Source organism: Singulisphaera rosea (genome assembly GCF_054877945.1).
Map to the genome: position 1 here is coordinate 1 of NZ_JBTYIP020000022.1, position 57,671 is coordinate 57,671.

The window sequence follows — 57,671 nt, forward strand, 5'->3', positions numbered from 1 at the left end:
TTTTCTCGACGAAACCGAAGTTGTCAAGATTGTCTGAAAATTTTTAGTGGCTACAATTCCGAGCCGAAATCGCACTTAACCCCTTGCTGGAGCGTGCTTTCCGCCCAAACCGGGCCTGGAACTTCGGACTAAAAAGGAATGAATCCTTCTCTACCTTTGTGGCCTTTGTGCCTTTGTGCCTTTGTGGTGAATCCTCCCTTCCGGGCAATCACCCTCGGCTCATTCTGCCGGTTTAGCCTCGGCTTCCTGGAGCAGTGAGTTGACCTTCTCCTCCAGCGACTCGCCGCGGAGTTCCTTGGCGCGGATGACGCCTTTGGCGTCGAGGACGTAGATCGTCGGGAAGTGTCGGACGTCGAGCGTCTCGACGAGCTTGCCCTGGGACCCGACCCACCAGTGGTTCCACGGCATCGGCTCCTTGGCGAGGAAGTCCGTCAAGGTGGACTTCTCCTCGTCGACGCTGATGCTGATCAGGGCAAAAGGCTTGTCCTTGAGCCGGGCGACCATCTCCCGCTCGTGCGGGATCATCTCGCGGCAGGGGCCGCACCAGGTCGCCCAGATGTCGAGGACGACGACCTTGCCCCGATAGTCGGAGAGCTTGACCTCCTTGTCGTCGAGCGTCTGGCCAGCCAGCTCGGGCGCGACCTGGCCGATCGACAGGTCGGGCACGCGGTCGGCGTACAGGTCGTGGACGATTTTCCGGTAGAGCACGACGTCCGTCTTGGCACGCTCGCCGCGTGCGAGCGACGCCTCGACATAAACTTTCCCTTCGTTCGCTTCCATATCCTTGCGGATCGCGTCGTCGGCCCGGATCCTGTCGGCGAGTTGGATCGACTGCTCGCCGCTATAGATCAGTGACTTATACGCCAGGATGCGGATCTCGGGGTCGGGATTCCGGGCGATGATCTCGAAGACCATGTGGTCCGACTCGTCGTCGTGGGAGATGATCAGGGGGACGACGAGCCGCTTGATCTTCGGGTCGGTCACATACGAGTCACGTAGCCGCTTGAGGGTCTTCCCTCGGATCTCGGGATTGACGTAGCTCCCGGTGATCGCCTTTTCGAGGGCGTCGAAGGCCGAAGGGTCGGCCGGGTTCTTCTCGGCGAATTCGAGGAATCGCGCGGCGAATCGCGCGGGGGGCGTTTCCTCGAACGGGATATACAAACGCTTGCCTTCGGCCTTCGTCTTCAGATACCGCTCCCGCACGACGTCGCGGTAGGCGGCCTCGGCGGCCTCATATTCCTTCCGGATCGCCTCGAACCCGGGCGAAGAGTCCGACTTCGGGGCCTCGGCGGGGGCGGCGGTCGCCGCGAGTGACGCGATGAACCAGGTGATCACGGTGTGCGGCATGGCGGTCGCTCATCCTCTCGAGAGTGAATCATGGTCCGGATCCAGACCCGGGCGCGATCACGGTCGCCGGAGTCGATGTCGCCGTGTGAAGCGACTCGACTTCCGGACGATCCTCCTACCACCTGTCCCCGCAAACGCCGGCGAAAGGATACGCGAGATCCGAGACCTCGCGCCGATCTTCCCGCCCTCCTCATCCGGAGCGCCTAGCCCGAATCCGGGGCGGCCGACGCATTTGGACGAGCAATTCCTCGGCGTGACGACCAGAATGCGTTGAGGTGGCACCTCGAAGTTCAGTGGAAACGTTCTTACATGAAGGCGACGATGAGCAACAGGCATTCTCTGCCAGGACTGCTCGGACTATGGGTCGGATTGGCGACGGCGATCGGCCACGCCGACGAGCTCCGGCCAATCCCGCTGCAAGCGAAACTAACCCATGTTCAACCGATGACGGGGATCGTCTTGTGGGCGACCAATGAGCGGACCTCCACCGCGCCGATCCAGCTCGAATACAGCTATTTGAAGTATGACCAGGTCGTCAAGGCGAAGGGTGAATACGACTGGGGACCGGTCGAGTCGCTCCTGAACGCGATCGCCGGGCGTAAGCACCAGGCGGTCCTCCGTTGGCACGACACCTACGTGGGAAAGCCATCCGGAGTCCCGGCGTACATCCGGGAGCTCCCGGACTACCAGGGCATCGTGGCCAACAGCGAGAAGAAGCGGACCGGGTTCCCCGACTGGTCCCATCCGGAGCTACGTCGATTCCTCCTCGAGTTCTTCGATCGCTTCGCGGAGAAATACGACCGGGATCCTCGTTTGGCGTACCTCGAGGTCGGCTTCGGGCTCTGGGCCGAGTATCACATCTACGACGGCCCGATGACGATGGGAAAGACGTTCCCTTCCCTCGCGTTTCAACGCGAGTTCGCCGAGCGACTCGCCGGACGCTTTCATCAGACGCCTTGGATGATCTCGGTGGATGCGGCCGGCGACCACGCCCCCTATGCGGCCGACCCGAAGCTCCTGGCCTTGCCGTTCGGGGTCTTCGACGACTCCTTCAACCACGCCCGGCACAAGCAGGAGAATGAACCGAACTGGGATCGCATGGGGCGAGACCGTTGGAAGCTCGCGCCGGCGGGCGGCGAGTTCAGCTTCTTCGAGCCCAAAGACCAGAGGGCCGCGCTCTCGGCGACAGGGCCGCACGGCGTGGAGTTCTCGGAGCACGCCGCGAAGTTCCACATCTCATTCATGATCGGCGACGGCCAACCCCGGTATCAGCCACCGGAACGCATCCGAGAGGCGGGCATGGCCTGCGGATACCGGTTCCGCGTCACCAAGTTCGTGGCCTCGGCCACACGTTCCGAGGTCACGATCGAGAACACGGGGATCGCGCCGATCTATCACGACGCGTTCCCCGCCGTGAATGGGGTGCGGTCTCAGGTTTCGCTCAAAGGGCTGCTGCCCCGTCAGTCCCGGAGCTTCCCCGTGACGGCCGGCGGCGACAAACCGACCCTTCGCATCGAGTCCGATCGCTTGGTGCCAGGGCAGCAAATCGAATTCGAGGCGGACCTGCCCTGAAGCGAGACGTCCTCCTCGACTCAGTGCCCAGCCGCCTCGCTCGCCCGCGACACAGGCACCCGTGCAACAATTCTCCCCCGGTAGAGAAGAGGGTTGGACCAGTCGCTCACGAGCCTCGTGGATTGCCTTGGACGCTTGTGGCGTTTTCAGGCAGAGCCGACATCGGGAGGACTGGTCCAACCCTCTTCTCCATCGGGAGGAAGACGCGGGGCAGGAGTACCCCACCTACCGGGGGGAAGGTGACGACATCGGGGCAGCGGCCGTCGGAGCGATGACGTGTTGGAGGGCCGCGAAGGTCTCGGGAGACGGTTTGAAGTTGCCGGGGCGGTGCCCTTCGGCGATCGATACCGGGGTCCAGCCGTGAGTGTTTTTCTTGTTCCAGACGTCGACGCGGGCCCCGTTGTCGGCGAGGAACTGCACCATCTTGGGGAGGCTCTTGTAGGAGGCGCCGTGCATGGCGGTCTCGCCGTTGTCGTCGACGGCGTTGATGTCGTTGCCGAGGGCCAGGGTCAGGGCGGCGGCCTCGAGTGCCTCGGGTTCGGTACCCGCTTCTTCGCCAGGGGCGAGCGTGCCGACGCCGGCGGCGGCCATCAAGGGGGTGCAGTGCTCGGCATTCGGGAGCTTGGGGTCGGCCCCGAGCTTGACGAGGGCACGCATCAGCGGGACGTCGGCGGTCGCGGCGGCCATCAGGAACGGCGAGGACCCGGTCTTTCCGAGGAGCCCGCCTCCGGATGGACCTCGTTTGAGCCGGGCGTTGACGTCGGCCCCGTGCTTCGCGAGCACGTCGACGAACGCGAGGCTGTCGAGGTCTCCGGAGCCGATCGGGGCGGGATCGCCGTCGTCGCCGTCGCCGCGGTTCGGCTTGCGGACCCAGGTGAGCGTGTGCAGGGCCGTGTACCCGGAACGCTGATCGTTCGGGTCGGCACCGGCGTCGAGCAAGACCGCCGCGAGCGCGAAGTGGCCGTTCTCGACGGCCATGATCAGCGGGCTGGTCCCCCGTCGCGGGGCTTTCCCGCCAGCCCTCGACTTCGGCTGCAACACCTCGTTCACGTCGGCACCCGCCTTCAGCAAGGCCCGCACGGCGTCGGTGCGGCCCTCGCGGACGGCGAAGAGCAGGGGGGTGAACCCTGAGGGGAGCGGGCTGCGGAAGCCGGCACCGGCCGCGATCAACGCATCGACGACCGCCGCATGGCCGTCGGCCGCCGCCCACATAAGCGCAGTCTGCCCGCGCCGTTCCTTGGCGTCGACGTCGACGCCCCGGGCCAGGAGGGCCAACACCGGCCCAACCTTGCCCGTCCGCGAGGCGGTCATCAGCGGCGTCTCGCCCCCGCGGAGCGTCCTCTCCGGGTCGGCCCCGGACCCGAGCAAGAGCTCGACGACCGCGGCGTTCCCGTTCGTGCAGGCGAGCGACAGGGGCGTTACTCCGTAGCGAGTCTCGACATTCGCATCGGCACCGGCACCGATCAGGAGCGTCGCGGTCGCGAGGTCGTCGTGATAGACGGCCCAGTGGAGTGCCGTCATCCCGTCGACCTGGGTCGCGTTCACATCGGCCTTCCGCTCGACCAACTCGCGGACCGCCTTGGAGTCGGAGACCTCGGCCGCGTCGGCGATAGGGGCCTTGCCGGCGGCGAGGGCCGCCGGGCCGGAGGCGAGGACGACGACGAGCACCGGGCCCAGACCGATTCGAATCCGAAGCATCGCGATCTTCTCCCGGCCCAATCCGGAGCTTGCCTCAAATCGAAAGGGGCTCGAACAGCTCGTCGAGCTGCCCTCGGCTATCGGCGAACGATTCGAGGCGGACGCCAACCTTGTCGAGGAGCGTCAGGTGGAGGTTAGCAAGCGGGGTCGGCTGCTCGTAGCGGATGTGGCGTCCCCCGCGCATCTTCCCGGCGGCCCCGCCGGCGACGAGGATCGGCAGATTCTTGTGGTCGTGGAGGTTCGGGTTGCCCATCCCACTGCCGTAGAGATAGAGCGAGTGGTCGAGCAGCGTCCCGTTGCCCTCCGGTGTGGCCTCGAGCTTCGCGAGGAACTCGGCGAAGAGCGAGACGTGGAACGCGTTGATCTTCGCCATCTTCGCGATCTTGTCGGGGTCGTTCCCGTGGTGCGTCAGCGGGTGGTGGGGGTCGGGGACGCCGATCTCAGGGTAGGTCCGGGAGCTCGTCTCCCTCGCGAGTTGGAAGGTGATGACGCGGGTCACGTCCCCCTGGAAGGCCAGGAGCTGGAGGTCGAACATCAGTCGGGCGTGGTCGGCGTAGGAGGCGGGGACGCCCTCGGGTCGGTCGAGGTCGGGGAGCGGGTTGTCCTTCGCGTCGGCCTCGGCCTTCTGGATCCGCCGCTCGACCTCGCGGACGCTCTCGAGATACTGGCCGACACGGGCGCGGTCGGCCGGCCCGAGGCGAGTCTTGAGGCTCGCCATCTCCTCGGTGACGGAGTCGAGGAGGCTCGCCCGTTTCTTGAGCGCGGAGCGCCGATCTTCGGGAGTCCCCCCTTCGCCGAAGAGGCGTTCGAAGACGATGCGGGGGTGGGCCTCGGAGGGCAGGGGGGTCGTCGGCGACGACCAGGAGAGGTTGTTCTGATAAACGCACGCATACCCGTTGTCGCACTGGCCGACGATCGAGAGGAGGTCCATCGACAGCTCGAGCGACGGGAGCTGGGTGTCCTGGCCCATCTGCTGCGCGGCGACCTGGTCGACCGTCGTGCCGAGGTAATAGTCGGTGCTCTCGGTCAGCTTGGCCCTGGCCGCGCTCAGGAAGGCGGCGTTGGACGTCGCGTGGGTGCCGGGATACGCGTTCTCGAGCTCGAGGTTCGTGATCGCCGTCACGTGGCGGCGGACGGGGGCGAGCGAGCTGAGGATCGGGGAGAGCTCGTCGAGCGTGTCGGCCTTAGGGGGCGTCCAGCGCGTGACGTCGCAGCCCATGGGCATGAAGATGAACCCGAGCCTTCGCAGGCGATCCGGGGCGGCCGGGGTCGCGGCGAGGGCCGTCATGGAGGGGACCATCGCGTCGAGGAGCGGCAGGGCCAGGGTCGTCCCGAGCCCTCGGAGGAACGTCCGACGCGGCAGGGCCTTCTTCGAGACGATCATTCGGCTTTCCTCATCCGGAACGGCGTGCTGGTGGCAACCCCCACGATGAGCGAAGAGACGCGGTCGTCATTCGCCCGACTATCCTTCACGATCTTCCGCACGGCGGGGGCGTCGAACGGCTCGACCCCTCGGCCAAGGGCGAACGTCATCAGTTTTTCGGCCAGCGTGCCCACGAACGCCTCGTGACGCTTCCGCAAGGCGTCCTCGAGCCCCGCGACCCCTTCGAACCGACTGCCATCGGGCAATCCACCGGACACGTCGGTCGCCTTTCCTTCTTCGGACGTCCGCCAACGCCCGACCGCGTCGAAATTCTCGAGTGCGAAACCGACCGGGTCCGTCAAGCGGTGGCAACCCGCACAAGCGACGTTGCGTCGATGTTCGGCCAGCCGCTCGCGGACCGAGAGGCTCGACGAGACCGTGTTCTCCTTGAGCGCGGGGATGTTCGGAGGAGGAGGGGGCGGGGGTGTCCCGAGGAAGTTCTCGAGGATCCACTTCCCCCGGATCACCGGCGACGTCCGGGTGGCGTACGAGGTTACCGTCAGGATGCTCCCCTGACGGAGCAGGCCCCCCCGGACACTCCCCGCTTCGAGCGGCACGGCGCGGAACCGGCTGCCGTAGACGTGGGGGATCCCGTAGTGTCTCGCCAGCCGCTCGTTCAGGAACGTCCGGTCCGACTTCAACAGGTCGAGCACGCTCCCATCATCTTTCAAGAGCTGTTCAAAGGTCAGCTCGGTCTCGCGACGAAACGCCTGGCGGAGGTTGTCGTCGAAGTCGGGGAAGAGCCGGAGGTCGGGGGTGATCGACTCGAGGTTGCGGACGTGGAGCCACTGGTCGGCGAAGTTGCTCACGAGGTTGCGCGACCGAGGGTCCGCCAGCATTCGCCGCACCTGCGTCTCGAGCACCTCCGGCTTGCCAAGCTCACCCCGAGCGGCCAGGTCCAGTAGCCGGTCGTCGGGGAGGCTGCTCCAGAGGAAGAACGAGAGCCGAGACGCCAGCACGAGGTCATCGACCTGATAGGCCGAGCCCGGGGCGACGCCCGACGGATCTTGCTCGATCCGGAAGAGGAACCGGGGATTCACCAGGACCGCACTCAGGGCAAGTTCGATCCCGGCGTCGAAGCCTCCCTCGATACTCCCCGCACGGAAGAACGCCAACGGCTTCGCGAGGTCGTCGTCGGTGACGGGCCGGCGATAGGCCCGGCGCACGAGCGTGGCCAGGACCTGTTCGGCCGCGGCTTCCTGCTCGGCCTCGCCGGGGCCCTTCGGCATGGCGACGAAGATCCGGCGGCGGCTCGGGGTGTCGCCAGGCCCCTCGGCGGAGTAAGGCCCGGTGATCGAGAGTTGATACAGCGCCGGCGTGAGGCGAGGATGCCGGTGCATGTTGTAATGGGCCTGGAACGGCTGCCGCTTCGTCTCGAGGAGCGACGACGGGTTCTTGACGAACGCCACCCCCACCCGATGCGGCCCCGCCTTCACCCGAGCCCGGATCTTCAGATGCTCGTCGGCCGTCTCATGGTCGTGCTCCGACCGGGGAGCCTTGATCGTGAAACGCGCGAGCGGCTCACGGTCGAGCAGGATCTCGACCTCATGAGCCTCGGAAAGCCCCTCGACGTGTTCGTTCCGGTCCCTGGCGAGCCGAAGTTGGAGGTCATACTCGCCATCCTGGGCGAACGTGAACGGGATCAGGGCCCCACCTCGCGTACCGAGCGGCAGGCCCTCAACGTGTTCCTCCTGCGTGAGGTCCGGGCGGACCCGGAACGTCTCACCACCCGGCGTCCGCCCCGGCCGGCCGACCGCCAGCCGGCTGATCTTCTGCGCGGCGGTGATGTAGCGATCGAGCCGGGTCGGCGAGAGGTCGCCGACCGTCACGTTGTCGAACCCGTGGCTGGACTCGTCCGGCGGCAGGAGCGTCGAGACGTCGACGTCGAGCGCCAGCAGGTCGCGGATCGCGTTGCGGTACTCGGTCCGGTTTAGCCGCCGGAACGTGTCGGTCCGCCCTGGGTTGGGATGCTCGGCCGCCGCCCGGTCGATCGGCCCTGCGATCGCGGCCAGGACCGGGTCATACTCGGACTCCTCGGGCCGGGTGACGGTCGAGGGCGGCATCTGCCGTGTGACGAGCTTCCGATAAACCTTCTCCCAGATCTCCGGCTGCCGGTCGACGGCCTCCGAGTCGATCCCGTCGAGGGCCAAGCCCGCCGACTTCTCATCGCCGTTGTGGCAGTTGACGCAGTACCGCTCGACGAACGCGCCGAGGAGCTTGGGCCCGCTCGGCGTCGACCCGTCGGCCGAGGCGATTCGGGCGACCCCGAGCGCCACGACCAGGCTCGCCAACATCCACACTCGCCGACGATTCATCAGGGACACCCCCTCGGCGAATCACTCGGGAATCGACGCCCACGCCGAGGCAATTCCACCCCGGGATCCCCGACCCGTCGATCCGCACGCCAAGTCGCTTCAAAAGGCGAGCGCGTCGATCGGCCGGTCGCGAGGAGCCCACATCTGCGGGTGGAGCCCCGGATCCGCGTCATTGACGCCAAAGCGTGTACATCGTTTCGTAGGAACGGACATCGGAGATTCTACCCGGTGCAAACCCAGGATGCACGCCACCCCCGGGCGGATTCCCGTTAGCTTTTGCGCGATGCAAGAGTGGCGTTCTGCGGTACTTCAGCGCCGGCGAGCCAATCAACTCGGAAACGCATAATACCAGGACGTGGCCAGGTCGAGGGTCGCCATGGCGATCCAGCACGCACCCAGCAGCACTCCGAGCCAATTCAACCATCCTCGCCCGACGCGCCAGCGACCGCCGAACACCAGCGTCGCCCAGGAGACGGCGACGGCGAAGCCGGCCATCCCAGGGAGGGTGAACCAGAACTCCAACCACCACTCCTTGACGCGGAGGTTCGACAGACTCGGACCGGCAATCAAGAGGTGCGGGAGGCGTACGGCCGCCACCATGATGGCGATGACGACCCCTAACCCCATCGCCATCCCCGGTCGCCGAGCAAACCGGCGATCCTGGCGGAGGCCCAAACCAAAGGTCGCGAGCGAGAGCGCGGCCAGGCATGGCCCGGGCCAAAACGTGATTTGACGGGACCAGTAGATGATCCATCCCTTGATGGGAGGTCGAAACCAGCCGGCCGTCTCGCGATTCATGAAGTCGCTGATGTTGACCCCTACGTTCGAAGTCACGCCGACTCGCTCCTGAAAGGAGACGGTGACATCCCGTCGGACGGTGACGAAGTTGCCGAGACTACGCGGGATGGCGAGACCGACGGCGACCGCGACGACAAAGATCATGGCATGCAACAACGTAAACCGTAAGGACTTCGCATGCCCCATGTTGCCGGTCTCCACGTCGATTGTTGAGCCAACCTCGTCGGCCGCATCGATTCCGGGTCGACGTCGGGCTCCCTACCTCGATGATCCTAATTCCCTAGCCGACCTCCTTCAAGTTGCATCCGCAAAAGAAAACTCCATTCTCACGTCGAAGTTGAACACGTCGTCTTGTTTGCGTACGCCGAGTTGATCACGTCTTCCAGCTTCGACCCGGCCGGGCAACAGCCGCTTGCTTAACCCCCTCACAATCGGCAAGAGCCCAAACCCCCAAGTCCTTCCATCTCCTCCCGATCGCCCAGAGGCCGGGTTCGTCGAGGTCAAAAAGCGGGTCGTCAACCGGGTAAAAGACGAGCGGCCTTGAGACGGCGTGGCACTCACATTAAGTAGACCTGAATCGCTGAATCCAAAAAAAATTGACGCAACAGCGAGCTCACGTTCGGGCTTGTGAATAATTCGTATCCCCGACAGAAGTCGGGGTGGAATTAAGAGTGCGAAGTTAGTTTAATGTCGACGCGAGGAAGCGTCATGCACCCAAGGAAACCACTGGAAAGGATTCGATCATGCGCGCAAGTTCTTTGCTCTTCGTCGTGGCCTCGATCGCCCTCGTAGGGGGTACTCCCGCGTTAGCGAGTCCTCTCACGTATGCTTTCACCGGAACGCTCCAAGCCCCGGTCAACGGGTCCACGCAGTTTAGCGGAAGCTTCACATTTGATGCCGATCCGGCTGTTGTCAACGCACCGTCCGGGGCGAGCACGAATCCCAGTCAGGTTGTCGAAAACGGCAGCGAGGTCAGCATGACGGTCGATGCCGGAGGCCAAACGTTCCACTTCGCAAACGATGCCGATCCGCTTTCCAACGTCTCGTTCAACGCGGGCTTAACTCACAATTCCATTATGGACCCGAGCTCAACCCAGCAAGATGAGGCTTCGATGTCGGCCTCCGACGGCACGAATTCTGTTGGGTTGTCATTCTACAGCCCGGTCGTCGACCTCCATAATCTCAGAAACCTCCCGCTCATCTTGAACACCGGCTCATTCTTTATTGGGAATCTTGCCGTGGGAGGGCAGACGTTTGGGCAGATCGAGGGGACCTTCTCGTCCATCGAGCCTGTCAACACCCCGGAGCCCGGCTCGCTAGCCCTCTTTGCGGGAATCGGGATTGCCGCGGTCGCCTACCGCCGAAATCGCCGGTCGTAAAACTTCGACACGCCAGGGAGTGAGGGCGGCGATCCTCTGAATCGCAAAGACATCGGAAGGCGTGCTCGTCGGCTCCTGAAGTTCCGGAGTGGTTGCATTACAATCATCTCCGGGATCAGGATACGCCTTGAGAACGCCTTCCTCTGCATTTCGAAAGCGAAGGCCGCAACTCGCGAAGTTCGTCGACTTCCCGGCAGGTTCGCAGAACCAAAGGACCCCCTTGTGACATTATAGGGGAAACGCTCCGTCAGGTTCCGCCGGTGTCCAGGGGGCCTCAGGGCCGGGGAGTCGACCACGTGATCGCCAAACGTCGGGAAGGGGCCGTCCTCCGACAACTCGGGACGCTCTACAACCTCGGCTCCATCGGCAACCTGACCGACGGCCAACTCCTCGAGCGATTCGCGACGGAGACCGACGAGTCGGCCGAGTTCGCCTTCTCGGCCCTGGTCGAGCGGCACGAGACCATGGTCTGGCGGGTCTGCCTCGCCATCATCCGCGACCCGCACGGCGCCGAGGACGCCTTCCAGGCGACCTTCCTGGTCCTCGTCCGCAAGGCACGATCCCTCTGGGTCCGCGACTCGCTCGGCCCCTGGCTCCATCAGGTCGCCTGCCGCACCGCGACATGCCTCCGGAACACGACCAACCGCCGCAAACGCCTCGAACGCCGATCCGCCGAGCGAAGCTCATCGAATACCGCCAAGGCCGGTGAGTGGCTCGACCACGATCGCGACGCCGCGATCCACGAAGAGGTCGGCCGACTCCCCGAGAAATATCGCGCCCCGCTCGTCCTCTGCGACCTGGAAGGTCGAACCCACCAGGAAGCGGCGCGGGCCCTCGGCTGGCCAATCGGCACCGTCAAGAGCCGACAAGCTCAGGGGCGGGCCAGGCTCCGGGACGTCCTCGCCCGCCGCGGCCTGGCCCCCGGCGCCATCGGCCCCGTCGTCGAGTCGGGGAGGTCGCCCCTCCTCGCCGGGTTGTCGAAGCGAGCCTCGCGAAAGGCTGTTGATGGCGCGATGCAACTCTCGGCACGAGTCAGTACGGGCGTCAGTGTCTCTCCCCATGTCCTCTCGCTTACACGAGGAGTGCTCAAAGCCATGCCCTGGACCCAACTTCGGACGCTCGCCATCGCAACGCTCGCCATCGGACTCGTTTCCGGCACGGCGGGAGTGTACGTCTTCGGCTCTCAAGAGGAGGCATCGAGCGACGGGCCGCCATCCTCGTCGCAACCAATGCCCCCCGAGGGACGGACGCCCACATCCAAGGCCTCGGCCGAAGGACCAGCCCCTGAGGTCGTCAAGGCACACTTAAATCCATGGCAGTATGCCTCCCAGAGGGCCAAGCTCGTCTACGAGATCGCGAAGTTGAACCGCGAACTCGCTGAGTTGGACGTGATCGGGTACGAGGAAAACTTCTTTAAGCAGGAGCTCCAATCGGTGCTCGGCGAGATCGGCCTAGCCGAAGCCGAATGCAAGCGAGCGGAGGACCGTTTGGAGTGGTCCACCCGAATGAAAGAGAAAAAATATGTTTCCAAATCTCAGAACATCAGCGACGAGGTCGCCCTCCAGCAGAAGCGATATGCACTCGAGCAGGCCGAGACGAAGAGGGCCGTCCTCGAGCAATACACCAAGGGTAAGACGATCAAGGAACTGAGGAGCAACCTCGAGAAGGCGCGACTCGACGAGCTCACCAAGCAGCACGCCTGGGACCAAGAGAAGTCCAAGGAACTCGAGTTCGAGCACAAGCGCCGCAAACCAGAATAATCTCCTCCTCGCCCATCCAAGACAACATCAATTATCATAGGCCATCAGGTCATCACTAAACAATAATATTGCCCACCAGCACTCCGGCCTGGGCATCGGACAACGGCCTTACGGAGTTGGATGATGCCTACCCTGCAAAACCATCGGAAAAAATAGGAATTCGAACCGCCACAGAGTCTTGTCGGGTGGGCATTGCCCACCCGACAAGATATCTACAAACCACACTAACCATAACCACGTCAAGACTTCGCCGCCACGTCGCGAAAAAGGGAACCGAGGCCCTCGGCCATGGTGGGGTGGGTCAGGATGGCGTCGCGGAGGGCGGAGTAGGGGAGGCCGGCGGACATGGCGACCTGGACGACGGCCATGACCTCGCCGGCCTCGTTGCCGAAGGCGGTGAAGCCGAGGATGCGGTCGCCATGTCCGTCGGCTTCGACCAGGGCTTTCATGAAGCCTCGGGTCTCGGAAAGGGTCCGGGTGCGGAGAACCTCGGCCATGGAGATCTTCGCGAGGCGGTAGCCGATCCCCAGAGACTTCGCCTCGGTCTCGTTCAGGCCGACTCGGGCGAGTTCCGGGTCGGTGAAGAGGCAAGAAGGGACCTGGCGGCCGGTCGTCACGCGGTCGCCGCCGGTGATGTCGGACCGTACGACGCGGAAGTCGTCGAAGCCAATGTGGGTGAACTGGGGACTTCCCGCACAGTCGCCGACCGCCCACACGCCTGGGGCCGTTGTCCGAAGTCGCTCGTCGACCTTGACGAAGCCCCTGGGGTCGAGCTCGACCCCGGCCAACTCGAGACCGATGCCTTCGTTGTTCGGGACGCGCCCGCTGGCGGCCAGGAGGTGGGTCCCCTCGATCGTGACCGGGGCGCCGTCGCGCGTCGCGTGGAGGGTCACTGAGCGGCCTGAGGTCCCCTCGACGCGGTCGATCCGAGTTCCGGCGGAGACCGCGATCCCCTCGTCGTCACAGAGTTGTTGCAGGGCTTCGGAGACGTCTACATCCTCGCGATGGAGGAGTCGCCCGTTCCGCTCGATGACGGTGACCTGGCTCCCGAATCGACGGAAGGCCTGGGCAAGTTCGAGACCGACGTAGCCGCCTCCCAGGACGAGGAGATGGCCGGGGAGCTCGTCGAGCTCGAGTGCCTCGATGTGAGTCAACGGCCCGGACTCGGCGAGTCCGGGGGTGTCGTCGACCTTGGCACGCGTGCCGGTATTGACCACCACGTTCGCCCCGCGCAGGTGGCGCGTGCCGCCATCGGCGAGGGTGACTGCGACGGTCCTGGGCGCGACGAAGCGGCCCTCGCCCATCACGAGCTCGGCGCCGCTCGACTGGAATTTATGCAGGTGGAGCTCGCGCAGGCCATCGACCATCCGACGCTTGCGGTCGCGGACGCCGGGCATCTCGACCGTCCAGTCGCCGACGGAGATCCCGAACTCGGCACTCCTCCGGAAATAGGAGGCGACCTTGGCGCCATGGATCAGATTCTTGCTCGGTAAGCAGGCGATGTTCGGGCACGAACCCCCGACGTACCGTCGCTCGACGACGGCCACTTTGCGCCCCTCCGCCCCGAACGTCCAGGCGAGGTATTTGCCCGCCTCGCCGCTCCCGAGCACCACCAGATCATAATCTTCGGCCGTGGACATGGGCGGCTCCCTAGGGACGCCGGGCCTCGCGGCCGGTCGTCGTCCCCGAGGATCAACGACCGCCGCCTTTGGGCCTTGGCAGGTGGATCTTAACCCGAGGAACGCGCTTGGAAAGCGCCTGGCCCGACTTCTTGGGGATGGGAGTCGCCTGCGGTCCGTCGAGTTGCATGACCTTGGAGACGATGTCGAACGCCGCCCGAGGCCGCCCCAGCCGCAGGGCGTTGGCACGCATCGCGTCGAGACGTTTGGGGTCGTCGAGGAGCCGGTCGATCTTGTAGGCGAGGACCGGGAGGTTGTTGCAGCGGATCGCCGCCCCTTCTTCGAGGAGGTGGTCGGAGTTCCGTTCCTCCTGCCCGGGGATCGGGCTGACCACCACGAAGACGAGGCCCCGCGCCATCGCCTCGGAACTGGTCAACCCACCCGGCTTCCCGACGACGAGGTCCGACGCGGCCATGTACTCGTCCATCTCGGTCGTGTACCCGACGACCTTCAAGGCCACCGTCGCGTCGGCGGAGAGGCCTGCGGCCATGTGTTCGAGCCGGGCCTTCAATTCCTCGTTCCGGCCGCAGATCGCGATGACCTGGGCTCGATGTTGGACCTTGAGGAGCGAGGTCATCAGCTCGTCGACCCGGCCGACCCCGAACCCGCCCGCCGACGAGAGGATCACCGCCCCGTCGGGCCGAAGCCCGTGCTTCTCCCGCATCGCGCGTTTGTCCTTCGGCCGGGCGAAGACGGGGTCGATCGGGATGCCCGAGACGGTGACCTTCTCCGGCGGGACGCCCAGCTCCTCGAGGTGGGCACGCCCTTCGTCGATCGCCACGAAGTAGTGCGCGTAGTTCGGGCAAAGCCACTGGGCATGCAGGTCGTAGTCGGTGATGACGATCGCCTGCGAGGTGCAGAGCCGCCCGTTGCCGATGAGCCAGGAGATGATCTCGGCCGGCAAAAAATGTGTACAGACGGTGATATCAGGACGGAGGTCCTCGAGGAGCTTGATCAGCGGCCGGGTGTTGAGCTTGTCGAACGCCAACTGGAGCCGGTCGTCCAGGTCCGGCTGGTCGAGGCGGTCGTAGAGCCAGCCGAGGACCTCCGGCATCCGGTTGACCATCTCGATATACGCTTTGGAGTAGAGCTGCCGGAAGAGCGGGTTGGTGAACTCGAGCGTGTCGTAGTTATGGACCGACTCGGCGACCCCAGACTCCGCGAACGCGCGCTCGACGGCCTGGGCTGCCCGCAGGTGCCCCGCCCCCGCCGAAGCCGAGAGGATGAGTACTTTTTTCGACATGTTCGCCCCGGTATTCGTCGACTCCCAGTCCCGACCCCACCATCCCGGTCATCCGAAAAACTTTTTCGACCGGTTCCTTTCCTGAGACTTCGATTGATGGCGTACATTTATTGAGAGGAGAGGGAGACAGTTTCGAGGACGACGCCCGTCACAGACCTCGGCGCCCGTTGCGCGCGGTCGGCTCGGACGATCGCCGGACAGTCGACTAACATGGTCGCCCGCATCCTTGCGCGACTTCGATGCCGCAGACCAACGTCCCGGAATTGCCAGGGAAAAATCCTCTTGCCCGGGGGCGGGAGCGACCTCATAATTCGCTTGGCGGCGACCCGAGGCCCTCGACGACACGAGGCTCGAGTCCCGCGGATTTTAAAGCGGCGAGGATCGCACCGCCAACCTTAAGGATTCGACCACCTCTCCCATTCTGCTCAAACTCGCCGTGACGATCGGTAACCGATCGCGGCTAAGGACCGAAGCTGAGTCCCGTCGATTCACGGCAAGGACCGCCAATTCGTATACCCCCGGTGTCGCAACGAGCTCACATCGAGGCCATCCACGATGGACGTCCCCGACTCACCCGTCTTCGCGGAATATCGCCGACAACTCACGGAGGGTGACGGCTATGTCTTTGACCTGACGGCCCTCTGGCGCGCCGCCGGCCGGCCGAGGGGGAAATCGCCCCGGCAATGGGACGCGCGGAACGTCCGCCGCGGGAGCGAGAGCGCGATCGTCGCCGAAGAAGGTAGCGGGCCCAACGGCCCCGTCCTGGCGTCCGACGAAGTGGCACTCGACTACGCCCAGGCCCTCGACATCCGGATCGAGCAGGCGATTTACCAGGAGTTCTGCGAGTCGCTCGAAGTCGATCCCGTCGGCCACCTCCTCGAATCGCCCGACCCACTCATGGCCCTCGCCGCGGTCCAGGCCACGATGAACATTCGTGGGGGCACCCCTGAGGAGGCTGCCCGTTACCTCACGCTCGAGGCCGTGGACCGCACCGAAGACCTCGGCGTCTACGTCCAGGAGACGAAAATCGCGGCCGTCCAGCGCGCCCTGCGCGGCGAGCCCGCCCTTTCTGACCTGACGTGATCTCCGCGACGATTCCCTCTGTAGAGTTTGCAACGACCCGTCGTCATCCGAAAGCTTGACCGGGTCGTTAGCTTTTAGCCACAGATGAAACACGAATCAGAGGAGGCGAATCCATCAACAGATGACGCAGATTGACGCAGATGGAAAATTCCTGAAGGACTAAATGATCTGAAACCTTTTCATCCGTGTTCAATCCGTGGCTAAAATGAACAAAAATGATGATTGAGAGCGCCGTCCTCCGATCGCGGCCGAATGGGGCTAGGAAAGGGCCTGGATCCTCTTCAGGAGCTTCTGGTCCGCCTCGAATCGCACGTCGGCCCGCTTGAATGAGCCATCGGTCTTGGTGAGGACGAGAGAATACGGCCTTCCTTTCTTCTCGAGTTGGCTCACCACATCACACTGATGTCGTCGAATTTCGGATTCGAGGTGTTGACGCCGGTCCTCGGGGGCGGCGATCCGTACAACCTCCGACTTTGGGTCGGCCAGGAACGCCTTGAGCGGGGTACACACTTCGCAGGAGCACGTCACGTCCACGGGACGTTTCCAGTTGGAGGGGGGCATCGGTGCCTTGGCGACCGCGGCCTCGAGCGTCTTCCGGACGGACGAGAGCCAGGTGGCGAGGGCCGGGGGGATTTCGCCGAAGCGATTCCGTGACCACGGGATCAACGTCTCGAGCGCGGGGACCTGGCAATAGTCCAGGCGGAAGCGTTTCGGAGATTCGTGCACGTGCTTCAAGAGTTGCATCAGGCCCTTCTTATGGCCGCACGACGCGAGGGCCTCGATCAGCGGGGTCAGCGAAGCTTCGACGGCGGTGGCGGTCGAGGCCGACTCATACGAGTTGTAACCCGATCTCTGCGGAGGAGCCGTGCAGACGCGTTCCAGGGCGAGGTCGCACAGGGCGCGGCCGAGCTTCACCTTGTCCTTGTCGACGGACTCGTCGACGCAATACGCCGAGAGCCACTCAACGTCGCGAGATGTGATAATACTGTAATCATAATTATTGACCGGGGACTTGATCAGCTCCTTCAATTCCTCCGCGAAGGCGTCCCAGCCGAACTCGCGGGACGCGTCCACGACGACCGAGGCGATGTCGATGCTCGCGTCGTGGCCGGGGAGGGCCGTCAAGAATTCCGCGATGATTCCCCGATCTTTGAGCGTGAGGAGACGCCTCGGGAAAACCCCTCGGCCGGCCAGTTCTGAGGCTCGGCTCGAGTCGTAACGGTAATAGGAATGTGGCCAGGCGGCGATGATCGCCCTGGCGAATCGAAGGCATTCCGAACGCGCCGCTTCGCGACGCGCCTTGGGGGTCTTGGCGATCTTCGCCACCATCGAGGAGAAGAGCGGGATGCAGGCATCCACTCCCCCTCCCGAAACGACGTCGAAATGGTCGTCGCGGGCCCAGACGACGATCGCCGACCGGTGATACCAACGGTCGAGCGTATTCCCGGCATTCCCGGTGTAGCCCTCGTATTCCTCCGTCGTCGGGGTCCAGTCGTCGATCGGGATCGAGGAGACCACCGCCGAGGGTTGGAGCCTGATCTTGCCGAATGGGTGAGATTCGCCGTCGGCGTCCACGAACTGATCGGCGACGAGCTCGTCCTCATAGGTCTCGCCGATCTCCATGCCGTGTTGTCGTCCCCGGCGTGCGTAGCGACTCGGCGCTCCCCAGTCGTCGCTGCCGTCGTCCGCGTACTGAGATAGGTGCCGCGAGACCTGGGAAAGATAGGCGACGGCGTCCGCCTTCTCGGCAGCCGAGAGTACCAGATCGGCGAGCGCCCGATCCGCCCCCTTGAGGAGGTCGAGCGAGAGCCCACGTTCCGTGTAATGATGCTCGAGCGCAAAGGCGAGCGGCTTCGCCTTGTGTTCCGCGGTCCAGGATCGGATCGAGGAGGCGAGATCCTCCGCGAGTCCGGTCGGCAGCTCGGTCGTGTCCTCCCCTTCCGGTCCCGCCTTCAGGACGAGGTTATAGGCCAGGCAGACCCGAACCCCGCTGGTGACCTTTTCGACCTCGTGCTCGCAGTCGGCGTAGAACGCGGCGTAGGACGGGGACCGGCGAGCCTTCGCCTGCTCGAACTTCACGCGCCTCTTCACCGGCCCGTGCCGAACCACCAGGGACCCGCCGTCGAAGTCGTTGGGAAGGACGACGATCAGGCTGGCCACCATGCGGTCGTGCTTCTCACTGTCGCGGTGCGGGAGGAAGAACCCGCCTCGCTCGTACACGAGCAGCTTGTAGATCTTGGCCTCCAACTGGCCCGGCGGTAGGCCGAGGTCGGCGGCGATCGGCTCCATGAGCCCGTGGATCGCCGCGGCCCATTCGACCCCGAGGCGGAACGACTTCGGGTCGAGTTCGAAGGTCCTCCTCACCTTCGGGTCGACGAGAGTCTTGGTCCCCTTGCCATAGGGGGCGACGTTGCAGGCGTTGATGAGGAGCTTCGCCTTGCCTTGCCCCAGCGGAAACGCGATTCGGCCCGGCCCGTCGACGTCGAGCTTGGGGTCGAGGGCCGGCAAGTCCCCCTCGACGCAAAATCGGCTCGACCGCATCGTCTCCCCGAACGCATCCAACACCCATTCGAGGTCAGTTGAATCGCTCACGTGTCTCTCCGCCTTAAGAAGCCTCGACGAGACCGCCAAAAACCCGATCCCGGCACGTCCACCTTCTCTCCTGGACGTTCGGGTCCGATCCGAAATTGTCGAAGGAGGGCATGAGATGCCAAAGCTCCTCCTGATGCAACCAGATTGGGTCGGCATTCCTGGCGATGAACTCGTCGACGGACATCCCGTCGATGAGTTGGGGCCGGGGAACCCGCACCTGCCTCCCGTTCATGAAGACCATCATCGTCCTCGCCTTGAGTTCACGACGCGCCTTCTTCTCCGCAGGAGTCCGCTTCCGTTTCCGTTTCGACATCTTCGTCAACTCTCCAAGAAACCATGCGATCCAAGGCTCGAGGCTTCCACTACCATCTCCGTCGTAAGACCAGATTATTCGTCGGCGTATTGAGGCGGCGACTTGCCGACACGTTTGATGAGGCGAGGATAGGTAACCGTCAGGATGGCTTCATCGATCCGATCGACCTGGACCTGGTGAAACCAATCGTCGCCGAAGTCGAACCAGTCGCCGAAGACGCGTTCATTCTCGAGACCCAGTTCGTCGAGCGTCGTCGTCCGTGCGTCTCCTCGCGCCGGCTTTCCTTTACCTCGGCCCTTGCTCTGACCCGAAACAGGTTCCGGGATCCCGAGGTTGGGACCGTCGGGATCATACGGCCGTTTCCAAATTGAAATTCGTAGAGGTGTTCATTCGATCGGTCATAGGCTTGGAAAATCGCCTCGTGCAATTCACCGAGAGTCTGATCGCCGCGGATCTCAATCGTCCTGCTGCAGACTTTGTTCTGAAAAGCCTTGCTGACGGGTCCACTTTTGAGGAAGACCTGGACAACGCACAACTTCGCAGGCGGGCCTGACGGGGCGGGCGCGGACCGAGGACCCGGAGCCCGAGGCCGTGTCGCGGCGTTGTCTCTCCGACCTCGGCTCCACGGCGGGACATCCTCGGCCGGGATCAGGATTTCGAGTGAACGTGCCTGGCCGGGTTGGCGTAGGATCAGCCCCTTCTTCTCCAGAGTCTTCACCATCTGGTTGACCGAAGGAGGCGAGACGCATAGCGCCACGGCAATTTCTGACTCGGCGGGCGGGATACCGTGCAGCTCGGTATAGGCGTGGATGAAGGCCAGGTAACGACCCTGGGTCGGGGTAAATTGAGCCATGCGTCTCTCGCCGATGCTGGAAACGGATCATCCCCAGGAAGGATACAACGTCCCGAACGAGAAGGCAGCGAAGTCCTCAGACGCCTTGCGTCGCGGGAACTTCGGGCTCGCATCATATGGCATGTCAGGGGAGGCAGCCGAATTCACGGAGCGTCGGCTCGATGCGTTTTATCTGGGCGAACTGACCGGCGATCGTCGGCCATTGGTCGTTGTTGAAGATCGGCCGGACCTCCGATTCGGGGAGTTTGGCGGCCTGGAGCAGGATGACGGCCTCGTCGCAGATCCCGGGGATCCGAGCGGGTCGCGTCGAGTTGAGGAGCAGGCGCCGGTAGAGGTCGCATTGGAGATCACTGAGCTTCGAGAGGAGCTTCGCTCGCTCGATGATCGCATTCACGGCGTCGACGAACCCCGCCAGGCCCTTCGATCGTTCGGGTAGGGAGTATTTCGAGGATTGGTCGGGACGGAGCGTCGAGTTGAGTGCCTTGGCGAACACCGTGCCTTCACCGAAAGGGGCGGCACTGGCGATGGCGGAGAGGGATTCGATCCCCTGAGCGAGTTGGATGACCTTCTGCGCGTCGCCCTTGACGCGATCAAACGCGCTCCGCGTCTCGGCAACGCGGTCGAAGTAGTGTTTGATGTCACCATGACCCGCAAGGCGGAGCTTCTTCTTCTGGAGGCCGGAGAGTCCGCAGGCCTGGTCGATGTCGGCGATCTGCACGCCGAGGATCGTTTCCAGTTTGTCGCGAGCGGAGTCGGCGTTCAGCCCGCCACCATAAAGCCAGTAATCCATCTGATTCGCGGCCCAGGCAGGAAGCTGTCGTTCTCCCCGGACAATGGCCGGCGGTACTTCGTCATCACCGACTGCCGACGACCCGAACCTTGCATCCAACGCCACCAGGACCATGACCGACGCCCAACGCCAAACGTGGTGCATCCGGATGAGGCGGGCCATCGAGGGACCTCCATGAGGGGGACAACCGCGGGGATCCCGCGACGCGCGATCCGCCATCCCCTCATTCGAGCCGAAATCGCCTCGAATCGCCAGCATTAAGGCGTGTACGACCCAGGAACCTCCTGCTGCGTCTCACCCCTGCCGCCACTCGGCGACATCGATCGGCCCGCGACGGCTCCTATACCCGCGCAGAGGAGTGCGACGAGTGCATGGCCGACGCGTTCGAAGTCTCGCTCCTCGACTGGGGGCGACGCCCACATCGCCGAGAGCATCCCGGGCGAATGTCGGGCCAGGATGAATTGCTTGCCCTCGACCTCGGCCTGCGTGAGTCTAGCCAACTGGCGACTGTCGATCTGGACCCCGACGCGGGAGACCACATTTCGGCTCCCGCCGACCTGCACGACCGTCGCATCCTCGATGAGCGGGGACATCGGCTGGTCGGGGGCATCCCTGACCCAGACGTCGACCCGAGAATTCATGATCCGCTCGAACGCCAACTGCTGGCCGAGGACCGGGCTCTTAATCACGAACGTCTGGAGGCCGGAACGAAAGACCAGCGGTTGCCGAGAGTCGGGGACGAGCCAGGGATACGACCAACGGATGACCTTCGTGCTCAGCATGAGCGGCCTCACGTTGGCGTCGAACCACGGCCCGTTGGTCAGTGTCAGATACACCCATCCGAAAAGCGCAAAGCCGACCCAGGCGTCCCGGCGCCCCCCTCTCTGACAGTAGGCGGCCAGGAGTGCGTACGTCAACGTCGCCAGCGTGCCCGAAAAGACCACTCCCGCCCACGGACTTGACGCAAACTGGAGCGCAGCCAGTCCGACGGAGAGAAACGCGATGAACGCGACCAACGAGCCAATCGAGACGCGGAGCGCGGCCATCAGACGTGTCCCCGGTCGAGAATCCCGGCCCGTCCATCGCCCCGCGGAGAAAAGGCCTCACCCATCACCCCGGCGCATCGAGGACCGCGGGGGATTATACAACAACGGCCAAGACCGAGTCTCCTCAATGAAGTCCACCGGGTCGCCCGCGTTGGTCGCGGTGGATACCTCACCACAAAGGCACGAAGACACAAAGGGTCTCGAGAGAACATCTGAGACGTGACCGTCCTCTCGGCATTGAATCCCCAGAGTCTTGGTGCTCTCGCCCTGGCTGAATCTCCGAGAGGAGATCAGCGAAATGCAAATACTACCATCATATTTTTAAAGTCAAAACAACGCCTGAAACCAATCGTCGTTTTCGCGATTCTATCTGTGTCAATCTGCGTCATCTGCGGATAAATCCGCCTTTTCCAATCCGCGTTTCATCCCTATCCCAAGTCGAAGGGCACGTCCTGGATTCGGTACGACTCCGAATCCGCGACGTGCCCTCGATGATTCCGATTCGGCCGGCGGCTCACGAGGAGATCAGGTTCTCGTCGCGAGTGATCACGCCGTCCTTGTTGACGTCGAGTGCGTCGAAGTGGCCTCGGGAGACCTCGGGGAACTCATCGCGGGAGAGCTTCCCGTCCTTGTTCCTATCGAATTCGTCGAACACTCCGGGGTCCTGGGGCGAGGCGGCGAGCCCGTTCGGCCCGATCCGAGCCCCGGGAGGACGGTAGAGGATCGACCGGATCGAGTTGCCGAGGACGCGAGAGTCGATCGAGTCGTGGTCGCCGCGGGAGACCGAGTGGATGAACTCGCTCGCCGCGTGCGAGGCTTCCTCGGTGCTGAGCCGTCCGTCTTTATCGGTGTCGGCCAGTTCCATGATTCGCCGGGCGAAGAACGTGTTCGAGCCGATGCGCTGACCGCCCCGTGCGTTGTTCTGGTTCCGAGGCTGGTTGGGGTTGCGGATCGTGAACCCCGGCGGGTACTTCGTCTGCTCTCGGGCAAACCGCTCGTAGCCGATCCCCATGGCCGCCGAGATGGCCAGCGAAGCCATGATGAGGACGGTCAGAAGCATTTGGGTATCGGCAACCCTTTTCTTCATCAGGGTGAAGATCCCGGAGACGACCATGGCCAAGGCGAGCGACAGGAACAGGACCCCGATGAGCACGGCCGGGGGCAAGTCGATCAGCGCATTATAGACGGAATTCCAGTAAAGTTGCACGTATCATCTCCTCAGTATGCGTAGACGAATGCGGCCCGCGCCCCATCCGACACCACGCCTCGGCCCATTTCCCCTGTCGCGAGGAGCCATGGCCCGTCGCCGGGCCTCGATCCCTCGCCCAGACGCACTTCGAGACACCGGACGGACGCCATTCACATCCCGTCCGATGGTCTTGACCTGAGGACGAGTCCAGACTCCGTCCTCGGCCTCCCTGACAAACCTCCCCATGTCTTCATCGGAATCGACAGCGGAAGTCCGTCAACGATCCTAGGCATGAAGAACCCAGGTTCGGTTGATATCGGGACCGAGGTCGCCCGGCGAGACGTCCTTGATACTTCGTTCGAAAGTCGGCCATTCCCTTGACGCTCACGGACGATCCCCCGCCGTCCGAGGTTTGCCCCACGCCAAGTCGGCCATCGAACGGCAGCACCCCGACCGGCGCAGGGCCGATCGATCCCGGTAGGACACCTGGTTCAGGGCCAGCCGAGAGGAGATCGCGGGCCGATCGATCGCAACGATGCGGCTCGACCTCGGGAAGGGGGAGGAGCACGCCCCATCCACGGCGGCGCGGGGGAATCCGCGGGACGGTCAAGGCGATTGGACAGCGAATTCAGGCCCGAGTCGGCCGACCGTCGGGCCGTCTCGATCCGACGCGAGGGCGTTGAGATTCCACCCCTTGCCGCCGGTTCGTTTGAGAACAGCCACGCAATCATAGTAGCGTCAACCGAAAGCCCCACGGCCCCGAAAACATGGAGATCCCGAGAATCTCGAGACTCCCCGCGTGACCTTCGGGACGTGTGGCAAGGTGGGAGAGTTGTTTTCCCAGGAGGGTGCGCATCGCGGGCGGATTTCGGGTAGTTTCGGGAACTCGCTCACGATCCTCGGCCCGAAGGTCCGGACACCATGCGCCTGGCGATGCCCCTTGTTCTCGCGGCCCTCGCTTCTCCGGCTTGCCTTGGCGGGACCTACCCACAACTCCTCTCGGAGCGATTCGAGGGGGCGACGCCCCCCGAGGGCTTCGCCCGCCCCAAGCCCGCATTCGACTTCGTCGCGAAGGACAAGCTCCCGGAAGGGGCCAAACTCCTCTCGGCGGCCAGGGCCGGCGACAAGGTCTGGGTGGTGACGGACCGAGGGGCCTTCCGCCTGGCCGGAGTTCGGTTCGAGCCCCTCGAAATCGGCCCCAAGACGCCCGAGCCCGGCCAGCCCTCGGTCGTGCCGAGCGCCAGGGTGTCGGAGGTCGTGAGCGACTCCATCGGGCACATCTGGGTGGCGACCGACCGAGGGCTTTACGTCACCGACGGGTCGCAGTGGTGGCAAAGCTTCGACCGCCGCGACGGCGTCCCGATCGAGGTGATCACCTGCTTACACCTCGCTTCGAACGGCGACGTCTGGGCGGGGACCCCCGAGGGGGCCTGGCGGCTCCGCGACGGCCACTTCCGATACTTCTGGGGCCGGCGCTGGCTGCCCGACGACCGCGTCGAGGCGATCTGGTCCGACCCCCAGGGACGGGTCTGCCTTCAAACCGCCAGGGGCTACGCCCGCATCGAAGAGAAGTCGATCACCCTCGGACAGAAGGCCGAACACTACGACGAGATCGCCTGGGGACGCCACAACCGTCGCGGTTATCTCTGCTGGACCGATCTCAAGGTCCCGGGGGACCCGTCGCAAGGCTCCGTCGCTCGGGTCAGCGACAACGACGGGCTCTGGACGTCGATGTACGTCGCGGCGATGGCCCTCCGGTTCGGTGCGACCAAGGACCCCGTCGCTCGCGAGCACGCCCGGGGGAGCATGAAGGCCCTCCTCGACCTCGAGCGTCTCTCCGGAATCCCCGGCTATCTCGCCCGTTCGATGGTCAGTGACGACGAGATAAACGCGGGCGTCAAGGGGGTCAACCTCGAGGGGCTCGTCCACGCCCCCGGGGACACCTCGAAGATCTGGTTCCGCTCGAAGGTCGACCCGACCCTCTGGTGCAAGGGGGACACCAGCAGCGACGCGCTCGTCGGTCCTTACTTCGCCTTCCACCTCTACTACGACCTCGTCGCCGACGAGGCCGAGAAGAAAGAGGTCGCCGCCGTCGTCAAACGCGTCACCGACCGGATCATCGACGGCGGCCTCGACCTCATCGGCCACACCGGCAACAAGACGCGCTGGGGGATCTGGTCCCCCGAGTTGATCAACCACCACCCGTTCTACTACGACCTCCGCCCGCTCAACTCGCTCGAGATCCTCGCGTTCCTGAAGGTCGCCGAGCACGTCACCGGGGACGCGAAGTACACCAAGGTCGCCGACGACCTGATCGCAAAGCACCACTATCTGCTCAACGGCCTGATGATGCGGCGCGGGGCGACCGGGCAGTGGCCGGACATCAACCACGGCGACGACGAACTCCTCTATATGTCCTATTATCCTCTCTTGACGATGGAGAAGGATCCCGCGAGGCGCCGGATCCTTCTCCAGAGCATCGCGAGGACCTGGGAAGACTCGACGACCGAGCAGAGCATCCGCCCCGAGCACAGCCCCTTTTATAATTTCATCTACGGCGCGACCACCGGTCGCCGCTGCGACGTCGAGGCCGCGACCCAGTCGCTCGAGGACTGGCCCTGGGAGCTCGTGGATTGGACCACGACCAACTCGGCTCGCCACGACGTGCGAATCCTCCTTGCGCCCGGGATCCATCGGCACCCGACCCAGGCCGACCGCGTCCTGCCCCCCTCGGAACGTTCCCAGGGGCGCTGGAACGCCAGCCCCTGGGTCCCCGACGGCGGCAGCGACGGCCGCGTCGAGCACGACGGCGTCGCCTGGACGCTCGGCTACTGGCTCGGGGTCTATCACGGATACTTGCCCGTCGGGAGATGATTCTTGGGGAAACCTGACTCTCCTCGTTCGACGCGCAGTCCCTTCATCACCAAGGCACAAAGCCGCACAGAATGCCGAGCGTTCGCCAGAGGGTGCGTACGGATTGCCGCGGGAGTTGACGGACGCGGGGGAGCCGATCACATTTAAGCCATCGCCCGACTTGAGAGGACCGATCGGATGTCGGACGGTCCCGGCTCACTTCCATGATCGACGGTCGAGACACCGAGGCTTCGGGATGCCCGCAACGCGCACGTCTTTCGCCTTGCTCAGCGTCATGCTCGTCTTCAACGCCCGGGATTCCGAGGCCGGATTCAACGCGAAGGAGACGATCGAGATCTCGGTCGACGCCCGGGACGCGCCGAGGCGGCTCCTCCACGCGAAGTTGACGATCCCCGTCTCCCCCGGGCGTCTCGACCTGACCTATCCCCGTTGGATCCCGGGAGAGCACGGGCCCACGGGGCCGATCAACGACGTGGCCGGGCTCGAGCTCAACGCGGGGGGCAAGGCGATCCGCTGGCGTCGGGACGACGTTGATATGTTCCTCATCCACTGCGAGGTCCCCGAGGGTGCCTGGACGCTGGAGCTGTCGCTCGACCTACTGGGGGCCGTCCCGGGAGGAGGGCAGTCGGCCTCCGTCTCGGCTTCTCCCCATCTCGCGGTCCTCAACTGGAACCAAGTCCTGTTCTCTCCGGCCGGCCTCGGGGCGGACGAAGTGCGTTATCGGGCGACGCTCCGGCTGCCGGACGGCTGGAAGTTCGGCACGGCGCTCCCCGTCGAGAAGACCGAGGGAAGCGAGACCGTCTTCCGCCCGACGTCCCTGACCACCCTCGTCGACTCGCCGGTCATCGCCGGGCGCTACTTCCGGAGCCTCGACATCGCCCCCGGCCAGGCCTCGGCCCACCGGATCGAGCTCGCTGCGGACAGCCCGCAGGCCCTGGAGATCACCCCCCAGGCTCGCAAAGGCTATGAGCAGTTGGTCGAAGAAACCCGGGCCCTCTTCGGCTCCAGGCACTACGGCGAATATCACTTCCTCCTGGCCCTGAGCAACCCGCTGGCCCACTTCGGACTCGAGCATCACGAATCGAGCGAGAATCGACTCCCGGAGCGGTCGTTCCTGGACGCGGATCTGCGCAAGACGACCGCCAGCCTCTTGCCTCACGAGATGGTCCACTCCTGGAACGGCAAGCACCGACGGCCGAGCGGGCTGACGACCCCCGACTACCAGCGCCCGATGCTCGGCGAGTTGCTCTGGATCTACGAAGGGCTGACGACCTACCTCGGCCGGATCCTCCCCGCCCGCGCGGGGCTGTGGACGCCCGAGGATTTCCGGGGCCACCTGGCGGTCGTCGCCGCCGACGCCGAGCACCAGGACGGTCGGCGCTGGCGGCCGCTCGCCGACACCGCGACCGGGGCCCAGCAGCTCTACAAGGCCGGCGAGGCCTGGTCGTTCCGGAGGTGGAGCACCGACGCCTCGTTCTACGACGAGGGAGAACTGCTCTGGCTCGAGGTCGACCTCCGCATCCGGGATCTCAGCGGCGGCAAGCGCTCGCTGGATGATTTCTGCCACGCGTTCTTCGGCGGCGAGGGGGGCAAGCCCTCCGTCCGCCCCTATACGCTCGCCGACGTCACCGAGGCCCTCGATGTTGTCGCGCACCACGACTGGCCCGCCTTCTTCGCCGAGCGCGTCGATCGGCCCGGGGGACGCCCTTGGCAACGCGCCTTGGAGGGGTCCGGCTGGCAGCTCACCTACGCCGACCAGCCCACGGCCATGGGCGCCGCGATCGAGAAGACCGGGAAGTGGGGATTCGGAAACGCCGTCGTCAACCTGACCTACAGCCTCGGCCTGCTCCTCAAGGATGATGGCACCATCATCGACGTCGTCCCGGGCCTCTCGGCCGATAAGGCCGGTGCGGCACCGGGCATGAAAGTCATTGCCGTCGACGGTCGGCGTTGGTCCTCGACCGTGGTCCGCGACGCCCTCGCGGCGGTAAAGAGCCGACCCGAGCCGCTCGACCTCCTCATCGAAGATGGAGACTTCTTCAAGCACCTCGCCCTCGACTATCACGGCGGCGAACGCCACCCCCGACTCGAGCGTGATGCGGGGCGCCCCGACCTCCTCTCGAAGATCCTCGCTCCCGCATCCCATCGATCCCCCGACCATTGATCGTCTCCAACTCGCCCGATCGCGCGCGACCCGGCCATTCTCGTCTCATCCCGACCCCGTTCGAATAGTGTGTCGCGACCACACACACGACGGGCGTTCCTCCGGAGACGTGGGCCCTGTGAACGCAGCATTTGGCGAGTCCCCGGGTTTTTCCCCAAAAATCCGAGATTGGCCCTGCCAGCGACCTGCATTGGAGTCTCGAGAGGACTCAACGACATCGATGAAGGGCATTCGTCATGGTTGACCGAAGGCAAGGCTCCATCCTGGGCCAAATCCGCGCCCTGTTCCATGGAGGGGCTGCCGGGGGACTGACGGACGGTCAGCTCCTGGAACGATTCGTGGCGCGTCAGGCGGAGTCAGCCGAAGCCTCGACCGCCGCCGAAGCCGCCTTCTCAGCCCTGGTCGACCGACACGGACCGATGGTCTGGGGGGTCTGCCGCCGGGTCCTCGGCGACGTCCACGAGGCGGAAGACGCCTTCCAGGCCACGTTCCTGCTACTCGTCCACAAGGCAGGCACCATCCGCGTCGACGACTCGCTGGGCCGGTGGCTCTACGGGGTCGCTTGCAAGGTCGCGTCCCGGGCCCGCTCGGACACCGAGCGACGACGGTCGTCGTTCGGCACCGAACCAAGCCTCTCGGCCTCGGACCCGGTCGAGCAATCGGTCCTCGCGGACCTCCGTGCCGTGCTTATCGAAGAATTGGGCCGACTCCCGGCCAAATACCGGGCCCCCGTGGAACTCTGCCACCTCCAGGGTCTGACGCACGATGAAGCCGCCCGGCAGCTCGGATGGCCCGTCGGGACCGTCCGCAGCCGACTCTCGGGAGGCCGCTCGCGCCTCCGCTCACGGCTGACCCGTCGAGGGATCGTCCCGTCCGCGACGTTGCTGGCCTCGGTCCTCGACGGCGAGGCCCGAGCCTCGCTCTCTCACAACCTCGTCCGTTCGACCATCCGGATCGTCATGTCACCCGCGCCCGAACTTGCCGCGTTGATCTCGGCGTCGGTCGCGGCCCTCGTGGAAGGAGTCTCGTCCGCCATGATTTTGACAAAGCTGAAACCTATAGGAGCTGTCGTCCTCGCGGCCGGGCTCGTGGCCGCAACCGCGGGTGTCGTTGCGGGGCAGGGGGCCGTCGAGAAGCAGCCGGCCGAAGCCGCGAAGACTGCGGAGACAGCCCCGACGCCATCGAAATCGGAGCCGAAGCCGTCGGCCTCGCGAGACGAGGACATCCGAAAGGCTCTCGCCGCGGCCAAGAAATCCGCGGAGAGCGTCATAAGCCCCCAAGAGAGGATCTCGCTCCTCGCAAATGTGGCCTCCCGCTTTTCACAGATCAGAGATCGAGCAACCGCGAAGATCACCTATCGGCTGGCTCTCCAGACTCTCCTAGACAACCCACCCGGACCAAACCCTAAAGCCCTCGTTTCTGACAAATACCGAAAAACTGTGACATTTCTTGCCCTGCAGCAAGGGAGTGATGGGTTTCTCGAGGATGCGATCGAGACCACCAATGCGCTCGATTCGAGACATGAAAGGATGGAAGTCATTGGCAAGATTGCCCGCACCGTAGCGAAAAACGGCGATTTCGACGGTGCTCGTCGCATCGTCGGCAAACTGGACGAGGATTTCAGGAAGCCGGCACTCAGCGATATCAGCAATACGCAGGCATTGCGTGTCATGGACTTGGCACGACGCGGAGACCTCACCGATGCTCGCCGCATCGCCGAGAGTTTAGACGGTGCGGCGAAGAGGAAAGTCCTCGTCTATATCGCCTCAGTCCAGGCCGAGAACGACCTCCCTGGGGCGAGGGCCTCGGTCGAGGCGATCGACGATCCGATCACCCGATCACAGGCGTGGCTCGGCATCGCTCGGACGTTGTCAGGTGATTCCCTGATCTACCGTCTGCCTGGTCCGGAGCCATCGAGTCATCAGGGCGACCCCTCGAAAAAATAAAGACACCTGCCGTCGATCTCCATCGCGCTTTCACCTCGCAAACTCTTCACTATAAGGGATCAAAACACATCGAGGAGAGAACCTGGAGGGGACGAATCCCCTCGTCCCTCCTCCCGGCCCCCTTTGTGCCTTCGTGCCTTTGTGGTGAATCTCCAACCCCGTCGACCGGACAGCTCTCCGCCGTCTTCAGCGAGACATCTCCTTGACCCGTCGAAATTTCCCAAAAAGTGAGATTGGGAATCGACCGGGAGGTAGATACTGGGTTGAGCGATCCGAAACGGCTTGATCGAGGCAGGGGGGATGGCATCGATGATGGGCCGATATACGGGGGCCGTCCTTGGGGAGTTGGAGCGGCTCTTCAGTCGGGGGAGCGTCGCCGGGCTGAGCGAGGAGCAACTCCTCGGCCGGTTCGTCGAGGGCCGCGATGACGCCGCCTTCTCCGCCCTGGTGGCGCGGCACGGGCCGATGGTGCTGGGGCTCTGCCGTCGACTGCTCCGCGACGAACACGACGTGGAGGACGCGTTCCAGGCCACCTTCCTGGTCCTCGTCCGACGCGCGGGGGCGATCCGAGACGGCGAGCTCGTGGGGCGTTGGATCCACGGGGTCGCCTACAAGGTCGCCGTCCGGGCGAGGGCCCTCGCCGCCCGGAGGAAGGCCCGCGAGCGGTCCGACTCCGACCTCGAGCCGGCCGCATCCCCATACGGAGACGAGCGGCACGAGATCCGGGCGATCCTCGACGAGGAGCTCTCGAAGCTCCCCGACACGCTCCGGACCCCGCTGATCCTCTGCTACCTCGAAGGGTTGACCCACGACGAGGCGGCGGAGCGGCTGCGATGGCCGGTCGGCACGGTCCGGAGTCGGATGTCGCGCGCCCGCGAATTGCTCCGTCGCCGCCTCTCGCGCCGAGGCCTGGTGGCCAACGGCGCGATCCTGACCGCGACGCTCGTCTCCGAGCCGGTCCCGGCCGCCTTGATCGAGGCGACGGTCCGCTCCGCAGTCGTGTTCTCGGCTCGAAACACATCCTCGGCCGCCCTGGCCTCGGCCTCGGCGACTGTCCTTGCCAAGGGAGTCCTCCACGCCATGACCGTCTCCAAGCTGACCGCCATCGGCTCCGCCGCTCTGGCCTGCGTCCTTGCCCTCGGGGGCGTCCGCACCTTCGCCCAATTCGGAGGCAGCGGAGGAGGCCTCGGCGCCGCCCCCGAAGGGAAACCGGCCAGCGACGACCGAAAGGACACCCTAATCCGCTCGGTCGACAGGATCCAGTCAGAGCTCGCCGAATCGGCCAAACGGAACACCGTCCTCCAGAAAGAGATCAAGAGCCTGCGAAGTGAGCTCGAAGCCTTGCGGAAAAGCACCTCGGCATCCCCCGACGCCTCCACGAAAACCGCCAAAGGTTCGGACACCCGGGCGGTACAAAAGTCGGCAAGCCGGGCCACGGCAGCAGCCGCCTCCGCGAGATCCGGTCGGGGAATGATGGGCGGCGGCATGATGGGCGCCGGCGGCATGATGGGCAGAGGAGGCATGGGCGGCGGAATGGGCATGGGCGGCGGCATGGGTGGCGACATCGGCGGAATGGGCATGATGGGCGGTGGGATGATGGGAGGTGTCGATGACAAGGACCGCGTCCATTACATCCAGTCGAACCAGATCATCGTGGTGACCTCGCCCGAAGGGGATCGAGTCACGGCCTATAGCACCCAGACCGGGAAGGCCACCTCCCTCCGCCTGTTCGATTCCAAGGATGAGGGCCGCAGCGCCATCCCGATCGTCAGCCAAGGGGTGGCGACACTCCAAATCGCCGGGCCGAAGATCGAGAAACTTGCCGCCTTCAGCGTGGTCGACGGCGCCTGGTATGAGCAGGCTCTCCGCGAACCCGTCGAGGAGGCCACCCCTATCGTGATTCAGCAAATGGCCGCCTTCCCGCTCGGTCGCTATATTTACGCCTTCAGCGCAACCGCGAAGCGCTGGGACGTGCTGGCGCTCCCCGAGGACAGCACCGGCACCCCCTCAGTCGGCACCGACACCATCATCGTGGAGAATGACGGGCATCTCTACGTCTTCGGCGTGAACACCGGCAAGTGGGAAGACATCAACACACGTGAAGGCGCCGACGCGACCGATGCGAAGCCCGCCGCGGAGAAGAAGCCGGTTGCCGAGGAGAAGCCCGCCATCGAGAAGGAATGAGTGCCTCATAACGCCGCCCTGTCCAAAGCCGTGTTGGCTCATGTGACGAAGACGGCTCGAATCTTCCTACCGTCGAATCCTTCAGTCATAGACGCCTCCCGGCTGAGTCGGAGCCCACGCTCGACTCGACTCGGAGGCGTTTCTTCGTATCTTCCGAGTCACCTTGCCGACCGGACTCCTCCCAACGCATTCACACTCTTCCCATGCGATATCCTTTAACCCGAGGAGCCAACGTTACCGTCGATAGAGTGGCACTGGCGTGAAAACCTCGAAGGTGATTATGATCATGGCCGACGCGACCCTCTCCACGTCTCGTCGGTCGTCCTCCCGGACGGCCCGACTCGACCGCGTCGTGGGAATCCCGGCGTCCGGAACGTCTCGGTCGTCCGGGCGATGACTGGCGACCGAGCCGACTCGGCTAGAGGCAGGGGAACGACCGGTATGGCAAGCCCGAGTGAGGAGAGCCACAGCCCTTCGGCATCGTCAGGAGCGGCTCCCGCGCCGACGTCGGCGTCCGCCCCCGCCGGGCCACCTAAGCCGTCACATAAGATGCGGTCGCGGCTCGTGATGCTGGTCGTCCTGATTGCGCTCGGCGGCGCGGGGATTTTCTGGTTGATCCCCGCGGTCAAGCTCGCCCTCGAGACGGTCTCCACCGACGACGCCTACATCAACGGGCACGTCACCTTCCTCGCGCCTCGTGTCTCGGGGCAAGTGAGCCGGGTGCTCGTGGACGACAATATGCGGGTGAAGCGCGGGGATATCTTGGTCCAGCTCGACCGCGAGCCTTACGAGGTCACCGTCGCGATCAAGAAGGCCGCCTTGGCGTCGGCCGAGACCGACCTGGTCGCGGCCCAGGCCCAGGCCCGGGGGAACGCCGCGCTGATGCGGGCCAACCGCTTCGCACTCCAGCACGCCATCGAGGACGTGAACACCAAGGTCGCCGACCTCCGCGCGTCCGTGGCAACCCTCAATAGCAAGAAAGCGGACCTCGAGCTCGCGCAGGCCAATCTCCGCCGAGGGAACGAGCTCCTGCCGAGCGGCGGCATCAGCAAGGAAGACCTCGACGTCAGGCGCCAGACCGTCAAGGTCGACGAGGCGGCTATTGAGCAGGCCCAGCAGGCGGTGATCTCGATCCGGGTCGGGCTCGGGCTCCCGTCCCAGGTGCCCCAGGGCCACAACCTCGGCGAGGTCCCCGCCGAGCTCGTCGAGAACTTCTCCTCGGTCCGCCAGGCCCTCGGTCAGTTGCTCCGAAGCGCCGCACAGCTCGGCTATGCCCCGAGCACGTGGGACGCCACGCCGAAACAGGCCATCGATCAATTCTATAAGCAGGATCCCGAGGGGAACCTCGAGCGGATTTACGCCAAGATCATCGAGCAATCTCCCCCGATCAAACAGGCCGAAGCCAAGCTCGTCCAGGCCAGGCGGGACCTCGACCAGGCCGAGCTCGACCTCCGCTACTGCGACGTCGTCAGCGAGATCGACGGCGTGGTCACCCGACGGAACGTGAACCCGGGCAACAACGTCCAGGCAGGACAGGGCCTGATGGCGATCCGCTCCTTGACCGAGATCTGGATCGACGCGAACTTCAAGGAGACCCAGCTCGGCGACCTCCGGATCGGCCAGCGCGTGCGTTGCGAGATCGACATGTACGGGAAGCACCAGGAGTACGAGGGGAGGATCACCGGGTTCACCATGGGGACCGGTCAGACCCTCGCGCTGCTCCCGCCGCAGAACGCGACGGGCAATTACGTGAAGATCGTTCAACGCCTCCCGGTGCGGATCGAGCTTTCGGACTACGACCCGGCCAAGGCCCCTCTGTTCGTCGGCCTCTCGGTCGTGCCCTACGTCTACTATAAAGAGAAGCCCGAAGGCCCGCACGCGGGCGAGTTCCTCCAGCCCTCCCTCTCGCTCCCGAAGGGTCCTCTCGCCCCCACCCCGGGGGCCTCGCGTGAGAGTGCGGTGATCGCCCCCACGAAGTCTCCGCAACCGGTCGCGGAGGCGCCTCGTTGAGGCCCCTGGCCGCGCGATGATCACCGACTTGAACTGATCGACCCCCGGGGAATCCTCGAATGAGTCCGTCTTCCCCCGCAGGCGCGCCCACTCGGCGGGCCGTGAGCCCCTGGCTCGTAGCCGCCGCGGTCGTCGTGCCCACGTTCATGGAGGTGCTCGACACCTCGATCGCCAACGTGGCGTTGCGCTACATCGCCGGAGGGCTCTCGGCGTCGGTCAACGACAGCGAGTGGGTCATCACCAGCTACCTCGCCGCCAACGCCGCGATCCTGCCGATCTCGGGCTGGCTCTCGGCCAGGCTCGGCCGGCGCAATTATTTCCTGATGTCAATCGCGGTGTTCACGCTCGCCTCCGGGCTCTGCGGCATGGCCACGAGCCTCGAGCAGCTCATCCTCTTCCGGATCCTCCAGGGAATCGCCGGCGGCGGCCTCCAACCCTCGAGCCAAGGAGTGCTGATCGACGCCTTCCCCCCCGAGAAGCAAAGCGCCGCGATGACCCTCTTCTCGGTCGCCGCGCTCATCGCTCCGGTCGTCGGCCCGACGCTGGGGGGATACCTCACGGTCTTCTACAACTGGCGATGGATTTTTTATATCAACATCCCCGTTGGGATCCTCGGCCTGATCGCCTGCTACGTCCTGCTCGACGACCCGGAATATCTCAAGAAGGAGCGTGTCGAGCTCCTCCGCAAGCCGCTCAACTTCGACTACATCGGGATGTCCTTGCTGACGCTGGGCGTGGCCTGCTGGGAGATCCTCCTGAGCAAGGGGCAGGAGTGGGACTGGTACAACGACCCGACCTGGCGGTCCCAGACCCTGGCCATCCTCCTGGTCCTCTCCGTGATCTTGCTGTTCCTGCGGGAGATGAACATCCCCAATCCGGTGGTCAACTTCCGCCCTCTCGCCGACCGCAATTTCGCGGCCTGCTGCATCATCATCTGCTCGGCGTACGGGATCCTCTACGCCGCGAGCACGTCGTTGCCGGGACTGCTCCAATCCCTCTTCGGCTACGACGCGTACGTCTCGGGGCTGGTCCTTTCGCCGGCGGGGATCGGCTCGGTCATGATGCTCCTGGTCGCCGGGACGCTCCTCAGCAAGGGGACGGACGCCCGCAAGCTGATCTTCGTGGGCCTGATCATCATGGCGATCGGGAACTACTGGATGGCGCTCTTGAACCTCGGGGTCAGCCCAACCCAGGTGATCTGGCCACGGGTCGTCACGTTCACCGGCATCTCGATGCTCTTCGCGCCACTCAACGTCGCCGCGTTCTTGTACATCCCTCGGGAGATGCGGGGGGCGGCCGTCGGGCTCTTCGCCCTGATCCGCAACGAAGGGGGGAGCATCGGCACCTCGCTCGCGAAGACGGTCCAACAGCGCCGGGAGCAGTTCCACACCGCGAGAGTCGGAGAGTTCCTCGACCCCCTGAACCCAACCTTGAATACATTCTCGGAGCAGACCCAGGCCTCCTTCGTCCAGTATACGGGCGACGTCGCGGCCTCCAAGCAGATGAGCCTGCAAGTCCTCGCGGATCTCCGCCAGCAGCAGGCGGCGTCGCTGGCCTACTTCGACGACTTCTGGATCTTCGCCGTCCTGTCACTGGCGCTCATCCCCCTCGTCTTCCTCATGAAGCGATCGGTCGCCGAAAAGGGAGCTCATATCGGCGCGGAGTAATGGGACCCGACGACGGAGAACCCGCCTTGGGAGCCTTCGCGGGAATTCCTAAGTCGACAAGGCCGATCGTGTCGATAGTCCCGTCTGAGCGGCCTGTTCCCAACTTGACGAGGATAGCGGTTCCTCCGTCAAGGAAGAGAAAGGCCGCCCGGGTGGGACTGTGTCATGGATAGGCGACAGCGACGAAGCCCTGATCGAGCGTGGCATCCGACAACGCACCGGGGCCTCGGCGTCTCGCTGGCATTCGCGGCCTTGGCCCTCCTGGGTGTCAGCGGATGCGGCACGACGAATCTCCGCGACTGGGTCCACAACGGGCTCAAGGTCGGGCCGTCCTACAGCAGGCCGCCGGCGGCCCTCGCCCCCGCCTGGATCGAGGGGGAGGACCCGCACGTCCAGAACGCCCCGCTCCCCTTCGGGGACTGGTGGGCCGTCTTCCAGGACCCGACCCTCAGCAGCCTGGTCCAGACCGCTTACGCCGAGAACCCGACGATCCGGGTCGTCGGGGCCCGGGTCCTCGAAGCCCGCGCGGGGCAGGCCATCTCCGTCGGGAACATGCTCCCGCAATCGCAGCAGATGACCGGCTCGTATTCGCGAGTGAACGTCAATCCGAACATGCCCCTCATCAAGGAGCTGGGGAAACAAATGGCCCCCGGCTCCCTGCCGACCTCGTTCTCGAACTGGTTCAACGGCTTCAACCTGAGCTGGGAGCTCGACCTCTGGGGGCGCCTCCGGCGCGGGATCGAGTCGTCGAACGCGATGCTTGACGCCTCGGTCGAAGACTACGACGCGGTGCTGGTCACCCTCTTCGCCGACGTGGCCACGAACTACGTGCAATACCGCGTCGCCCAGCAGCGGATCAAGATCGCGCAGGACAACGTCCGGATCCAGGAAGGGGTCCTGGCGATTGCCGAGGAGAAATTCCGGGTCGGGACCTCGACCAAGCTCGACGTGGAGCAGGCGAGGACCGTGCTGGAGCAGACCCGTTCGACCATCCCCGCGCAGCAGATCGTGCTCGGCCAGGCGAACGACACGCTCTGCATCCTGCTCGGCTTCCCGCCCCGCGACCTGTCCAACGACCTCGGCCCAGGCCCCGACCTGCGAAGCTCGCCGATCCCGAATACGCCCGCCTATGTCGCGACGGGGATTCCCGCCGACCTCCTCAGGCGCCGTCCCGATGTCCGCAGCGCCGAGCGACAGGTCGCGTCCCAGAGCGCCAAGATCGGCGTCGCCGAGGCCGACCTCTACCCGACCTTCTTCATCAACGGCACGCTCGGTTGGGACGCCGAAAATTTCTCCCAGGCGTTCTCAACCAAGAGCTTCCTCGGCCTCCTCACGCCCGGCTTCCGCTGGAACATCTTGAATTACGGGCGCGTGCTGAACAACATCCGGCTCCAGCAGGCCCTCACCGAGGAGATGATCGCGTCCTACCAGAGCAAGGTCCTCTCCGCGGGCCGCGAGGTCCAGGTCCCGCTACGAGGCTTCCTGAGGTCCCGCGAACAGGCGGACGACCTCGCTCGGAGCGTCGCGGCCGCAGCCGCCGCGACCGACGTCGGCGTGAAGCAGTATCGCACCGGCACGATCGACTTCAACCGCGTCTTCAACCTCGAGACCACCCAGGTCCAGCAGCAGGACCGGCTGGCCACCGCCCAGGGCGACATCGCGCTTTACCTGATCTCAGTCTATCGAGCCCTCGGCGGTGGTTGGGAGGTTCGCCTCCAATCCCAGACCCCGGGCCCCTTGCCACCCGAAGTCGTCGCAGCCTCCGCGGCCCCGGTCGGGCCGCCCCCGAGCCCCAGTGCCTTCGGGTCGGGGGCGAGCCAGCCGGCGAACCTTCCCGGCCCGAGGCCCGGGGACGCTCCCCACCCACTCCCGATCCCCTGAGTCGTCTCCTCGAGGCGCCGAAGCCCCGAGACGCCCTTGAGAGATGGGGACGAACTCTTACCAAGGAAATCCAAGGACCCGATCCATGAAATTTCTGCCTGGAGCAACGTCGGCCGTGCTCGCCCTGGTCGTCGGCGCGACGGCCCTGGGCGGAGAGCCCGGCCACCCGAGCATCCACCGATTCGGGCCGGTCGGCGGCTGGCATCCCGACAACGGCGGGCTCCTCCACTGGTGGAACCCAAACTGCTTCCCCCGCTGGTGCGGCCCCGACGACTATTGCCGAAAACCCCTACCCAACCTGTGTCGCCCGGCATTCCCCGCCTACGGGCCTCCCCCCACGCCGGTCGCTCCCTACACGGCTGAGCTGGCTCCCCCCCGGATCAGCACCCTCGGGTTCCCCGTTCCCATCGCCCGGTAAGCCCTCGTCACCGACTCCGGGATGACCGCCAACGACCGAATGAGACGGGGCCGAGGATCACGGCCCCGCATTCGCCCGATCCCGCTTCAATCCTTCCTACGCTCGCCAATAGGTTGGCTCTCTCAGCAACCTCGGCGTCAATTCCTCGGTCGCTACCCACTCTTCGCAACTCTCCTGGCGGACCTCAGGCCCGCCTGCCTACTACGAACGCGGTTCGCCTTCCCACGGCCCGGAGGCGACGGTCGCTCGCAAATCCCATTCAAAAAAGGGGGAAAGCCCGGTACGCTGGAATCGGGGCAGACTGCGACGCGATGGTGTTGAATGAATCCATGGCTGGAAAACTCATAAACCTCTTGATAAAGTCACCCTATGATTGAACCCAACATTGAAGAGTCCCCCTCGGTTGAAGAAACTCCCTCGATTGACCCCACCGAAATCCCTCGGGCACGGTTCTCTCGCCGAAAGTTACTACTCGGCGCCGGCGCGATGGTCGCGGCCCCGCCCCTGGCGACGGCCTGGGGATATGATCCCGACTGGCTGACCGTGACCCGGCATCGGGTGGACGTGCCCGGCCTCGAGAAGCCGATGACGGCGGTCCAGGTCAGCGACCTGCATGCCGACCGGTTGGGGTCGTGCTCGCAGCTCCTGCGGGATCGGGTCGCCGAGAAGATCCGCGTGCTGGCCCCCGACTGGATCTTCGCGACCGGCGACTTCATCACCTGGCCGGGGGACTCGATCGAGGACGCCGTGGGCTGGACGGCGAACCTGAAGGCGAAGGAGGGGATCTTCGCCGTCATCGGCAACCATGACAACCGCTACGTCATCCCCGTCCTCAAGGCCAAGGGGATCGAGCTCCTCTTCAACGCCTGGACCATGAGGAACGGGATCGCGCTGTCCGGGGTCAGCGACCCGAGCAAAGGGAATTGCTCGCCCGAACAGGCCCTTGGCAAGATCCCTCAGGACCTCGCGACGATCTTCCTCTCACACCAGCCCGACACATTCTGGACCTACGACCGCCCGGTCACCCTCCAGCTCTCGGGCCACACCCACGGCGGCCAGGTGACCTTCTTCGGGATGCTCCCCCTCCCTCGACTGATGCCCCGCTTCAAGCGCGTCGTCGCGAGCACGACCGGCTACGAACCGATGGCCCGTCGGCATTTCCGCGAGACCCAACGCAACGCCTGGTCGGGCTTCTTCCACCGCCCCGACGGCTCGACCCTCTACGTCAATCGCGGCCTCGGGCGATTCAAACGCATCTCGATCTATTGCCCGCCCGAAATCACCGTCTGGGAACTGGTGCCGGCGGAGAAAGAGTCCCCCCGCCGAAACTCCCGCGACGCCTGATCGGGCCCGTCACCGACCCACGCCCCGGACCTCTCTGCCGGGTCGCCGCATGCCACGTCCCACGGACTTGCTCGAACGGTTCCCGCCCTAACACCGGCCCTCCCCGACGACGAATCGCGGCCTGAGCCCAAGTCCGAGCGAATTCATGATGAATCGAGGATACCGGCAGACGGCTTAAACAAAAGTCCATAGCTTACTAGAAATCAGCACTATTAAGAGATTGACGGCGCAGACATCAGATTCCAATCACGCGGAAAGCCGGACTTGCCGCAGTCCGCCATCATGCATGCAAGCCTAAGGGCCGCTTGGCACTCGGTGCAGGGTTGGGTCTCGGGATCGCGAGCCGAGCTTGGTCACAAATCTCGCAACTCGGCGTAGAAGCCTGCGTTGGACGATCGACATGGGGCCCAATAACCACGGATGCCTCAGGCCGATTCTGCAAATCAGCAAGTTCCGCAATCTTTCACGCCGAAGGGGTGATCCGGAAGGGTCGCCCTTGCCGAAGTCCGGGTGAGCCAACCTTCCCACCAGGTTGCCTGGCGACCGCCAGAGACCTTCCCGGCCTCGACATCCCCTGACCGATCCCAGCTAACCCCCCCATTGATTCTCAAAGGGTAAAGCCATGCATGTTCGCACGCGCCGACATGTCGGAGTCGTCACGTTCTTCGCCACAGTCGTCATGTTGGGCACGGGATCAGGTCATGCCCAGCAAGGCTCGCAAGGGCTCGCGGAAGACAAACTGATCCGGATGGTCGAGCTCAAGCTGAAGCCCGAGGCGATCGTCTCGGTGATCCAGAAGCAGGGGCTGGGCTTCACGGTCGATGCGGCGGTCGTCGAGCGGTTGGAGAAGGCCAAGGCCCCCGCGGCGGTCGTCGAGGCCGTCCGCAAGGCGGGCGAGCCGAAGCCGGAGGCGACCGGAGGGCAGGCGATTACCTATCAGGATATCGTCGACCTGCTCGGCGTGGGAGTCAAGTCGACCGAGATCGTCGAGCGGCTCAAGCAGTCGCCGACGACCTTCACGCTGAGCAAGGACCAAACCGACGAGCTCAAGCGTCTCGGCGCGTCGGAGATTCTCCTCACCGCGATGGGCTCGGTGCGCACGTCCGTCGGCACGGCGAGCGAGCTCAACAACCTGGCGATCCTCTTCGACTGCTCCGGCAGTATGAGTGAAATGACCTCATCCGGACGCACCAAGATGGACGCCGCACGACTGGCGGCGATCAACCTCATCAAGGACGTGCCGGAGGGCGTCCGCGTGGCCTTCGTCGTGTACGGCCAGAGCCGCGAGCAGGGATGCAAGGCCACGCAGGTCATCCGGAAGCTCGAGCCCCTCGACGAGAAAGGCCGAGACAGCCTGATCGCGACGATCGGCCAGCTCCAGCCCGTTGGCTCGACCCCGATCTCACTCGCACTCAGGGTCGCCGGCCTGGAGCTGGCCAAGGCCGATGCCCCGAGCGGCCTCGTGCTCATCAGCGACGGCAAGGAGATGTGCGAAGGGGACCCGGCCGCGGAAGCCCTGGCCCTGACCAAGAAGCACAAGCTCGACTTCGGCGTCCAGGTCGTCGGGTTCGGCGTGAAGGCCGACGAGCAGCAGGCGCTCGGCGAGATCGCCCGGGCCGGCAAGGGGCAGTACTACGACGCCCCGACCCCCGAGGCGCTCCATACCGTCGTCGCGGTGCTCGCCAAGCAAATCGAGGAGGCGAAGCCGGCCGCCGCCGCGGTCCAGGTCAAGGTCACGAAGGGCCTCAGGGCAAGCACCGACCCGAAGAAGGCAACGCCGCTCGAGATCGGCTCGATGGGCAGGGCGAGGATCGACTCCAAGTCCCGGACCAACAAGATCCATTACTGGCTGGTCGACCTGCCGAAAGGCGATTACAAGGTCGTGGTGGACCAGTACCGGAGCGACGGCTACAGCTCGAATATCCAGGGGACCGTCAATTGGCTCAACCTCGACGGGGCCCTCATCCAGGAACTCATCGGCTACAACGCCATCGACTACCGCGCCAGGGGTGTCGGCACGATCCACCTCGACGAAGCCCAGAAGGGGATCATCAACATCGAGGCCGGGTCCGGCATGGTCGACTACGACATCGCCGTGTTCGAGGCCTCGACCGAGTTCCCCGTGCCGTTCCTCCGCAACTCGCCGACCGTCACTCCGATCGAGATCGGCCAGACTTACAAGTCGCAGCCCCTCGTCCCGGGGCCTTGGAAGAACGGGACCGCCTACGTCAAGGTCACCCTGCCGGCCGGCGACTACAAGGTCACGAGCGAATTCATCCGGACCGACGGCGCGAACACCAACCTTCAGGGATCGATCTCATTCGCCTCCACCGACGGTGTTTATCTCTCGGAACTCGGCGGCTTCAACGAAATCGCCCCCCGGGCTGCCAAGACCTTTAAACTCATGCTCTCCGAGGAACTGGAGCGGATCATCTACATCTCTCCCTCGCAGGAGATGTCGGCCACGCTGAAGATCGAACCACTCATGGAACAATGAGTGACCCAGTTCGGACGACGTGGGTGACTCGCTGAACGTTCATTCGATCCTCGAAGTCAACCTCGGTTTCGACTCGACCCCGCGCTTCGCGCGGGGTCGCGTTGTTCCGGACCCCACCGAAGCGAACAGCAAGGTCGTTCTCACGGTTTCTTCCCTGTGACGCCGGTCACACGACTCACATCCCAGACGAGGGTCGAGCCTCGGTAAAAGCCCGCAAGAAGCTTCGACCCGTCGGGAGAGAAGGTCAGGATCGAGGCCCGGCGGTCGCCTGGGTCGATGGTCAGGACATTCTCACCGGTCTCGATGTTGAAGAGGCGGAGCGCGTCCTCGCCGGGGTCGCCGGCGTAGTTGAGGTCGGAGGTCGCGACGGTCCGGCCGTCGGGGGCGACGGTGAGGATGCAGCCGTGGTCGTGGGGATGTCGGATTTTGCGGCGGAGTGCCCCCGACTCGACGTCCCAGACGTAAACGAATTCATCGGACGAGGAGACGAGCGTCCGTCCGTCGGGGCTGAAGCTGCCTTCCCACATCTGGGCCCAGTCCGGTCGGTTCGCTTTCTTCTGTTCGGGGGATCTCCAGTCGGCGACGAACCGCGTCTCGTCCTTGCCCGTCAGGGCGTCGATGCGGTGGACCTCGCTGTTGCCCATCGCCACGTCGAGGATTTGAGTGCCCGGGCGGAAGTTCATCGCCTCGATCGACCAGAAGCCACCTCGTCCTCTGTGGAGCGGCGTTTTGTAGAGTGCCCGGCCTGATTCGACTTCGATACCCGTCAGGTGCGTTTCGTTGAGACCGCCGTGGGAGGACGCCACGACGAGGACCGTGCGATCGGGGGAGAGGGCGGCCTGGCGGATCTCGTCATGGATGACCCGACGGATCGGGTGCCCGGTGTTGGCCTCGTAGATCGCGACGATCCCGTCGTGATACTCGACGGGGTCGTCTCGTCTCCCCGCGACGACGACGCGACGACCATCCTGGGAGAAGGCCACGAAGGCGGGGCCGGCGGCCCAACCGCTCGGGCTGATGACCGGGGCGAGGAGTTGGTGCCAGAGGAGCTTCCCCGTCGAGACCTCCCAGACGCGGACCTCGCCGTCCTCGTGGCCGGTCACGATCCGGTCGCCCCTCGGCGACCATGCGGCGGACTTCACCCCGCCTGTGGGAGTCCGCTCGTCATGGAGGAGTCGGCGGCCTTTCGAGGCCTCGAAAAGCGCGATGGTGTTGTTGATCGGCATGGCGACGATCGAGCCGTCCGGGGAGAAGGCGGGCGTGTGTCCCCAGGAACCCGGCAGGTCGATCTCCCACTCAACGCGGCCCGACTCGGCGTCGAGGATCCGCAGGAGGCTGAAGTCGGCCACCGCGAGGCGCTTGCCGTCGGCCGAGAGCGCCGCGTAGCCGAAGCCGTGCTCGTCCTCGCCGTTCAGGGTACGCAAGGCCTCCCCGACCGCGAGGTCCCACACCTGAATCTTGGTCATGTTGACATTTTTTGCCCCATACTTCAGCCTCGTCTCCGAGATCGGGACGACGGACTGACCGGCCGAGATGACCCGGCGACCATCGGGAGTGACCGAAACGGACTGCATGAGAGGAGTTCGCCCCTCCTTGCCCTCGTCCTTGGGCGTGAACCGGCGGACGAGGGTTCCGTCCGCGACCCGCCAAACCGAAATCGTGGTCGATGACCCCGAACCCACGACCAACCCGCGTCCATCCGGTGTGAATGCGAGACAAAGCGGCCCGACGCCGGATGTGGCGCCAAACCCTCCCATCATCTGGCCGCGTGCGGGCTTGCGTTCCCCGACAACGATGTCGCGGAGAATTTCACCCGGCTTCGCGACGGTTCGGAGACGGACGACCCCGTCATCGCCGGCGCTCACCATGAGCGTGCTGTCGGGCGAGAAGCCCACGTCGCTCACGCCGCCTTGGTGGAGCGTCTCGCGCAGGAGCATCCGGTCATGGGCCAGGTCCCAGAGTGCGACGTGGCCGTCGATCTCGCCCCAGGCCAGCAACTTGCCGTCGGGTGAGTAGGCGAGCTCCTTGACCCAGCCGGAAGGATGATCCGGAAGAATCAACGCCCGGACGATCCGGCCCGTCCGCACGTCGAACAACTCGACCTTGGGGATCGGCCCGTTCGCGCCCGAGGCCGCGATGAGCGTCCCGTCCGGGGAAAACGCGATGCTCGTGAGGAAATCCCTCGTCCGCAGGTCGTCGGTGCCGACGTGGAGCAGGGGCTTTTCCGTCAAGGCCGGGGGGGTGCCTCGGGGAGCGCCGGTACCGCTCGTGGCCGCGAAGGGGCCGGCCGTCGCGGCGACCGCATGGAGTTTCACGGCGGCGACGGCGAAGGCGAGTCCCGCCAGGACAGCCGGCGTCGCACGCTTCCAAAACGGCGTGCGAGGCACCTCGACCAGGAGTCGTTGAATCCGCTCGAAGAGGTCGCCGGTCCTGGCCGCCCCCACCGCGGCGACTCGGCCTTGGCGCCCGGCGCCCAGCCGCAGGAGAGTACCGGCGAGCCCGGCGGGGTCGTCGCCCGCCGAGGCGCGGTCGCAGAGGAACTCGGCCTGGGCCTCGAAGCACGCCAAGGCTCGCCAGGCCAGCGGATTGAACCACTGGAACGCCGCCATCGCCCTGGCCGCGAGCGCCGTCCAGAGGTCCCCGCGCCTGAAGTGCGCGAGCTCGTGACGAAAGATCGCCGCACGCTCGACCTCGGCGAGGCCGGCCCAAAGTTCCTCGGGGACGACGAGCCTGTAGCCCCCGGGCACCCGACAGAGCGCCGGTCCGTCGTCCCGGGTGACGAGCAGGGAGATCGACGTCGAGGTCCCCCCCTCGTCGAGGACCTTCCGCCAATGGTCTTGCCACTCGACGGGTGCCGGTCTGGCGGCGCGGATCCTGGCGACGAACGCGCCATAGCGCAGGGCCGCAACCCCGACCAACGCCAGGACTCCGACGCCCCAGCCGAAAACGACAACGGCCGGTGCGTAGTCGGCAAGGCTCCACGACCGCTGCGGGCCCCCGGACGCGAAGGCCGGAGCCGCCGCGAGTTCGGGGACGCGGCGGGTCGGCACCGGCCCGGCGAGGGCCATCGACCCGCGCGGACCGACTCCCAACGGTCGGGGTGGTGACTCAGAGGCGTCGAAGGGGAATGGAAGAGTCGGCACCCGGAGAGGGTGCTGCGATGAAGCCCCGGGGAATGCGACGGGGATCGTGATCGGCAGAAGGATGACCCCCTGCGCCAGGACGAAGAACCATGCCCATTGCTCGGACCTCGGCGCACGGGGCCGCAGCAGCCGAACGCACGCAGCGACCAGGAGCGCGGCCCCCGAAAGCCCGAGGGTCGCACGCAGGAGCCCGGCCGCGATCCAATCCGATGTCGAAATCATGGCGTCCTCCGTCTCGCCGTCGCCTCGGTCTTCTTCTGGGCGTCGGCCAGGAGTTGTTTGAGTTGGGCGATCTGCTCCTCGGTCAACGTCTGCTCGCAAAGCAACCGGGCGACGAGCGGGACCACGTCCCCCCGGCCGATCTTCGCGACCAGCTCGCGCAGGTGGCCCACCGAGACCTGGTCTCGCGAGGCCACCGCACGATAACGGGCCGGCCGCTCCTCCGAGCGATGGACCAACCCCTTCTCGGCCAGGCGGTTCAGCCGGGTCTGCATCGTCGGGTAGCCGACGGGCTTCCCGAACTCGCCGAACCCCTCGTGGGCCTCCCGGATCGTGAGCGGACCCCGGGCCCAGAGCATCCCCAGGATCTCCATCTCCCCGGGCGCGACCCGGATCGCTCGACGGCTCATCGCATCACCTCGCCCGGACGATTTATGACGCAGGTCATACGGGCGATTATTATGATCCAGGTCATAAACCACAAGAGGGCGACACCAGGTTTTCCCGGGGCTGCTCGGAAGGCGGAGCAGGGGGCCTCGCCTCCACTCACAAGCGAACACGTCACCCATGTTTATGGATTTCAGGGCGTCTGACCCCAAACCTGTTTTTTTCTTAAGAGAATGGGTTTCCGCGAGAGTCCAGGACGACATCCCGGGAGGGCCTGGCGACGTCGCGTGCTTCAAAGCCGGGTTTTCGAGGAGAAACCGGGTTCTGGGACCGACATTTATTGACGCGATGACCCCGGCTTGACGGGGCGTCCTCGCTGTCATAGTCTGACGCGTGACGTGGGATCGTGGAGTCGATCGCGAATGCGCCTGCTGATGGTCATGACGTGCCTGGTCGTGACGCTTTGCACCCCTCTCATGAGGCTGGTGGAAGTGGCCGGCGAGTTCGCGCGCGTCCTCGAGTCGGCCGCACTCGTCGAGACGGAGGACGAATTCGAGGCAACGGACGGGAGTCTCGACGACGACGAGCGGGAGGTCGCTCTGCGTTGTCGACGTCGGCGCGATGTCGCGTCCGACCTCGGCCTGGCCCGTGGGTTCCTCCGCTCGTACGGCTTCTTCCTCGCGTCATTGTCCGCCCTCGCCCGCCCCGCTTCCGGGGTCTTCGCCCGGCCGTCGACGCGGCACCCTTGGGCTTCCGACGTCGCCGGTCGGCGACTCGCGCGGCTCCAACTCTTCCGGTTCTGAGGCCCGAGCCCGGGACTCCTCGCGTAGCCGAGGGACTTCGCACGAGGTCGGCGCTCTCCGCGAACGACGGAGCGGTCGCCGGCCGCCCGGCCCAACTTGCGTCGGGATATCTCGAGACATCTTCGGACGTCCTGGAGAGGCGAAAGCCCACCGAGTCGAGGGACGAAGACCCGTCTCGGTCCCCCATCTCCCCGAAGAGGTACGGAAGTTGGGCACACACACGGCGCCGATGGCGCCTTTATCATCGATGGCGACATGGATGCGCGCGACGAACGAGGCAACGACGACGGGGCCATTGACGGGTTCAAGACATGACTTCGGAAGGATTCGAAGGCCGAGGGAGTCGGAATGATTTCTCCCCGATGTCGCCATAGGGATGCGCTCGTGGGCATCATCGTGGCGATCCTGATCGGAAACGCCGCGATCGCCGTGCGGAACGTGGGAGCCATCGAGCGGGCGAACGCGGAGGTCGCTCGGGCTCGCGAGGGTCTCGTTGCGCTCGAGCGAGTGCCTGCGCGCCTCCGGGACGTCGAGTCGTCCCTGCGAGGGTTCCTCTTGACGGGCGAGCCCAACGACCTCCCGCCCTACCGCGAGGCCAAGGGGCAACTCGTCGCCCAACTCGAACGGGTCTCGACGACCATCACCCCCGAGCCGAGGCAACGGGAACGGTTCGTCTCGCTGCAACGCCAGGTCGAGGTCCGGATGTCGACGTTGCGACGGGCGACCACGCTCCGCCAGGAGGGCCGGGCCGAAGACGCCGTCGCCAGCGAGCGGGCGGATTCGGGGAAGGCCGCCGAGGAGGCGATCGGCTCGCTGCTCGGCGAGTTGGAGACCCGAGAGCGCCGTCTGCTCCTTCGTCGCGAGGCCGTCGCCGCGAGCGTGCTGAGGAGGACCGTCGGGGCCTTCTCGCTCGCCACCGCCCTCGCCGCCTTCCTCCTCGCCCTGTCCGTGTACCTGAGCCGCCGGCACGACGACGCGTTGGCGACCGCCGATCTCCTCCTCAAGCGAAAGCACCGCCCCACACCCCGAGGCCTGAAAGACTCCCCCGGCCCGAACCGCTGAGCCTCGCCGAAGCACATCTCACCGCCGACGGTCGCATTCGATGCCTTCGCGCGAGCACCGCGGATTTCGGGAATCCGGTCGGGGCGTTGTCCGCTAAGGCCATGAACCGCGTATATACCTTGTTATGAAATTGGCTTCGATCCGATGGGCCGTCCGTTCGCGAAGACTCGCCGGCGCGATTCCGAAACGAATGATGGCCTCCCCCCCCATCACTCGAGGATCCAGTCTTTGCAGTACAATATCTGGCTCGGCAATCCGGCGGGAATGAACTACAACTGGCAACTCCTCTGCGATGAGGTCTTCGCCCTGTTCAAGCCGGTCATCGCCAAGACCCACTTCACGGGCCCCTACGTGCGGTCGACGATGGCGAAGCCCGCGATGCAAGTCCACGACTTGCTCATCTACGTGGTCGCCTCGCAGGAGCGTGGCGTCCTCGCCGCACGCTTCGGCTACAGCCAGATGCCCGACGACCAGTACGGTCAGACGTCCTGGGAAGGGATGCTCACGGGGTCCGAAGTCTACACGCGAGGGATGTCGCCGAAATTCATCGCCAACCTCGTCTTCCACGAGGCGCTCCACAACAAGACCCACCAGGGGAACTCGCTCCACTCCCACGACGGCCTGGCCGGGAGTCCGATCGGCGAGTACACCGAACTGAGCTCCGGAAACATCTCCCTGATGGCGAAGAGCCTCAAGAAGCACCACCCGCAATGGGTCGACGGTTTCGACGCCGTGACCCAGGGGAGTTCGACGGGCTCCAACTCCTCCGACCCGCTCGACGGCCTTTGAGCCTCGCACGGATCGTCGTTCGCATTTCGAGGCGAAGACCCGGGCCAGGCCCTGAGACGACGTCGATCGTGCTTCGACACCGCGTCGGAAGGGCAGGGGCGCCTCGCGTCGGGTGGGCTCGGATTTTCGTACTGACGGAATTCGTCGATTCGGGTACAGTCCGGCCACGACCAAGGGATCGGCGCGAGGGTGGCGAAGGAATGCATCGGGCGCCGGTGGAATCCCAGGTCTCGAGAGGTCCCCCCGATGGGATGCGTAGGCAGAGCGATCGGGCGAGGAGCCCGTCTCCTGATCGTCGTCCAGGCGATCCTCGGGATGGAAGTCGAGGTCGTCTCCGACCCAGGCGCCTCCGGCCTCTGGCTCGACAGGCTGTGTACGGCCTTCGAGACCCTGTTGGCGAGCCCGACGGCGATGCAGGAAACCCTCCCGGTCGAGGACATCGCGCCCGTCCTGGCGCTCACCTCGGACCTCGGCATGCCCCTTGCGGTCAACGAGTCGGTCGCTCCTCGGCACCGCAAATTGTCCGCGGGCGTTGCGAAGCTCCCCACGCCGAGCGCGCTTTGCCCGCCGCCAACCGCCCCGCACGGCCCCGGCCCGACCGCCTCGGCCCCTCCTCCGCCTCCTTTCCAGGCCCCGAGTCAACTCTGCCGCTTCCGGTGTTGAGACTCCTTCGAAGGACCATGACGCCTCTCCGCCCGAGGGGGTGAACGCCGAATTCCGAGGGCGACGACCCTGGAACAAACCGGCCGACGCCCTGCCGAACCACAACTCGATCACGACATCTCCAGGAGTAAATGTTTGGCCGACATACGTCGACCGAGGGCCGACGAGGATTGCCGACTCCCCCATCGCGAAGGGCGTCGCCAACGCGCATCGTCCACCGACTCGAGACCTGGCCCGAGACCTTGGTCTCGGATGTGGTCCTCCGGTCGCCCGGGACTTTGGCAAGGGCGGCGGGTTTCCTCAAGTCGAGCGGGCGACCTCGCAAGGTCACGCCAAGAGACCGGCGCACCAGGTCGACGTCGGATATCATGGCCTCGATCGGCCGGGATTCTCGTCTTGGACACCGCGGAAAAAGGGCCTGCCCGCACATCGGGCAGGGATCCACTCGGGAGTTGGATATCGGGAATGGATCGACGATGACCAAATATTTAATGCTCATCCGGGGGGCGCGACTCGGCCTGTTCCAGACGACCACGCTGCTCCTCCTGGGCCTGGTTCCGGTGCCGGTCGGCCTGGAATGGGCGAGCTCGGTGCGGGATAGCGCCCGGTCGCCTCGAATGAATCAGATCGACCGCGAGCGCACCGCCGGGGGATATTACCAGGGGTTGATCGGCGTCGACGCGGCCGAGCGGGTCGCGACGGGGCCGTCCCATGCGGCGACGAAGCCCGTTGGCGCCGTCCCCTTCACTCAGGCCAATGTCTCGAAGCGAGTCGAGCGCGACTTCCTCCTGCTCGAGCTCCTCCCGAACATCAATCGGCCCCTCTTCGGAAATACGTTCTCCACCAACAGCCACGGCATGCGCGACCGGTCCTATGACCTCGAGAAGCCGGAAGGGACCTTCCGGATCGCAGTCCTCGGGTCGTCGATCGACATGGGGTGGGGGGTCGGGACCGAGGAGACCTACGTCAACCTTTTGGAAGACTGGCTCAACGCCGAGGCCGTCCGGCTCGGCAACCCGAGGCGGTTCCAGGTGCTCAACTTCGCCGTCGCGGCCTATGGCCCGATGCAGCGACTCGAGACGTTCCGCCGCAAGGCGGTCGCGTTCCAGCCCGACATGGTCCTCTTCTCGGCGACGATGCTCGACCTTCGCCTGCTCGAGATCCACCTTTGCGACATGCTCCAGAACCGCGTCGACCTCCGCTACGACTACCTCCGCAAGGTGGTAGCCCACGCCGGGGTCACCGAGGCCGACCTCCGGGTCGACGCGAAGGGGGGCCTCGTCGACAAGGAACGCCTCAAGGACAAGCTCCGATCGTCATACTGGCCGATCTTCGACGCAACGATCGGCGTGCTCGAGGCCGACTGCCGATCGTTGGGGATTCCCCTGGCGACCCTGATCGTCCCCAGGGTCGGCGAGTCCGACTCGGCCGAGGCTCGCAGGCCGATCCTCGGCCGGCTCCGCGAAATCCTCGGCCGGCACGCGGACGCGGTCTTCGACCTGTCGAGCACCTTCGACGCAACCGACCCGACCGAGTTCGAGATCTCGACCGACGACGACCACCCCAACCCCGCCGGACATCGCCGGATCTTCCAGGGATTGTCGAAGTCCCTGGTTCAGAGCGAGCTCCGCGACGCCCTCTTCCCGACCTCGATGTCGGTCACGCCCCCGGCAGCAACGGTCGCGGCCGAGTGATCACCCGGCTCGTCCGCCCGCGACTCACCCTTTCTGGGGAACCTGCTCGAACGCCCAGAAGATGAAGTCGGTCGCGGGCGGCTCGATGCCGACTCGCTTGTGCTTCGACGCGACATGTCCCCGGTGGTACGTCGCGTGGTTCACCACGTGGCGCAAGACCATCCAAGGGGGGCAACACCGCGACCCGCCCCCGGCTCCGCAAGCTCCGAGGCGAGGTTTTTCTTACCCTTTTGTCAACGGCGACGCGGGTAGATTCGAAAAATCCTAGCTTCGGGCTGCGGAAGGATATGCGCGTCGATTCCTTCGGCCCCTCGGACGCCGGCGCCGGGACTCACGGTGGGATCTCATTGCCGGTTTCAAATCCAGATCCGGAGAAAGATTTACGGCTTCAGGACAAGGTAGGGAAGAAGTCTATCGGACATCACCCACGGTCCTCTAATCCTTTAAAACTCATTTTGTCGACCAAAATAGTCAACTTTCTATTGTCTTTCCTAATCGAATTGGTAAAGATGTTCCGCGAGCCCAGGATTTGGCTCGTGGCTATGACGCATGGTGATGCATCGACGTCGATGCCAAGCAAGGAGTTGATATGTCGACTTGGTCCACGCCGGCCGGGTTCTCCGCGGCCGGCCCTGGGGCGAGTGTCGTCGTCGGTTCGAGGATTCGGGCGTTGTCCCGCCTCGCTTGGGGTGTTGGACTCTTGAGCTCCGCTCTCGTTGGATGTGGCGGGGGCGACCGCGTCCCGGTGTATCCGGTCGACGGGAAGGTCGCGTTCAAGGGCGAGGCCCCCAACGGCGCGCTGATCGTCTTCCACCCCGCAAAGGGAGGCGGAGAAGGGACGCTCCGACCCTCGGCGCAGGTCAAGCCGGACGGTTCGTTCCGGCTCACGACCTACGACGGGAACGACGGGGCCCCCGCGGGCGATTATTTGGTGACCATCCAGTGGTACAAGCTTGTCACCAAGGGCAGGGATGTCCAAGCCGGCCCGAACGTCATCCCGAACCGCTACGGCACCCCCGAAACCTCCCCTTTGAAGGTCACGATCGGGGAAACCCCGAATGACCTTCGCCCCTTTGAAATCTCCGAGTAAACCCGAGTCCTTCCCCAACCTAAAGAGGGAAGCTCCCCCCCATTCGCCTTTACGAGCGAGAGGATTCACTGATGCGGCGTCTCCCGAAGAAGAAGCGTGCCTTCACCCTGATCGAACTCTTGGTGGTGATCGCGATCATCGCGGTGCTGATCTCCCTGCTCTTGCCCGCCGTCCAGGCCGCCCGCGAGGCCGCCAGGCGCACCCAGTGCGTGAACAACCTGAAGCAGGTCGGCATCGCCCTCCACAACTTCCACGACGTGAACTTGAACCTCCCCTCCAGCGACCGGCCCGCCGGGGCGACGTCCCTGCCCAGGATCGCGGCCCTCACCTTCATGCTCGGGTACTTCGAGCAGAGCAACCTGTACAATAATTATAACCAGTCGGTGAACTGGAGCTCGCCGATCAACTCCACGGTCGTGCTCGTCAAGATCAACATGCTCCTGTGCCCCTCGGCGCAGAACAACGACGTCCTCGACGGCGACCCGAACCCGCCGATGACCTGGGCTGCGAACGTCACGGCCGTGACCGACTATTCGCCCGTCATCGGCGTCGACACCCGGCTCGGCTCGACGGGCCTCAACCTCGTCGGTGCGGCGGGCAACACGACCACCGTCGGCGCGTGGACGGGCATGCTGCCGAAGAACGTGAAGTCGCGGCTCGCGGACGTCACCGACGGCCTCTCGAACACCATCGCCTTCGCCGAGTCCGCCGGCCGCCCGTACGTCTATCGCAAGGGAGGCAAGCTCTTCAGCGGTGACCTGCTGACCCACCGGAACAACGCCGGCGGTTGGGCCCGCCCCGCCAGCGACTTCAGCGTCGACGGCTCGAGCCTAGACGGCAGCGTCGTCCCCGGCCCTTGCCCCCTGAACTGCACCAACGGCGACGACATCAACGGCCAGACCTTCCCCTATCCCTACTACGGCTCGGAAGGGACCGGCGAAGCCTTCGGCTTCCACCCCGGCGGCGCCAACTTCCTCTTCGGCGACGGTTCCGTGAAGTTCCTCAAGGAGACCATCGGCATCCGGATCTTCACCAACCTCGTCACCCGAGCCGGCGGCGAAATCGTGAGCTCCGACCAGTATTGACGCACGGTCCAGCCGACCAAGTCGTCTCGATGACCCGGGTGCGGGGCAAAATCGCCCCGCCCACCGGGGAGACGCCGAGTCCATGATCGACAACGATCCGAGATCGGGCCAAAACGAACCACGGATAGACTGCGCACCAGAAAAACAAATCGATCCACAGATAATGCAAATTGGCATAAATAAGACTGCAGAACCTCCAATTCACCTGCGTCGACCGGGACATTCCATGGACCTGTTTTACATTCTACATTCACAAAATTTTAAAACTGTCTCTATAAGATCACGGAACCCGTTATTCCTACAGCGATTAACATCCGAGGAGCACCTCTTTGATACAAGCCCGAAGCGCAAGCGAGTGAATCCTCTTCGATTTCTTGCGATGGGATTCACTCGCTTGCGCTTCGGGCTTGTAAAAGTCATCCCGAGGAAGGCATCCGGTGGATGCAATCCGATTGTGATCCGCCCTAACACTTATCGATTCTCCAACGATTTCATGTTACGCCCCCTTTTTCTGGCCCCGTCGTCGATTCGACCGAGGCAGCGATTGAACGTCATGAGCGTCGCCACCAGCAGGCCGAACGCAATCAAGCCATAAGTGAGAATCCAGACGACGAGCCAGATCGCCTGGGGTTCGATCATGTCCTTCGGCCCACCTTCACCGCTGAATATGGCGTTGGAGAAACCGACACCGAAGAACGGACTGGCCGAGGCGACGCCGAAGGCAAGACTTTGGGAGGACCGACCGAACAGCAACATCCCGAAAGGAACGGCCCCGACCAGCGAAATGATGTAGAGACCGCTGGTCAAGGCGATGGCCCGCCCCATCCGGGGAATCCAGATCGCCAGGGCAAGCCCAAGACTCGTGATCGCGGCGCCGTAGGCGAGGACCAGTCCACCGATCAGGAATGGGGCGAAGATCACCCCGCTGCGGGTCGCGAGACTCCCCGAGATCAACACCGGCAAGACGACCAGCGGTGGGACGCGGCTGAAGGCCCCCCACCACTTGGCCAAGACGATCGACCGGGTCGACAGCGGAGTGGTCAGCAAGACGTCGAGGCTGCCACGCTGACGCTCCTCGGCCAGGCTCGTCGAGGCCGAGACGCTCAGGAGCAGCAAGGCGGCCGACACCTGGAGCCCACTGAATACCGCGGGCCCCTCGCGAGCGGCACCCGAGGAGCTACCGATCGCCGCGGCGATCGCCCAGAGGCCGAACACCCCGGAGAGGATGCCGAAGAGGCTCCAGACCACGACGGACCAGACCGACGGCCGACGCCGATGTCGCTCGTACCAGAGCACCGGATTCGCGTCGAGCAACCGCGAGGATCGTGACGGGACGGCCCAATCCCCGTCAACCCCGGCGGACTTGCTTGAACGGCCCACACGCCCCGTCGCCTCACCGCGGCCGGCCTGTTGGATGACGACCCCCCGGATCCGCCAGGTCGACACAAAGGCCAGCAACGCCGAAGCCAGCAGGCCGAGCGCGAAGAACCAGGCTTGCGCCCCGAACCCGATCGATCGGATGCCCGGGAACCCGTCGATCGGAGCGATCACCAGAACCACAGGATTGTACGGCAGCAGGGCCTGATAATTCGGCAGCCAGCCCGGCCAGGCCCACCAGGGCAGCAACAACCCGAGCCCCGCCGAGATCGGCGCCGACAACAGCCAGAAGATCCCGAACGCATAGGTCGCGATCAACACCTCGTGCGTTTTCCGACCCCAGACCGAAAGGGTCAGGGCCAGCGTACAACCGAAGGCGGCGCAGGCAAGGCACACCAGGATCGCACCGATCAGCGCCACCGGGTCGACGCCACCGAAGAGCGTGGCCAGTGCCAGCACCGGGACGGTGCAACCCACCAGGCCAAGCACCGGCACCAGCCTCGCCGCCAGCTTGCCCAGCACAATCTCGGCGTCGGTCAGGTCGGTCGCGAACAGCAGGGTCAGGTTCCCTCGGGCCTTATCCAGGCAGATGGCCCCGGCCGTGGCCGCCGGCGCCGCGAGGCCGACCAGCCCGAGGAGGATGATCGTCGTGACAGAGTAGAACTGCCGGCCGATCGCCACCTGCTGCCTGAACGTGAGCTCAACGCCGCCGTCGCGGCCACCAAGCCAAGATGCCGAAAGCCCGATGAGGAGCATAAGCACCAGCAACGACCGCAAACCATAGCCCTGCCAGCGCCTCGAGGCCGCCAGCCATTCGGACACGAAGACCGGCCCTGCCAATCGGTAAATCGACATCAGGTTGGCCTTCCCCTTTCCACAGGCCCTCGAAACCCCCGCCAGGCGGGCCATCTCCTCGTCCTGCTCCGGGCCGACTTGGCCCAACTTTACAATGCAAAGCTTCTCGAAGGCAAGGGTTTTCACGTCTTCTCAAGACGCGCGGGGCCCCGTGGCTTCCTCGGCCGAGACGTCAAACCTTCTCGAGGATCGTGACTCCTCGTCCCGATCGCCCTCAGTTCGGCGTCAAGGCGCTCCCGCGGCTCACTTCCGAACCGACCGCCCTAACCTCTCTCATCCCTTCGCCATACGGGATAAGCCCATTTCCAAGAGGTGTGGGCCTTGAGCGATTGACCGGGAAACTCTCGGAGACAACGAACAATCGAGCCCCTTCGTTACACTACGATCCGGAAATCCCGGACGGGCAGGGGGGACGAAGTCCATGGCCGATGCTCACAAGGTCGTCGCCGATCGTTACATCGAGTTGCTCTTCGAGGCCGGAACGGCGGTCGGTCTCACGGACGATCAACTACTCGACCGCATCGTGGCCGATCGCGACGAGGCGGCCTTCAGGGCGCTGATCGAGCGGCACGGGTCGATGGTGCACCGGGTCTGCTTCGGCGTGCTCGGCGACCACCACGAGGCCCAGGATGCGTTCCAGGCGACGTTCCTGGTCTTGTCTCGTCGAGCCGGCTCGATTCGTCGGCGTGATTCTCTGGCGAGTTGGCTTTACGGCGTCGCCCTACGCGTAGCCTCGTGCAACCGCTCGGCGTCAACTCGTCGGCGAAAGCACGAGCGGGCCCGGGCGGCACTTCGAGCCGCCGAAGCCGACCGGGCGGATCAGGGAAGCCACGGATTCGAGCCGCATCTGCACGCGGAGCTTGGCCGACTCCCCGAACGGTTCCGCGCCCCGGTGATCCTCTGCTACCTCGAGGGCCGGACTTACGAAGAGGCCGCCGAGGTGTTGCGGTGCCCGGTGGGGACGATCAAGAGCCGCCTGGCGACCGCCCGCCGGCGCCTGCGGAGCCGGCTGGAACGGCTCGCCCCGGCAACGTTGGCGGGGACGTTCGGACGGGCGGTCCCTCCGGAAACGACAGTAGTCGCGGTCCCGGCCCGGCTCGTGGACGTGACGATCCAGGCAATCATGAACCGTTCTTCGGGGGCGGTCGTCGGGAGACTCGCCCGGGAGGTGCTCAACGTGATGATCCTCAAGCGCATTGCCGCGGGCGTCGGGGGCCTTGTCGTGTCCGCCGTACTGGCGACCTTCGCCGTCGAATTGGCCCAGGCCGCCGGCGGGCCGGCAACGTTCGGCTCCAATCCCGAGCCGCCGCCCCCCCAACCGACAGCTCGACGGGTAGGCCAAGCCACGGCCGAGGAGTCGACACCCAAGCCGCAAACCGGGGACGCGAAGACGCCCCCCATGGCGCTGGCCGGGCGAGTCACCGATGAGCAGGGCCGGCCCGTCGCAGGGGCCCATGTCCGCTTCCGCCAATTCCGGACCGGCGTGCGACCTTTGAGAATTGCCGCGGGCGTGGTCGCGGCATGGGAAGTCCGAACCGACGCCTCGGGACGATACCGCGTCGATGGGATCCGCTGGAACCGTGGCGGAGCCTATGAACACCTGGCGATGGATGCCAACGCCCCGGACTTCGTCGAATCCGTCAACCTCCACTGCTCGGATCGCTCGCACGCCACCGCGAGGACGGGTGAACTCCCGGAAATCAAACTGCGCCGCGGTGTCGCCGTCACGGGGCGTTGCGTCGGCCCCGACGGCAAGCCCTCGGCCGGCGCAATGATCCGCGTCACTTATGCGCAAGAGCCAATCAGCAGCCTGGCCCGGACGAGGACGACCGACGCCGAAGGCCGATTCCGGCTCCAGATCCCCTTCGGCCGGGAAGCCGAGTTGATCGTCTTCCCGACGAAATGGGCACCTCGGAGGGTCGACGTCGCAGCGGGGGGCGGTGACCTGGGAGATATCCGGCTCGAGGCAGGCGTCGGGACGACCGGCCACTTGCGAGACCCCGGTGAAGTCTTCAACGGGCCCGGTCGCGCGAAAGGGATGGTGGCGGTGCTGAACGCCCCCAATCGACACTCGCGGGAGGGCGGAGTCATCGCGATGGAAAGCGTCGATCGGGGCAGGTTCGGCTGGTTCCCGATCACTCTCGCGTTCCGGACCGATCACGCTGGGGACTTTCGCATCCCGGCCTTGAAGGGCTCGTACAAGATCTGGGCCACCTCGGCCCACGATCACGGTCCGGACGATCGCGGCCCGATCGTCTCTCCCGACGCCGTCCCGGCGGTCATGCCTCGCGTCATGAACTTCGATCTGGGTTCCGGGGTCGACCACCAGATGCTGGTCCTCCAGACGGCGCCCGAGGTCTCGATCCGGGGCATGGTTACCCTGCCGGATGGGAAGCCAGCCCGGGGCGTTTGCCTCTGGCTGCTCGCCCAGATTGGCGA

38 protein-coding genes and 2 pseudogenes (1 of these 40 running past the window's edge) are annotated in these 57,671 nt (G+C 65.1%); 22 read left to right on the forward strand and 18 right to left on the reverse strand.

Going from position 1 to position 57,671, the window contains the following annotated elements:
• Positions 1 to 219 precede the first annotated feature (219 nt).
• A complete protein-coding gene (locus tag ACYOEI_RS28685; RefSeq protein ID WP_462853089.1) occupies positions 220 to 1,347 on the reverse strand; it encodes a TlpA family protein disulfide reductase in 1,128 nt (375 codons plus the stop codon).
• Between the two features lie 321 nt (positions 1,348 to 1,668).
• Between ACYOEI_RS28685 and ACYOEI_RS28690 the strand changes: the two genes are divergently transcribed.
• Complete coding sequence (locus ACYOEI_RS28690; protein WP_462853090.1) at positions 1,669 to 2,919, forward strand: DUF4832 domain-containing protein; 1,251 nt, start codon at positions 1,669 to 1,671, stop codon at positions 2,917 to 2,919.
• Between the two features lie 225 nt (positions 2,920 to 3,144).
• On the opposite strand, the gene ACYOEI_RS28695 is transcribed toward ACYOEI_RS28690, so the two are convergent.
• The 4 genes from ACYOEI_RS28695 to ACYOEI_RS28710 all read right to left on the reverse strand — a co-directional run bounded on the left by ACYOEI_RS28695 (position 3,145) and on the right by ACYOEI_RS28710 (position 9,339).
• Positions 3,145 to 4,617, reverse strand: coding sequence for an ankyrin repeat domain-containing protein (locus ACYOEI_RS28695; RefSeq protein WP_462853091.1), 1,473 nt, complete (start codon positions 4,615 to 4,617; stop codon positions 3,145 to 3,147).
• Positions 4,618 to 4,651: 34 nt separating this feature from the next.
• Entirely contained in the window at positions 4,652 to 6,001 is a 1,350-nt protein-coding gene (locus ACYOEI_RS28700; protein WP_462853092.1) for a DUF1552 domain-containing protein, read from the reverse strand.
• Complete coding sequence (locus ACYOEI_RS28705) at positions 5,998 to 8,355, reverse strand: DUF1592 domain-containing protein (RefSeq protein WP_462853093.1); 2,358 nt, start codon at positions 8,353 to 8,355, stop codon at positions 5,998 to 6,000. The genes ACYOEI_RS28700 and ACYOEI_RS28705 overlap by 4 nt, the downstream gene beginning before the upstream one ends.
• 327 nt (positions 8,356 to 8,682) lie before the next feature.
• The gene (locus ACYOEI_RS28710; protein ID WP_462853094.1) at positions 8,683 to 9,339 is read right to left on the reverse strand and encodes a hypothetical protein; all 657 of its coding nucleotides are present in this window, start codon (positions 9,337 to 9,339) and stop codon (positions 8,683 to 8,685) included.
• A 557-nt stretch (positions 9,340 to 9,896) separates the two neighbouring features.
• Here ACYOEI_RS28710 and ACYOEI_RS28715 point away from each other — a divergent pair.
• Complete coding sequence (locus ACYOEI_RS28715) at positions 9,897 to 10,532, forward strand: PEP-CTERM sorting domain-containing protein (protein WP_462853095.1); 636 nt, start codon at positions 9,897 to 9,899, stop codon at positions 10,530 to 10,532.
• 296 nt (positions 10,533 to 10,828) lie between these two features.
• Entirely contained in the window at positions 10,829 to 12,292 is a 1,464-nt protein-coding gene (locus tag ACYOEI_RS28720; protein WP_462853096.1) for a sigma-70 family RNA polymerase sigma factor, read from the forward strand.
• Between the two features lie 239 nt (positions 12,293 to 12,531).
• Here ACYOEI_RS28720 and ACYOEI_RS28725 read toward each other — a convergent pair whose 3' ends face one another.
• Complete coding sequence (locus ACYOEI_RS28725; protein ID WP_462853097.1) at positions 12,532 to 13,932, reverse strand: dihydrolipoyl dehydrogenase family protein; 1,401 nt, start codon at positions 13,930 to 13,932, stop codon at positions 12,532 to 12,534.
• 52 nt (positions 13,933 to 13,984) lie between these two features.
• Complete coding sequence (locus ACYOEI_RS28730; RefSeq protein WP_462853098.1) at positions 13,985 to 15,214, reverse strand: MGDG synthase family glycosyltransferase; 1,230 nt, start codon at positions 15,212 to 15,214, stop codon at positions 13,985 to 13,987.
• Positions 15,215 to 15,769: 555 nt separating this feature from the next.
• On the opposite strand from ACYOEI_RS28730, the gene ACYOEI_RS28735 reads away from it, so the two are divergent.
• Positions 15,770 to 16,297 carry a hypothetical protein gene (locus tag ACYOEI_RS28735; protein WP_462853099.1) on the forward strand — a complete coding sequence of 176 codons (528 nt, stop codon included), beginning with the start codon at positions 15,770 to 15,772 and terminating at the stop codon, positions 16,295 to 16,297.
• A gap of 258 nt (positions 16,298 to 16,555) precedes the next feature.
• On the opposite strand, the gene ACYOEI_RS28740 is transcribed toward ACYOEI_RS28735, so the two are convergent.
• The 7 genes and pseudogenes from ACYOEI_RS28740 to ACYOEI_RS28770 all read right to left on the reverse strand — a co-directional run bounded on the left by ACYOEI_RS28740 (position 16,556) and on the right by ACYOEI_RS28770 (position 23,098).
• Positions 16,556 to 18,889, reverse strand: coding sequence for a 2OG-Fe(II) oxygenase (locus ACYOEI_RS28740; protein WP_462853100.1), 2,334 nt, complete (start codon positions 18,887 to 18,889; stop codon positions 16,556 to 16,558).
• Positions 18,890 to 18,902: 13 nt separating this feature from the next.
• A complete protein-coding gene (locus ACYOEI_RS28745) occupies positions 18,903 to 19,202 on the reverse strand; it encodes a hypothetical protein (RefSeq protein ID WP_462853101.1) in 300 nt (99 codons plus the stop codon).
• A 74-nt stretch (positions 19,203 to 19,276) separates the two neighbouring features.
• Positions 19,277 to 19,576, reverse strand: a complete 300-nt coding sequence (locus ACYOEI_RS28750) for an IS1096 element passenger TnpR family protein (protein WP_462853200.1) — start codon at positions 19,574 to 19,576, stop codon at positions 19,277 to 19,279.
• Positions 19,558 to 20,055, reverse strand: a pseudogene (locus ACYOEI_RS28755) (LexA family protein); the annotation flags it as partial. The pseudogene ACYOEI_RS28755 and the gene ACYOEI_RS28750, both read right to left, overlap by 19 nt.
• 124 nt (positions 20,056 to 20,179) lie before the next feature.
• Positions 20,180 to 21,007, reverse strand: coding sequence for a hypothetical protein (locus tag ACYOEI_RS28760; protein WP_462853102.1), 828 nt, complete (start codon positions 21,005 to 21,007; stop codon positions 20,180 to 20,182).
• 95 nt (positions 21,008 to 21,102) lie between these two features.
• Entirely contained in the window at positions 21,103 to 21,891 is a 789-nt protein-coding gene (locus tag ACYOEI_RS28765) for a hypothetical protein (protein WP_462853103.1), read from the reverse strand.
• A gap of 514 nt (positions 21,892 to 22,405) precedes the next feature.
• Positions 22,406 to 23,098, reverse strand: a complete 693-nt coding sequence (locus ACYOEI_RS28770; RefSeq protein ID WP_462853104.1) for an EF-hand domain-containing protein — start codon at positions 23,096 to 23,098, stop codon at positions 22,406 to 22,408.
• Between the two features lie 903 nt (positions 23,099 to 24,001).
• Between ACYOEI_RS28770 and ACYOEI_RS28775 the strand changes: the two genes are divergently transcribed.
• The 10 genes from ACYOEI_RS28775 (at position 24,002) to ACYOEI_RS28820 (ending at position 42,065) form a co-directional block, all read left to right on the forward strand.
• A complete protein-coding gene (locus tag ACYOEI_RS28775; protein WP_462853105.1) occupies positions 24,002 to 25,954 on the forward strand; it encodes a hypothetical protein in 1,953 nt (650 codons plus the stop codon).
• 235 nt (positions 25,955 to 26,189) lie between these two features.
• On the forward strand, positions 26,190 to 28,118 hold the full coding sequence (locus ACYOEI_RS28780; RefSeq protein ID WP_462853106.1) for a M61 family metallopeptidase: 1,929 nt from the start codon (positions 26,190 to 26,192) through the stop codon (positions 28,116 to 28,118).
• 236 nt (positions 28,119 to 28,354) lie between these two features.
• The gene (locus ACYOEI_RS28785; RefSeq protein WP_462853107.1) at positions 28,355 to 30,064 is read left to right on the forward strand and encodes an RNA polymerase sigma factor; all 1,710 of its coding nucleotides are present in this window, start codon (positions 28,355 to 28,357) and stop codon (positions 30,062 to 30,064) included.
• 309 nt (positions 30,065 to 30,373) lie between these two features.
• A complete protein-coding gene (locus tag ACYOEI_RS28790) occupies positions 30,374 to 32,248 on the forward strand; it encodes an RNA polymerase sigma factor (protein WP_462853108.1) in 1,875 nt (624 codons plus the stop codon).
• A 441-nt stretch (positions 32,249 to 32,689) separates the two neighbouring features.
• On the forward strand, positions 32,690 to 34,258 hold the full coding sequence (locus ACYOEI_RS28795; protein ID WP_462853109.1) for an efflux RND transporter periplasmic adaptor subunit: 1,569 nt from the start codon (positions 32,690 to 32,692) through the stop codon (positions 34,256 to 34,258).
• A 59-nt stretch (positions 34,259 to 34,317) separates the two neighbouring features.
• Positions 34,318 to 35,925: a DHA2 family efflux MFS transporter permease subunit gene (locus ACYOEI_RS28800; RefSeq protein ID WP_462853110.1), complete on the forward strand. Its 1,608-nt coding sequence runs from the start codon at positions 34,318 to 34,320 to the stop codon at positions 35,923 to 35,925.
• Positions 35,926 to 36,090: 165 nt separating this feature from the next.
• Entirely contained in the window at positions 36,091 to 37,806 is a 1,716-nt protein-coding gene (locus ACYOEI_RS28805) for an efflux transporter outer membrane subunit (protein WP_462853111.1), read from the forward strand.
• Between the two features lie 85 nt (positions 37,807 to 37,891).
• A complete protein-coding gene (locus tag ACYOEI_RS28810) occupies positions 37,892 to 38,224 on the forward strand; it encodes a hypothetical protein (RefSeq protein ID WP_462853112.1) in 333 nt (110 codons plus the stop codon).
• Positions 38,225 to 38,710: 486 nt separating this feature from the next.
• Positions 38,711 to 39,568, forward strand: a complete 858-nt coding sequence (locus tag ACYOEI_RS28815; RefSeq protein WP_462853113.1) for a metallophosphoesterase — start codon at positions 38,711 to 38,713, stop codon at positions 39,566 to 39,568.
• Between the two features lie 622 nt (positions 39,569 to 40,190).
• On the forward strand, positions 40,191 to 42,065 hold the full coding sequence (locus ACYOEI_RS28820) for a vWA domain-containing protein (RefSeq protein ID WP_462853114.1): 1,875 nt from the start codon (positions 40,191 to 40,193) through the stop codon (positions 42,063 to 42,065).
• A gap of 140 nt (positions 42,066 to 42,205) precedes the next feature.
• Here ACYOEI_RS28820 and ACYOEI_RS28825 read toward each other — a convergent pair whose 3' ends face one another.
• Positions 42,206 to 45,430: a M56 family metallopeptidase gene (locus ACYOEI_RS28825; RefSeq protein ID WP_462853115.1), complete on the reverse strand. Its 3,225-nt coding sequence runs from the start codon at positions 45,428 to 45,430 to the stop codon at positions 42,206 to 42,208.
• Complete coding sequence (locus ACYOEI_RS28830) at positions 45,427 to 45,837, reverse strand: BlaI/MecI/CopY family transcriptional regulator (RefSeq protein ID WP_462853116.1); 411 nt, start codon at positions 45,835 to 45,837, stop codon at positions 45,427 to 45,429. The genes ACYOEI_RS28825 and ACYOEI_RS28830 overlap by 4 nt, the downstream gene beginning before the upstream one ends.
• A 399-nt stretch (positions 45,838 to 46,236) precedes the next feature.
• Between ACYOEI_RS28830 and ACYOEI_RS28835 the strand changes: the two genes are divergently transcribed.
• The 5 genes from ACYOEI_RS28835 (at position 46,237) to ACYOEI_RS28855 (ending at position 50,825) form a co-directional block, all read left to right on the forward strand.
• A complete protein-coding gene (locus tag ACYOEI_RS28835; protein ID WP_462853117.1) occupies positions 46,237 to 46,617 on the forward strand; it encodes a hypothetical protein in 381 nt (126 codons plus the stop codon).
• Positions 46,618 to 47,001: 384 nt separating this feature from the next.
• Complete coding sequence (locus tag ACYOEI_RS28840; protein ID WP_462853118.1) at positions 47,002 to 47,679, forward strand: CHASE3 domain-containing protein; 678 nt, start codon at positions 47,002 to 47,004, stop codon at positions 47,677 to 47,679.
• 228 nt (positions 47,680 to 47,907) lie between these two features.
• Positions 47,908 to 48,468 carry a hypothetical protein gene (locus ACYOEI_RS28845; protein WP_462853119.1) on the forward strand — a complete coding sequence of 187 codons (561 nt, stop codon included), beginning with the start codon at positions 47,908 to 47,910 and terminating at the stop codon, positions 48,466 to 48,468.
• Positions 48,469 to 48,714: 246 nt separating this feature from the next.
• Complete coding sequence (locus tag ACYOEI_RS28850) at positions 48,715 to 49,131, forward strand: KH domain-containing protein (RefSeq protein ID WP_462853120.1); 417 nt, start codon at positions 48,715 to 48,717, stop codon at positions 49,129 to 49,131.
• A 476-nt stretch (positions 49,132 to 49,607) separates the two neighbouring features.
• Positions 49,608 to 50,825, forward strand: coding sequence for an SGNH/GDSL hydrolase family protein (locus ACYOEI_RS28855; protein WP_462853121.1), 1,218 nt, complete (start codon positions 49,608 to 49,610; stop codon positions 50,823 to 50,825).
• A 24-nt stretch (positions 50,826 to 50,849) separates the two neighbouring features.
• On the opposite strand, the pseudogene ACYOEI_RS28860 reads toward ACYOEI_RS28855, so the two are convergent.
• Positions 50,850 to 51,002, reverse strand: a pseudogene (locus tag ACYOEI_RS28860) (DinB family protein); the annotation flags it as partial.
• A gap of 412 nt (positions 51,003 to 51,414) precedes the next feature.
• On the opposite strand from ACYOEI_RS28860, the gene ACYOEI_RS28865 reads away from it, so the two are divergent.
• Together ACYOEI_RS28865 and ACYOEI_RS28870 are read left to right on the forward strand one after the other, a co-directional pair.
• Positions 51,415 to 51,915 carry a hypothetical protein gene (locus tag ACYOEI_RS28865; RefSeq protein WP_462853122.1) on the forward strand — a complete coding sequence of 167 codons (501 nt, stop codon included), beginning with the start codon at positions 51,415 to 51,417 and terminating at the stop codon, positions 51,913 to 51,915.
• 71 nt (positions 51,916 to 51,986) lie between these two features.
• A complete protein-coding gene (locus ACYOEI_RS28870; RefSeq protein ID WP_462853123.1) occupies positions 51,987 to 53,000 on the forward strand; it encodes a DUF1559 family PulG-like putative transporter in 1,014 nt (337 codons plus the stop codon).
• A 471-nt stretch (positions 53,001 to 53,471) separates the two neighbouring features.
• Here the strand turns inward: ACYOEI_RS28870 and ACYOEI_RS28875 are convergent, their stop codons facing one another.
• Positions 53,472 to 55,286 carry an ABC transporter permease gene (locus tag ACYOEI_RS28875; RefSeq protein WP_462853124.1) on the reverse strand — a complete coding sequence of 605 codons (1,815 nt, stop codon included), beginning with the start codon at positions 55,284 to 55,286 and terminating at the stop codon, positions 53,472 to 53,474.
• A gap of 367 nt (positions 55,287 to 55,653) precedes the next feature.
• Here ACYOEI_RS28875 and ACYOEI_RS28880 point away from each other — a divergent pair, with 367 nt between their 5' ends.
• Positions 55,654 to 57,671, forward strand: the 5' portion of a protein-coding gene (locus ACYOEI_RS28880) for a sigma-70 family RNA polymerase sigma factor (protein WP_462853125.1). The gene runs 1,480 nt beyond the window's last position; only the first 2,018 of its 3,498 coding nucleotides appear in the window; its start codon is at positions 55,654 to 55,656; its stop codon lies beyond the right edge, outside the window.

What these genes read in the sequence shown, in the direction of transcription:
- ACYOEI_RS28685 (WP_462853089.1), bottom strand. Translation starts at nt 1,347, where the DNA reads ATGCCGCACACCGTGATCACCTGGTTCATCGCGTCACTCGCGGCGACC.
- ACYOEI_RS28690 (WP_462853090.1), top strand. Translation starts at nt 1,669, where the DNA reads ATGAGCAACAGGCATTCTCTGCCAGGACTGCTCGGACTATGGGTCGGA.
- ACYOEI_RS28695 (WP_462853091.1), bottom strand. Translation starts at nt 4,617, where the DNA reads ATGCTTCGGATTCGAATCGGTCTGGGCCCGGTGCTCGTCGTCGTCCTC.
- ACYOEI_RS28700 (WP_462853092.1), bottom strand. Translation starts at nt 6,001, where the DNA reads ATGATCGTCTCGAAGAAGGCCCTGCCGCGTCGGACGTTCCTCCGAGGG.
- ACYOEI_RS28705 (WP_462853093.1), bottom strand. Translation starts at nt 8,355, where the DNA reads ATGAATCGTCGGCGAGTGTGGATGTTGGCGAGCCTGGTCGTGGCGCTC.
- ACYOEI_RS28710 (WP_462853094.1), bottom strand. Translation starts at nt 9,339, where the DNA reads ATGGGGCATGCGAAGTCCTTACGGTTTACGTTGTTGCATGCCATGATC.
- ACYOEI_RS28715 (WP_462853095.1), top strand. Translation starts at nt 9,897, where the DNA reads ATGCGCGCAAGTTCTTTGCTCTTCGTCGTGGCCTCGATCGCCCTCGTA.
- ACYOEI_RS28725 (WP_462853097.1), bottom strand. Translation starts at nt 13,932, where the DNA reads ATGTCCACGGCCGAAGATTATGATCTGGTGGTGCTCGGGAGCGGCGAG.
- ACYOEI_RS28730 (WP_462853098.1), bottom strand. Translation starts at nt 15,214, where the DNA reads ATGTCGAAAAAAGTACTCATCCTCTCGGCTTCGGCGGGGGCGGGGCAC.
- ACYOEI_RS28735 (WP_462853099.1), top strand. Translation starts at nt 15,770, where the DNA reads ATGGACGTCCCCGACTCACCCGTCTTCGCGGAATATCGCCGACAACTC.
- ACYOEI_RS28745 (WP_462853101.1), bottom strand. Translation starts at nt 19,202, where the DNA reads ATGTCGAAACGGAAACGGAAGCGGACTCCTGCGGAGAAGAAGGCGCGT.
- ACYOEI_RS28760 (WP_462853102.1), bottom strand. Translation starts at nt 21,007, where the DNA reads ATGGCCCGCCTCATCCGGATGCACCACGTTTGGCGTTGGGCGTCGGTC.
- ACYOEI_RS28765 (WP_462853103.1), bottom strand. Translation starts at nt 21,891, where the DNA reads ATGGCCGCGCTCCGCGTCTCGATTGGCTCGTTGGTCGCGTTCATCGCG.
- ACYOEI_RS28775 (WP_462853105.1), top strand. Translation starts at nt 24,002, where the DNA reads ATGCGCCTGGCGATGCCCCTTGTTCTCGCGGCCCTCGCTTCTCCGGCT.
- ACYOEI_RS28780 (WP_462853106.1), top strand. Translation starts at nt 26,190, where the DNA reads ATGCCCGCAACGCGCACGTCTTTCGCCTTGCTCAGCGTCATGCTCGTC.
- ACYOEI_RS28785 (WP_462853107.1), top strand. Translation starts at nt 28,355, where the DNA reads ATGGTTGACCGAAGGCAAGGCTCCATCCTGGGCCAAATCCGCGCCCTG.
- ACYOEI_RS28790 (WP_462853108.1), top strand. Translation starts at nt 30,374, where the DNA reads ATGATGGGCCGATATACGGGGGCCGTCCTTGGGGAGTTGGAGCGGCTC.
- ACYOEI_RS28795 (WP_462853109.1), top strand. Translation starts at nt 32,690, where the DNA reads ATGGCAAGCCCGAGTGAGGAGAGCCACAGCCCTTCGGCATCGTCAGGA.
- ACYOEI_RS28800 (WP_462853110.1), top strand. Translation starts at nt 34,318, where the DNA reads ATGAGTCCGTCTTCCCCCGCAGGCGCGCCCACTCGGCGGGCCGTGAGC.
- ACYOEI_RS28805 (WP_462853111.1), top strand. Translation starts at nt 36,091, where the DNA reads ATGGATAGGCGACAGCGACGAAGCCCTGATCGAGCGTGGCATCCGACA.
- ACYOEI_RS28810 (WP_462853112.1), top strand. Translation starts at nt 37,892, where the DNA reads ATGAAATTTCTGCCTGGAGCAACGTCGGCCGTGCTCGCCCTGGTCGTC.
- ACYOEI_RS28815 (WP_462853113.1), top strand. Translation starts at nt 38,711, where the DNA reads ATGGTCGCGGCCCCGCCCCTGGCGACGGCCTGGGGATATGATCCCGAC.
- ACYOEI_RS28820 (WP_462853114.1), top strand. Translation starts at nt 40,191, where the DNA reads ATGCATGTTCGCACGCGCCGACATGTCGGAGTCGTCACGTTCTTCGCC.
- ACYOEI_RS28825 (WP_462853115.1), bottom strand. Translation starts at nt 45,430, where the DNA reads ATGATTTCGACATCGGATTGGATCGCGGCCGGGCTCCTGCGTGCGACC.
- ACYOEI_RS28830 (WP_462853116.1), bottom strand. Translation starts at nt 45,837, where the DNA reads ATGAGCCGTCGAGCGATCCGGGTCGCGCCCGGGGAGATGGAGATCCTG.
- ACYOEI_RS28835 (WP_462853117.1), top strand. Translation starts at nt 46,237, where the DNA reads ATGCGCCTGCTGATGGTCATGACGTGCCTGGTCGTGACGCTTTGCACC.
- ACYOEI_RS28850 (WP_462853120.1), top strand. Translation starts at nt 48,715, where the DNA reads ATGGGATGCGTAGGCAGAGCGATCGGGCGAGGAGCCCGTCTCCTGATC.
- ACYOEI_RS28855 (WP_462853121.1), top strand. Translation starts at nt 49,608, where the DNA reads ATGACCAAATATTTAATGCTCATCCGGGGGGCGCGACTCGGCCTGTTC.
- ACYOEI_RS28865 (WP_462853122.1), top strand. Translation starts at nt 51,415, where the DNA reads ATGTCGACTTGGTCCACGCCGGCCGGGTTCTCCGCGGCCGGCCCTGGG.
- ACYOEI_RS28870 (WP_462853123.1), top strand. Translation starts at nt 51,987, where the DNA reads ATGCGGCGTCTCCCGAAGAAGAAGCGTGCCTTCACCCTGATCGAACTC.
- ACYOEI_RS28875 (WP_462853124.1), bottom strand. Translation starts at nt 55,286, where the DNA reads ATGGCCCGCCTGGCGGGGGTTTCGAGGGCCTGTGGAAAGGGGAAGGCC.